Annotated in this window: 51 protein-coding genes (1 of these 51 running past the window's edge); 31 read left to right on the top strand and 20 right to left on the bottom strand. The window is 62.0% G+C overall.

The genetic code is table 11. The features are described 5' to 3' along the window. The 6 genes from GSQ90_RS32160 to GSQ90_RS20835 form a co-directional block, all read left to right on the top strand. On the top strand, positions 1 to 413 hold the 3' portion of the coding sequence (locus GSQ90_RS32160) for a hypothetical protein (RefSeq protein WP_210254936.1). It extends 22 nt beyond the left edge of the window; 413 of the gene's 435 nt are visible here — the last part of the coding sequence; its start codon lies off the left edge, out of view; the stop codon is at positions 411 to 413. 428 nt (positions 414 to 841) lie between these two features. Next, positions 842 to 2,632: an FAD-dependent oxidoreductase gene (locus GSQ90_RS20855; protein ID WP_158816829.1), complete on the top strand. Its 1,791-nt coding sequence runs from the start codon at positions 842 to 844 to the stop codon at positions 2,630 to 2,632. Further along, positions 2,614 to 4,449 carry a 2-oxoacid:acceptor oxidoreductase subunit alpha gene (locus tag GSQ90_RS20850; RefSeq protein ID WP_158816828.1) on the top strand — a complete coding sequence of 612 codons (1,836 nt, stop codon included), beginning with the start codon at positions 2,614 to 2,616 and terminating at the stop codon, positions 4,447 to 4,449. Before GSQ90_RS20855 ends, GSQ90_RS20850 begins: the two co-directional genes overlap by 19 nt. Further along, positions 4,446 to 5,501: a 2-oxoacid:ferredoxin oxidoreductase subunit beta gene (locus tag GSQ90_RS20845; protein ID WP_158816827.1), complete on the top strand. Its 1,056-nt coding sequence runs from the start codon at positions 4,446 to 4,448 to the stop codon at positions 5,499 to 5,501. Before GSQ90_RS20850 ends, GSQ90_RS20845 begins: the two co-directional genes overlap by 4 nt. 44 nt (positions 5,502 to 5,545) lie before the next feature. Further along, positions 5,546 to 5,821 (top strand): DUF6460 domain-containing protein, encoded by a 276-nt coding sequence (locus GSQ90_RS20840; protein ID WP_158816826.1) that lies wholly within the window; start codon positions 5,546 to 5,548, stop codon positions 5,819 to 5,821. 110 nt (positions 5,822 to 5,931) lie between these two features. After that, on the top strand, positions 5,932 to 7,125 hold the full coding sequence (locus tag GSQ90_RS20835; RefSeq protein ID WP_158816825.1) for an acyltransferase: 1,194 nt from the start codon (positions 5,932 to 5,934) through the stop codon (positions 7,123 to 7,125). A 32-nt stretch (positions 7,126 to 7,157) separates the two neighbouring features. Here GSQ90_RS20835 and GSQ90_RS20830 read toward each other — a convergent pair whose 3' ends face one another. The 4 genes from GSQ90_RS20830 to GSQ90_RS20815 form a co-directional block, all read right to left on the bottom strand. Then, positions 7,158 to 8,228, bottom strand: a complete 1,071-nt coding sequence (locus tag GSQ90_RS20830; protein ID WP_158816824.1) for a quinone-dependent dihydroorotate dehydrogenase — start codon at positions 8,226 to 8,228, stop codon at positions 7,158 to 7,160. Beyond that, a complete protein-coding gene (locus GSQ90_RS20825; protein ID WP_158816823.1) occupies positions 8,225 to 8,569 on the bottom strand; it encodes a DUF952 domain-containing protein in 345 nt (114 codons plus the stop codon). Before GSQ90_RS20825 ends, GSQ90_RS20830 begins: the two co-directional genes overlap by 4 nt. A gap of 19 nt (positions 8,570 to 8,588) precedes the next feature. Beyond that, positions 8,589 to 10,025 (bottom strand): chromosomal replication initiator protein DnaA, encoded by a 1,437-nt coding sequence (dnaA, locus tag GSQ90_RS20820; RefSeq protein WP_246731698.1) that lies wholly within the window; start codon positions 10,023 to 10,025, stop codon positions 8,589 to 8,591. 128 nt (positions 10,026 to 10,153) lie between these two features. Continuing rightward, a complete protein-coding gene (locus tag GSQ90_RS20815) occupies positions 10,154 to 10,600 on the bottom strand; it encodes a rhodanese-like domain-containing protein (protein ID WP_174247514.1) in 447 nt (148 codons plus the stop codon). A gap of 670 nt (positions 10,601 to 11,270) precedes the next feature. On the opposite strand from GSQ90_RS20815, the gene tam reads away from it, so the two are divergent. Both tam and mepA read left to right on the top strand, forming a co-directional pair. Next, the gene (tam, locus tag GSQ90_RS20810; protein ID WP_158816821.1) at positions 11,271 to 12,065 is read left to right on the top strand and encodes a trans-aconitate 2-methyltransferase; all 795 of its coding nucleotides are present in this window, start codon (positions 11,271 to 11,273) and stop codon (positions 12,063 to 12,065) included. A 58-nt stretch (positions 12,066 to 12,123) separates the two neighbouring features. Next, entirely contained in the window at positions 12,124 to 13,047 is a 924-nt protein-coding gene (gene mepA / locus GSQ90_RS20805; RefSeq protein ID WP_158816820.1) for a penicillin-insensitive murein endopeptidase, read from the top strand. A 32-nt stretch (positions 13,048 to 13,079) separates the two neighbouring features. On the opposite strand, the gene GSQ90_RS20800 is transcribed toward mepA, so the two are convergent. The 4 genes from GSQ90_RS20800 to xsc are packed head-to-tail and all read right to left on the bottom strand — an operon-like array spanning position 13,080 to position 16,313. Continuing rightward, entirely contained in the window at positions 13,080 to 13,604 is a 525-nt protein-coding gene (locus tag GSQ90_RS20800; RefSeq protein ID WP_158816819.1) for a TIGR00645 family protein, read from the bottom strand. Between the two features lie 20 nt (positions 13,605 to 13,624). Then, complete coding sequence (locus GSQ90_RS20795) at positions 13,625 to 14,068, bottom strand: YeeE/YedE family protein (protein WP_158816818.1); 444 nt, start codon at positions 14,066 to 14,068, stop codon at positions 13,625 to 13,627. Between the two features lie 15 nt (positions 14,069 to 14,083). Next, complete coding sequence (locus GSQ90_RS20790) at positions 14,084 to 14,515, bottom strand: YeeE/YedE family protein (RefSeq protein WP_158816817.1); 432 nt, start codon at positions 14,513 to 14,515, stop codon at positions 14,084 to 14,086. A gap of 46 nt (positions 14,516 to 14,561) precedes the next feature. Further along, positions 14,562 to 16,313, bottom strand: coding sequence for a sulfoacetaldehyde acetyltransferase (xsc, locus tag GSQ90_RS20785; RefSeq protein ID WP_158816816.1), 1,752 nt, complete (start codon positions 16,311 to 16,313; stop codon positions 14,562 to 14,564). A gap of 203 nt (positions 16,314 to 16,516) precedes the next feature. On the opposite strand from xsc, the gene GSQ90_RS20780 reads away from it, so the two are divergent. From GSQ90_RS20780 to GSQ90_RS20755, 6 genes are all read left to right on the top strand, one after another. Then, positions 16,517 to 17,518 carry an autoinducer 2 ABC transporter substrate-binding protein gene (locus tag GSQ90_RS20780; RefSeq protein ID WP_158816815.1) on the top strand — a complete coding sequence of 334 codons (1,002 nt, stop codon included), beginning with the start codon at positions 16,517 to 16,519 and terminating at the stop codon, positions 17,516 to 17,518. 195 nt (positions 17,519 to 17,713) lie between these two features. Beyond that, positions 17,714 to 19,198, top strand: coding sequence for a sugar ABC transporter ATP-binding protein (locus tag GSQ90_RS20775; RefSeq protein WP_158816814.1), 1,485 nt, complete (start codon positions 17,714 to 17,716; stop codon positions 19,196 to 19,198). A 258-nt stretch (positions 19,199 to 19,456) separates the two neighbouring features. Then, positions 19,457 to 20,476 carry an ABC transporter permease gene (locus GSQ90_RS20770; RefSeq protein ID WP_371418420.1) on the top strand — a complete coding sequence of 340 codons (1,020 nt, stop codon included), beginning with the start codon at positions 19,457 to 19,459 and terminating at the stop codon, positions 20,474 to 20,476. A 13-nt stretch (positions 20,477 to 20,489) separates the two neighbouring features. Further along, the gene (locus tag GSQ90_RS20765) at positions 20,490 to 21,509 is read left to right on the top strand and encodes an ABC transporter permease (protein ID WP_158816813.1); all 1,020 of its coding nucleotides are present in this window, start codon (positions 20,490 to 20,492) and stop codon (positions 21,507 to 21,509) included. A gap of 178 nt (positions 21,510 to 21,687) precedes the next feature. Then, positions 21,688 to 22,752 (top strand): ABC transporter substrate-binding protein, encoded by a 1,065-nt coding sequence (locus GSQ90_RS20760; RefSeq protein ID WP_158816812.1) that lies wholly within the window; start codon positions 21,688 to 21,690, stop codon positions 22,750 to 22,752. A 145-nt stretch (positions 22,753 to 22,897) separates the two neighbouring features. Next, positions 22,898 to 23,758, top strand: coding sequence for a sugar phosphate isomerase/epimerase (locus GSQ90_RS20755; RefSeq protein ID WP_158816811.1), 861 nt, complete (start codon positions 22,898 to 22,900; stop codon positions 23,756 to 23,758). 26 nt (positions 23,759 to 23,784) lie between these two features. Here the strand turns inward: GSQ90_RS20755 and GSQ90_RS20750 are convergent, their stop codons facing one another. Continuing rightward, positions 23,785 to 24,771, bottom strand: a complete 987-nt coding sequence (locus GSQ90_RS20750; RefSeq protein ID WP_158816810.1) for a LysR substrate-binding domain-containing protein — start codon at positions 24,769 to 24,771, stop codon at positions 23,785 to 23,787. Between GSQ90_RS20750 and GSQ90_RS32025 the strand changes: the two genes are divergently transcribed. Further along, positions 24,700 to 24,915, top strand: a complete 216-nt coding sequence (locus GSQ90_RS32025; RefSeq protein ID WP_174247513.1) for a hypothetical protein — start codon at positions 24,700 to 24,702, stop codon at positions 24,913 to 24,915. The two genes, GSQ90_RS20750 and GSQ90_RS32025, sit on opposite strands and share 72 nt — an antisense overlap. 50 nt (positions 24,916 to 24,965) lie before the next feature. On the opposite strand, the gene GSQ90_RS20745 is transcribed toward GSQ90_RS32025, so the two are convergent. Next, a complete protein-coding gene (locus GSQ90_RS20745) occupies positions 24,966 to 26,219 on the bottom strand; it encodes an ROK family transcriptional regulator (protein ID WP_158816809.1) in 1,254 nt (417 codons plus the stop codon). 207 nt (positions 26,220 to 26,426) lie between these two features. On the opposite strand from GSQ90_RS20745, the gene GSQ90_RS20740 reads away from it, so the two are divergent. Next, positions 26,427 to 27,479, top strand: coding sequence for a substrate-binding domain-containing protein (locus GSQ90_RS20740; protein WP_158816808.1), 1,053 nt, complete (start codon positions 26,427 to 26,429; stop codon positions 27,477 to 27,479). 236 nt (positions 27,480 to 27,715) lie between these two features. Next, positions 27,716 to 29,275, top strand: coding sequence for an FGGY-family carbohydrate kinase (locus tag GSQ90_RS20735; RefSeq protein ID WP_158816807.1), 1,560 nt, complete (start codon positions 27,716 to 27,718; stop codon positions 29,273 to 29,275). On the opposite strand, the gene GSQ90_RS20730 is transcribed toward GSQ90_RS20735, so the two are convergent. The 4 genes from GSQ90_RS20730 to petA all read right to left on the bottom strand — a co-directional run bounded on the left by GSQ90_RS20730 (position 29,270) and on the right by petA (position 33,144). Further along, positions 29,270 to 30,157 carry an S-methyl-5'-thioadenosine phosphorylase gene (locus tag GSQ90_RS20730; RefSeq protein ID WP_158816806.1) on the bottom strand — a complete coding sequence of 296 codons (888 nt, stop codon included), beginning with the start codon at positions 30,155 to 30,157 and terminating at the stop codon, positions 29,270 to 29,272. The two genes, GSQ90_RS20735 and GSQ90_RS20730, sit on opposite strands and share 6 nt — an antisense overlap. A 155-nt stretch (positions 30,158 to 30,312) precedes the next feature. Next, on the bottom strand, positions 30,313 to 31,275 hold the full coding sequence (locus GSQ90_RS20725; protein ID WP_158816805.1) for a cytochrome c1: 963 nt from the start codon (positions 31,273 to 31,275) through the stop codon (positions 30,313 to 30,315). Positions 31,276 to 31,305: 30 nt separating this feature from the next. Further along, positions 31,306 to 32,556 carry a cytochrome b/b6 gene (locus GSQ90_RS20720; RefSeq protein WP_158816804.1) on the bottom strand — a complete coding sequence of 417 codons (1,251 nt, stop codon included), beginning with the start codon at positions 32,554 to 32,556 and terminating at the stop codon, positions 31,306 to 31,308. A gap of 69 nt (positions 32,557 to 32,625) precedes the next feature. Next, positions 32,626 to 33,144: a ubiquinol-cytochrome c reductase iron-sulfur subunit gene (petA, locus tag GSQ90_RS20715; RefSeq protein ID WP_246731696.1), complete on the bottom strand. Its 519-nt coding sequence runs from the start codon at positions 33,142 to 33,144 to the stop codon at positions 32,626 to 32,628. A 325-nt stretch (positions 33,145 to 33,469) separates the two neighbouring features. On the opposite strand from petA, the gene GSQ90_RS20710 reads away from it, so the two are divergent. From GSQ90_RS20710 to GSQ90_RS20700, 3 genes are all read left to right on the top strand, one after another. Beyond that, positions 33,470 to 33,958 carry a tRNA (cytidine(34)-2'-O)-methyltransferase gene (locus GSQ90_RS20710; RefSeq protein ID WP_158816803.1) on the top strand — a complete coding sequence of 163 codons (489 nt, stop codon included), beginning with the start codon at positions 33,470 to 33,472 and terminating at the stop codon, positions 33,956 to 33,958. Between the two features lie 187 nt (positions 33,959 to 34,145). Further along, positions 34,146 to 34,802, top strand: a complete 657-nt coding sequence (locus tag GSQ90_RS20705; RefSeq protein WP_158816802.1) for a response regulator transcription factor — start codon at positions 34,146 to 34,148, stop codon at positions 34,800 to 34,802. 133 nt (positions 34,803 to 34,935) lie between these two features. Further along, positions 34,936 to 36,564, top strand: a complete 1,629-nt coding sequence (locus tag GSQ90_RS20700) for an alpha-D-glucose phosphate-specific phosphoglucomutase (RefSeq protein WP_158816801.1) — start codon at positions 34,936 to 34,938, stop codon at positions 36,562 to 36,564. A gap of 4 nt (positions 36,565 to 36,568) precedes the next feature. On the opposite strand, the gene GSQ90_RS20695 is transcribed toward GSQ90_RS20700, so the two are convergent. After that, on the bottom strand, positions 36,569 to 37,177 hold the full coding sequence (locus tag GSQ90_RS20695; RefSeq protein WP_158816800.1) for a TetR/AcrR family transcriptional regulator: 609 nt from the start codon (positions 37,175 to 37,177) through the stop codon (positions 36,569 to 36,571). Between the two features lie 131 nt (positions 37,178 to 37,308). On the opposite strand from GSQ90_RS20695, the gene GSQ90_RS20690 reads away from it, so the two are divergent. Together GSQ90_RS20690 and GSQ90_RS20685 are read left to right on the top strand one after the other, a co-directional pair. Then, positions 37,309 to 38,601 carry an MFS transporter gene (locus GSQ90_RS20690; protein ID WP_158816799.1) on the top strand — a complete coding sequence of 431 codons (1,293 nt, stop codon included), beginning with the start codon at positions 37,309 to 37,311 and terminating at the stop codon, positions 38,599 to 38,601. A 221-nt stretch (positions 38,602 to 38,822) separates the two neighbouring features. Beyond that, on the top strand, positions 38,823 to 39,530 hold the full coding sequence (locus GSQ90_RS20685; RefSeq protein ID WP_158816798.1) for a methyltransferase: 708 nt from the start codon (positions 38,823 to 38,825) through the stop codon (positions 39,528 to 39,530). A 103-nt stretch (positions 39,531 to 39,633) separates the two neighbouring features. Here the strand turns inward: GSQ90_RS20685 and GSQ90_RS20680 are convergent, their stop codons facing one another. The 3 genes from GSQ90_RS20680 to GSQ90_RS20670 all read right to left on the bottom strand — a co-directional run bounded on the left by GSQ90_RS20680 (position 39,634) and on the right by GSQ90_RS20670 (position 44,039). Continuing rightward, positions 39,634 to 40,437, bottom strand: coding sequence for an outer membrane protein (locus tag GSQ90_RS20680; RefSeq protein WP_158816797.1), 804 nt, complete (start codon positions 40,435 to 40,437; stop codon positions 39,634 to 39,636). A 200-nt stretch (positions 40,438 to 40,637) separates the two neighbouring features. Next, positions 40,638 to 42,596 carry a bifunctional diguanylate cyclase/phosphodiesterase gene (locus GSQ90_RS20675; protein WP_158816796.1) on the bottom strand — a complete coding sequence of 653 codons (1,959 nt, stop codon included), beginning with the start codon at positions 42,594 to 42,596 and terminating at the stop codon, positions 40,638 to 40,640. Positions 42,597 to 42,611: 15 nt separating this feature from the next. Continuing rightward, positions 42,612 to 44,039: a HAMP domain-containing sensor histidine kinase gene (locus GSQ90_RS20670; RefSeq protein WP_158816795.1), complete on the bottom strand. Its 1,428-nt coding sequence runs from the start codon at positions 44,037 to 44,039 to the stop codon at positions 42,612 to 42,614. 287 nt (positions 44,040 to 44,326) lie between these two features. Between GSQ90_RS20670 and GSQ90_RS20665 the strand changes: the two genes are divergently transcribed. The 9 genes from GSQ90_RS20665 (at position 44,327) to GSQ90_RS20625 (ending at position 54,918) form a co-directional block, all read left to right on the top strand. Further along, positions 44,327 to 45,751 carry a HAMP domain-containing sensor histidine kinase gene (locus GSQ90_RS20665; RefSeq protein ID WP_158816794.1) on the top strand — a complete coding sequence of 475 codons (1,425 nt, stop codon included), beginning with the start codon at positions 44,327 to 44,329 and terminating at the stop codon, positions 45,749 to 45,751. Positions 45,752 to 45,761: 10 nt separating this feature from the next. After that, the gene (locus tag GSQ90_RS20660) at positions 45,762 to 46,136 is read left to right on the top strand and encodes a response regulator (RefSeq protein WP_158816793.1); all 375 of its coding nucleotides are present in this window, start codon (positions 45,762 to 45,764) and stop codon (positions 46,134 to 46,136) included. Positions 46,137 to 46,180: 44 nt separating this feature from the next. Further along, the gene (locus GSQ90_RS20655) at positions 46,181 to 47,512 is read left to right on the top strand and encodes an aminotransferase class I/II-fold pyridoxal phosphate-dependent enzyme (protein ID WP_246731695.1); all 1,332 of its coding nucleotides are present in this window, start codon (positions 46,181 to 46,183) and stop codon (positions 47,510 to 47,512) included. Positions 47,513 to 47,874: 362 nt separating this feature from the next. After that, the gene (locus GSQ90_RS20650; protein ID WP_158816792.1) at positions 47,875 to 49,176 is read left to right on the top strand and encodes an O-acetylhomoserine aminocarboxypropyltransferase/cysteine synthase family protein; all 1,302 of its coding nucleotides are present in this window, start codon (positions 47,875 to 47,877) and stop codon (positions 49,174 to 49,176) included. A 5-nt stretch (positions 49,177 to 49,181) separates the two neighbouring features. Beyond that, positions 49,182 to 50,228 carry a homoserine O-succinyltransferase gene (locus GSQ90_RS20645; RefSeq protein WP_158816791.1) on the top strand — a complete coding sequence of 349 codons (1,047 nt, stop codon included), beginning with the start codon at positions 49,182 to 49,184 and terminating at the stop codon, positions 50,226 to 50,228. Positions 50,229 to 50,242: 14 nt separating this feature from the next. Further along, positions 50,243 to 50,788 (top strand): flavin reductase family protein, encoded by a 546-nt coding sequence (locus GSQ90_RS20640; protein ID WP_158816790.1) that lies wholly within the window; start codon positions 50,243 to 50,245, stop codon positions 50,786 to 50,788. Positions 50,789 to 50,815: 27 nt separating this feature from the next. Further along, positions 50,816 to 52,645, top strand: a complete 1,830-nt coding sequence (locus GSQ90_RS20635) for a long-chain-acyl-CoA synthetase (RefSeq protein ID WP_158816789.1) — start codon at positions 50,816 to 50,818, stop codon at positions 52,643 to 52,645. Between the two features lie 143 nt (positions 52,646 to 52,788). Next, a complete protein-coding gene (locus GSQ90_RS20630) occupies positions 52,789 to 53,913 on the top strand; it encodes an aminomethyltransferase family protein (protein ID WP_158816788.1) in 1,125 nt (374 codons plus the stop codon). A gap of 99 nt (positions 53,914 to 54,012) precedes the next feature. Next, positions 54,013 to 54,918 (top strand): NAD(P)-dependent oxidoreductase, encoded by a 906-nt coding sequence (locus GSQ90_RS20625; protein ID WP_158816787.1) that lies wholly within the window; start codon positions 54,013 to 54,015, stop codon positions 54,916 to 54,918. Between the two features lie 25 nt (positions 54,919 to 54,943). Here the strand turns inward: GSQ90_RS20625 and GSQ90_RS20620 are convergent, their stop codons facing one another. Then, positions 54,944 to 56,017: an aromatic ring-hydroxylating dioxygenase subunit alpha gene (locus GSQ90_RS20620; RefSeq protein WP_158816786.1), complete on the bottom strand. Its 1,074-nt coding sequence runs from the start codon at positions 56,015 to 56,017 to the stop codon at positions 54,944 to 54,946. A 45-nt stretch (positions 56,018 to 56,062) separates the two neighbouring features. Next, positions 56,063 to 56,824, bottom strand: a complete 762-nt coding sequence (locus GSQ90_RS20615) for a class II aldolase/adducin family protein (RefSeq protein ID WP_158816785.1) — start codon at positions 56,822 to 56,824, stop codon at positions 56,063 to 56,065. Positions 56,825 to 57,029 lie beyond the last annotated feature (205 nt).

Raw genomic sequence — 57,029 nt, 5'->3', positions numbered from 1 at the left:
AGGATCTGTATCTCAAGCTTCGCGAGATGTCGGACCGCATGCGGGCGCATTTCGAGGCCGATCCTGAAGACAAGACGGACGACGCGATCAAGGGGCGCGAAATCATCCTAGAGATGATGAATGTGATCGACATCAGGGACCTATTGGGCAGGATGATGCGCGCTTCGCCGAAATTCATCGGCTACCGCGATAAGAGCTACATCGATGAGACCTTCCGCGAGTTGAACGAAGGGCTGCGGATGACGCGGGGGAAGTTCGGCGAAGAGCTTTATCTGAGGCTGAGCGCAATGTCGGACCGGATGCGGGCGCATTTCGAGGCTGACCCCGAGGACAAAACGGGCGAAACGCGCAAGGGACGCGCCATCATTCGCGAGATGATGGCCATGGTGAAGCCGAGCGGCCGCGAGTCCTGATACGCCGCCTCTGGGCGCACGGAAGTGCGGCGGGGTGAAGCCCGCCTTCATCACTTGATTCCGCATCCTGCTTCTGCCGCCCTTTCTTATGGGCCGAAGCGGAAAATAGGACGAAGCGCCCCTGCGCCGGCGAGGTCCTTCGAGGACGACAAAAGGCCAATATCCGAATCGGCGCGATTTGGCCCGGTTAAGCCCCGTTGCGGCGCTTTATGCGGCGGCTGCCCCGAAAATCACCGAATGTTGAGCGCCGAACGCCCTACTTTAGGGGCAAACGGGCATAAATTCGGCGTTTTTGCTTGACACATAGAGGAAATATAGCTGGACTTGATGCTAGCATGTAACTTCGCGGATCGGACTGGAAGCCCAGGCGATTAACGCGAGAAAAAGCGGACGGAGGACAAGATCAAAAAGCCTCCGGGGAGAGTTGTGTGAAGGCGACCGATATCTCCCAAGCGGATTACTTTCACAAAGTGGTCGATTGCCAGTGGGCCTGCCCGGCCCATACGCCCGTGCCCGAATATATCCGGCTGATCTCCGCCGGGGATTATGTCGGCGCCTATATGATCAACTGGAAATCTAACGTCTTTCCCGGAATTTTGGGACGCACCTGCGATCGCCCGTGCGAACCGGCCTGCCGCCGCGGGCGTGTCGAGGAACAGCCGGTCGCGATCTGCCGCCTGAAGCGCGTCGCCGCCGATTATAAGGGCGACATTTCAGCGTTTCTGCCCAAGCCGCCGACGACGCGCAACGGCAAGCGCATCGCCTGCGTCGGCGCCGGACCAGCCTCGCTGACGGTGGCGCGCGATCTCGCGCCGCTCGGCTATGACATCGTCATTTTCGACGCCGACCATCGCGCCGGCGGCATGATGCGCAGCCAGATCCCGAAATTCCGCCTGCCCGACGCAGTGATCGACGAGGAAGTCGGCTATGTCCTCGACGGCGGCGCCGCCTTCATCGCGGGACGGCGCATCGACAGCCTCAAGGCCCTGCTCGGCGAAGGCTATGACGCAATTTTCATCGGCAGCGGCGCGCCGCGCGGGCGCGATCTCCAGCTCCCCGGTCGCAAAGAGGCGGCGGCGAACATTCATATCGGCATCGATTGGCTGGCGAGCGTCTCGTTCGGTCATGTCAGCGCGATCGGCCGGCGCGTCATTGTGCTGGGCGGCGGCAATACGGCGATGGACTGCTGCCGCTCCTCGGTTCGTCTTGGCGGCGTCGATGTCAAAGTCATCGTGCGCTCGGGTTTCGCCGAGATGAAGGCGTCGTCTTGGGAAAAGGAAGACGCCATTCACGAGGGCATTCCGATCCTCAATTATCACGTGCCCAAAGCCTTCATTCATGAGAATGGCAAGCTGACCGGCATGACCTTCGAAAAGGTCGCCGCGACGCAAGACGACAGCGGCCGCCGCATCCTGTCGCCGACCGGCGAACCCGACGTTCATATCGCCTGCGACGACGTGCTGATCGCGGTCGGACAGGAGAACTCCTTCCCCTGGATCGAGGCCGATTCCGGCGTGGCGTTCGACCGCGCCGGCCTGCCCAAGCTCGACGCGCTCACCTTTCAATCGAGCCTGCCTTCGGTATTTTTTGGCGGCGATTCCGCGTTCGGTCCCAAGAACATCATCACCGCCGTCGCGCATGGTCATGAGGCGGCGATTTCGATCGACGCCTTTTGCCAGGGGACAAGTCCAAGCGTGCGCCTGCCGCCGATGACCAATCTGGTCAGCCAGAAGATGGGCATCCACGAATGGTCTTATGACAATGATATCGCGCTCGATCGCCGCTTCAAGGTGCCGCACAATGGCAGCCCGCTCGCGCTGAAAAACATCCACGCCGAAGTCGAACTCGGCTTCGACCCGGTCCTCGCGGTGTCGGAGGCCCAGCGCTGCCTCAATTGCGACGTGCAGACGGTTTTCTCCGAGCCGGCCTGCATCGAATGCGACGCCTGCGTCGACATTTGTCCGCTCGATTGCATCTCCTTCGTGCCGAATGCGCCCGAAGACGAATTGCGCCTCACGCTGAGCGCGCCCGCGACCAATCTTTCCCAAGCGATCTACGTGTCGGAGCCGGTCAAGACCGGCCGGATCATGGCCAAGGACGAAGACCTCTGCCTGCATTGCGGCCTGTGCGCCGAGCGTTGTCCCACCGGCGCCTGGGACATGCAGAAGTTCACTCTCGAGATGGCGCAAGCAGGACAGGCATGCCGATCCAGGGCGTAAACGATTTCGTCATTCGCTTTGCGAACGTCAACGGCTCCGGCTCGGCCAGCGCCAATCTTCTGTTCGCGCGGTCGATCCTGCGCATGGGAGCGCCGATCGCGCCGCGCAACATATTCCCATCGAACATTCAGGGCCTGCCGACCTGGTACGAGGTTCGCGTCACCGCTGATGGTCATCTGGGCGCGCGCGGCGGGACCGACATCATGGTGGCGATGAACCCGCAGACCTTCGATAGGGATGTCGCCTCGATCGAACCGGGCGGCTATCTCTTTTATGATTCTTCGCGGCCGATCCCCGCTTCAAGACTGCGCGACGATATCCTCGTGCTCGGCATGCCGCTGACCGACATCTGCACGCGCGAATATAAAGAGCCGCGGCAGCGGCAGCTCTTCAAGAACATCGTCTATGTCGGCGCGCTGGCCGCCCTTCTCGACATCGACATCCATGAGGTCGAGAAGCTGATCGGCGAACAGTTCAAGGGCAAGGATCGCCTGATCGCGCCGAACCTGCGCGCGCTGCGCATCGGCTATGACGATTGCAAATCCCGCTTCGTCTGCCCGCTTGGCATTCGCGTGGCGCGCAGCGACGCGGTGGGGAATCGCATTCTGGCGGAAGGCAATTTCGCGGCGGGGCTTGGCGCGGTCTATGGCGGCGCCACCGTCTGCGCGTGGTATCCGATCACGCCCTCGACTTCGCTTGCCGAGGCGTTCGAAAAAAATTGCGCGCGGCTGCGGGTCGATCGCGTCACGGGCGAAAAGAAATATGCAATCGTTCAGGCCGAGGACGAGATCGCGGCGATCGGCATGGTGGTGGGCGCAGGCTGGAATGGCGCGCGCGCCTTCACCGCCACATCCGGGCCGGGCATCTCGCTGATGCAGGAATTTCTCGGCCTCGCCTATTTCGCCGAAATTCCGGCCGTCTTATTCGACGTGCAGCGCGGCGGCCCGTCCACCGGCATGCCGACGCGCACGCAACAATCGGACGTGCTGGCCTGCGCGCTCGCTTCGCATGGCGACACCAGACACGTGCTGCTGTTTCCCGATGGCCCGGGCGAGGCGTTCGAATTCGGCGCGCTCGCCTTCGATTTGGCGGACCGGCTGCAGACGCCGATCTTCGTCATGCTCGATCTCGACATCGGCATGAATTCGCATCTTTGCGCGCCATTCCGATGGGACGATTCGCGCAAATTCGATCGCGGCAAGGTGATGTCGGCGGCCGATCTCGAATCCGGCCGCGAGTTCGGCCGCTATCTCGATGTCGACGGCGACGGCATTCCCTTTCGCACGATTCCCGGCGCGCATCCCACGCGCGGCGCCTTTTTCACACGCGGCACCAGCCGCGACCGCTACGCCCGCTATACCGAAGAGGGCAGCCCTTACGTCGACAATATGGAACGGCTGCTGCGCAAGTTCGACACGGCGCGCAAGCTTCTGCCGCGCGCCGAGCTTCGCAAGGCCGCGCAGCCGACGCGCATCGGCGTGATCCATTATGGCTCGAGCGCGGCGGCGATGGGCGAAGCCGCCGAGCTGCTGGCGAGCGAGGGCGTGCATGTCGACGCCCTGCGCATCCGCGCTTTTCCCTTCGGCGCGGAGGTCGGCCAATTCATCGCCGCGCATGAACAGGTTTTCGTCGTCGAACAGAACCGCGATGCGCAATTGCGCACGCTGCTGATGACCGACCTGGGCGTCGATCCCGCGCAACTGGTCGCCGTGCTCCATTACGATGGAACGCCGATCACCGCTCGCTTCATCCGCCGCGAAATCGCCGCCCGTTCGTCCGCATTCGCGGCGCCGCTGACTCGAGAGGCCGTTTCGTGAGCTATCTGGCCAAACCAAAATTCCAGCATCCCGCGCTTGAGGCCAATGCGCTCGGCTTCACGCATCGCGATTATGAAGGCGCGATTTCGACCCTCTGCGCCGGCTGCGGCCACGATTCGATCAGCGCGGCGATCATCCGCGCCTGTTATGAACTCAGCCTGCCGCCCCATCGCATCGCCAAGCTGAGCGGCATCGGCTGTTCGTCGAAGACGCCGACCTATATGCTCGGCCAGAGCCACGGCTTCAATTCGGTGCATGGCCGCATGCCGTCGGTGCTCACCGGCGCCAATCTCGCCAACCGCGAATTGATTTATCTAGGCGTTTCGGGCGACGGCGACACCGCCTCGATCGGCCTCGGACAATTCGCGCATGCGATGCGCCGCGGCGTCGACATGGTCTATATCGTCGAGAACAATGGCGTTTACGGCCTCACTAAAGGACAATTCTCGGCGACCTCTGACAAGGGTTCGAAGAGCAAGAAGGGCGTCGACAATCCGGATTCGCCGATCGATCTCGTCGCGCTCGCCTTGCAGCTTGGCGCAACCTTCGTCGCGCGCGGCTTTTCGGGAGACAAAGCCCAGCTCGTGCCGTTGATCAAGGCCGCCTTCGAGCATCGCGGCGCGGCGTTCATCGATGTCATCTCGCCGTGCGTCGCCTTCAATAATCATGAGGGCTCGACGAAAAGCTTCGATTATGTGCGCGAGCATAATATCGCGCTGAATTCCCTTGATTTCATCACGGGCCGGGCGCCGATCGAAGTCGATTATGCGGAGGGCGAAAGCGAGGTCGTCGCCATGCATGACGGCTCGGCCATCCGCTTTCACAAGCTCGCCTCCGATCATGATTGGCGCGACAAATCGGCGGCGCTGGCGGTGCTGGAAAAGCATGGCATCGAAGGCGAGATCGTCACGGGACTGATTTATCTGAACGACGAGGCGGTCGACCTGCACGAACGCCTGAAGACGACGAGCCGACCGCTCAACGTCTTGGCCGAGTCGGAGCTGTGCCCCGGATCGAAGGCTCTCGAGGCGATCAACGCGTCTTTGCGATAGGGCGGAATTGCGCTTAAAGGTCGGAGGCTCGGAGGAGTTTTCGCATGGACGGTTCAGCGCTTGCCCGTTTTCTCGGCGGCTCGCCCATTTCAGTCGCGGTGCGGCTGGTCGTTGTTTCCTTCATCGTCGGCATCCTGCTGGTGATGTGGGGATTCGAGCCCGGCGACATTGTCGACGGAATCGTGCAATTGTTTCGTCGGCTCGTTGACTTCGCGCTGACCGACTTCCATCAATTCGGGCGCACCCTGCTGACCGGCGCCATCGTCGTCGTGCCGATCTGGTTTGTTATGCGCCTGCTCGACGCGCGGCGGCCGCGTTAGCTCCTTCGCACGACGAGTCCGATCGACGCCTTTGCCGGCCATTGGGCGGCGGCTCATCGAAAATTAACAGCTTTGTGGGAGTTTTCGGGCGGCTATTCCGTGGAGGCTGCGTGTCATTGGCGCTTTGGCAGAAGCCGCTGGCCGCGCTGAAGGCGCCGTCCCTCAGCTATTGGACGCCGCGCGGCGCCAACTTGACGATGGCGCCAGACCGGCGGTCCGCAATTCCCATCGCAAAGCATGACAATGGTTTCGACGCGCTGCGCCTTCTTGCGGCGCTGCTGGTCATCTACGGACATGCGTTCCGGCTGACCGGCGAAACAGGCCCCACCTTCGCCAGGGCCGGAGTCGCCACCGCGGGCGTCAAAATCTTCTTCGTGATCAGCGGCTATCTGATCGCCGCGAGCTGGCGGCGCGATCCCCATGCCGGCCGATATTTGCGGCGGCGGCTTCTGCGCATCATGCCCGGGCTTATCGCTGTGACGCTGCTGACCGCCTTCGTCCTCGGTCCACTGATGACGGACCTTTCGCGCTCCGCCTATTTCAGCGACGCGGGCGCGTGGCTCTATCTCGCCAATATCGCTTTCTATCCGGCCGACCGGCTTCCGGGCGTCTTTACCGCCAACATCGCGCCAATGGAGATCAATGGCAGCCTTTGGAGCCTCCCGGCTGAAATGTCGATGTATCTGATCCTGCCGGTCGCCACCTGCCTCGCCTTCAAACTGACCGGGGCCTATCGCATTTTTGCGGCGGCGGCGATCGCCTTCGCGCTGATGACGTTGTTCGTCATATTGCCGACGCCCGGGATCGGACAATGGCTCGTCTACGGCACCCGGGTCTGGGCCTGGTTCGGGGTGGCGCCCTATTTCCTGGTCAGCGCCGCTTACGCCCTCTGCGGATGGGAGAAATATCTTCATCGCGGCGTCGCGCTCGCCTTGCTGGCCGCGCTGATGGCGATGCGGGGCCCCGCCCTTCTCCAGGAGACGCTGCTCGTCGCGGCATTGCCCTATATCGTGCTCTCCTTCGGCACCGCCCCCTCGCCGCTGTTGCGCCCTCTGACGCGCCGCGCCGATTTATCCTACGGCGTCTATCTCTATGCCTTTCCGGTGCAGCAGATCCTGGTCGCCAAGCTCGGCGCGCCGGGCGGCGCCCTGGGAAATTTCACGCTGGCGGCGATGATCGCCTTAAGCCTCGCCTATCTCTCCTGGCGTTTCGTCGAAGCCCCCGCTGCGCGATTGGGCAAGCCGGCGACGGCGGTCAATCGGACGGCGGGGCCGGCTTTGGCGCTCCTTCAGCCAACCGAATAGACGCGGCGAGTTAGGCCGCCCAAGTGCGGCGCTCAATTTTTTGCCGTCGCCCAATCCGGCGCGGCGGCGCCGACGATCTCATTGAGACGTGCGATCCGCCGCGCATCGAGCGCATGCGCGAGCCCGCACAGGATCTCATCAATCAACCCGGGTCCGCGATAGATCAGCGCGGTGTAGAGCTGCACAAGACTGGCGCCCGCCTCGATCTTGGCGAGCGCGGCGGCCGCGCTATCGACGCCGCCGCAGCCGATCAGTGCAAAAGCGCCATCGCTGCGCAAAAATGCCCGCGCGAGCGTTCGCGTCGACAGGTCGAACAGCGGCCGGCCCGAAAGGCCGCCGCTCTCATCGGCGCTGGCTCCGCTCAACCCGGGCGGACGGCTGATCGTGGTGTTCGAGACGATCATGCCGTCGATGCCGCGCGCACGGCCAACCGAAACAATATTGTCAAGCGTCGCAAGATCGACGTCTGGCGCGATCTTGACGAGCACGGGGCGGCGAGTGGGGCAAGCGTCCCGCGCCTCGATTACGCGCGCGATGAGTTCATCGAGCGCGGCACGCTGCTGCAGATCGCGCAGCCCCGGCGTGTTGGGCGAGGAGACGTTGATCGTGAAATAGCTTGCGACATCGGCGAACGTCCGGACGCCCAGCACATAATCGGCGATGCGATCGGATGAATCCTTGTTAGGTCCGATATTGACGCCGAGGATGCCGGCAAGAGGCGCGCGCGACAGGCGCGCATGGGCGGCGGCGTACCCCCCATTGTTGAAGCCGAGCCGATTGATGAGCGCCGCGTCGCGATGCAAGCGAAACAGGCGCGGGCGCGGATTGCCGGACTGCGGCCGCGGCGTCAGCGTGCCGACCTCGACAAAGCCAAAGCCAGCGCCCAGCAACCCACGCGCAACTTCGGCGTTCTTGTCAAAACCCGCCGCCAGCCCAAGCGGATTGGCGAAGGTGAGGCCGAACGCCGCGACGCCGAGGCGCGGATCGCAGGGCGGCGCGGCGGCCGGCGCCAGCCGCAACGCGGCGATGGCGGCGCGATGGGCGGTCTCAGGCTTCAGCTTCAACAGAAACGGAAGCGCCAGCGCGCTCAACGCGCGCATCATGCGTCGAGATTCCCGAAGACGTGGCGTCCATCCGCGCCGAGCGGCAACGCGCGCGTCCAACGCACCGCCGAAAGCGGTAAGGACGCATAGAGATGAGGAAACAGAGCGTCGCCGCGTGAAGGCTCCCAACGCAAGGCGGCGCCCAAAGCTTCGACTTCGACCGCCGCCAACACGAGATCGCTGCGCCCCGCGAACCATTTGGCCGCTGTCTCAGCGGCCTGCGCCGCGGTCGAAAAATGGATGTAGCCGTCGGCGCGGTCGACCGCCGCGCCGGCGAAGACGCCCGCCGCCTCCGCCGCGCGCCATTCGTCCGCGCCGGCGATCTTGAAGATCAAGGCCATATCGCCGGTCTCGCCTGACTTAATCCTGCAGCATGCGCTTGAGCAGCTCAAGCTCGTCGTTCAGGGATCGATCCGCATGCGACAGGCCCTCGATCTTGCGCACAGCATGCAGAACGGTCGTGTGATCGCGGCCGCCGAAGCGACGCCCGATCTCGGGCAGCGAGCGCAGCGTCAAGGTTTTCGCCAGATACATCGCGATCTGCCTTGGCTTGACGACAGTCGCGGTGCGGCGCGAGGATAGGATATCGGCGCGCGTCACGCTGTAATGGCTGGCGACCAGTTTCTGGATCTCCTCGATCTTGACGCGTTTGGGCTCATGCGTGCGCACGAGATCGCGGATCGCAATCTCCGCTGTCTCGACGCTGAGCGCCGCGCCCGTCAGCGTCGTATGGGCGAGCAGGCGATTGACGGCGCCATCGAGATCGCGCCCGTTTGAATTGAGGGTGCGCGCGACAAAGGCGAGGACGGTCGGCGACACTTCGAAATTAGGCTGCGTGACTTGCGCGGCGGCGATGCGCGCCTCAAGGATTTTAATGCGCAGCGGCTCGTCGAGGCCGCCCATTTCAACGCATAGTCCGCCCGCGAGCCGCGAACGCACGCGCTCTTCGAGAGCCTCGAGATCGCCGGGCGGCCGGTCAGCAGCGACGACGACCTGTCGTCCCGCATCGACCAGCGCATTGAGCGCATGGCAGAATTCGGTCTGAATCGATTTGCCTTGCAGAAACTGCGCGTCGTCGAAGATAAGCAGGTCGATCGCGCGCAGGCTTTCCTTGAAAGCGATCGCCGTCTGCGCCCTGAGCGCGGCGACGAAGCCATACATGAACTTCTCGGCCGTGAGATAGATGACCCGCCGTCCCTGGCTCACAGCGGAATGGGCGAGGGCTTGCAAGAGATGGGTTTTACCGAGCCCCACCGCCGCATGGATATAGAGCGGGCTGAAGGCGGGCATTTGCCCCACCTTCGCCTCGGTCACGCGCCGCGCGGCCGAATAGGCAAGCTGGTTCGAGCGGCCCACCAGAAACGTCGCAAACGTGAGCCGTCGGTCCAGCGGCGAGCCCGATAGCGAATCCTGCGCCGGCGCGACCTCGTTGCGGCGCGCGAGTTCGCGCGAGGCCGTCGCGGCCTCCCGGGGCGGCGCGGCGACATATTCGGCCTGTCGCGGCTCACGCGCAACCGCTGGGCCGGCGCCGCAAGCCGGCGCGTGCGTCGATGAGCGCACAGCGATGGCCAGATCGACGATCCCGCCGATTTCGGCATTAAGCGCCGCAAGAATCCGATCGAGATAATGCGATTCGATCCAGCTCTTGAGGAAGCGGGTCGGAACGGTGAAGCTGGCGCGTCCGTCGGCGACCGCCTCCAGCTCAAGCCGACCGAACCAGCTCGTAAAAATATCTTCGCCAAGTTCCGCTCTCAGCCGGGAACTGCAACGCTTCCAGGGTTCATCGAGGCTGTTCATTTGACGCCCCGTCGACCGCGGTTCCTCAAGGAGCTGCGTATGTGACATTTCATGATTCTTTTCTTTATGGGGGTGGAGCGCGGACGCAATGCGGACCGCAGGCAAAGCGAAGGGACGAGACGATTGGATTACGACTGCGCCCAGGGCAGACCGCGGGCTTTCCAGCCATCGACGGCGCCGCGCTTCTGTTTATCGTCGAGCGGTCCCTCAAAACCTTGCGCGATATTGTAGCAATGCTCCTGTCCCGCTTGGGTCAAAGCGATCGCCGCGGCGCGCGAACGCACGCCGGAGCGACACAGGAACAACAGCGGAGCCGCGGCGGAAACCCCACGTGCGCGCAGAAGCTCCAGAAGATGCGGCGCGAAATCCGCCGCGACTTTCATTGCAGGATATTCTTGCCATTCGACGAAGATCGTTTCCTTGCCGATTTCGGACAAATCTGGTACGCCGACATACGTCCATTCCGCCTTGCTGCGGACGTCCACCAGAACCGCGGATTTATCGCTTTCGAGCATCGAATAGGCGTCGGCGGCGGATACGTCTCCGGCGTATCCATTGGGCAATTGGGTAGACATGGCCTCTCCTTCCACAGCCCGCACTGTGGTGATTTTAGTGCTTATTAATGGAAACCTTAAGTGAAAACGCCTAGTGGCGCGCCCAGAAATTGTATCAGTTACGTATAAATACCAGGGTAACTGTTGGATACACTGGGTAATTCGCGCTGCATCGACACTTTCTTTGTCCTGGAAACATACTATTCGCTCAAGTCGCGATCGCCAACAGGAGATTGCTTTTCGTTTAAGGAATATTGCATGCAGCCTCAGGTGGGGCAACACGGGCTGCAATAAAAGTGTCTTGTTTGTGGCGAAGATGCGGCGACCGCATTGATCATGTCAATTTTGTGTTATCGCAAGGCCTTATAAAGAGGGCAAGTTTTACATCTTGCGCCGCACCAATCGGCGGTCCGAAAATTCCATGATTTTTTGACGCCAATGAGTCAAATTTCACGCCGAACCGCGTCTAGCGATAGCCCCCGCTGCGCCTTAGCCCGCAACGCATTGAATCATGAACGTTTTGCGTGCGCGCTCAAAGCGCTCTGTCGAAACGAAAAATTAATGCTAATAAATTCGTTGTAATTCTGTCGCATTGAAAAAAATTCAAAAATTTTATGCGCGGCGTTGAAACTTTTTCGGCGTTGGGCGTAAGCGTCGCGCAGAACAGGTTTCTGTCAATCGGAGAAGCGTCTTGGAAGATTGGAGCGCGCGGCAATATCTGCAATTCGAAGCGGAGCGGACGCGGCCCGCGTTCGATCTCCTCGCCCGCGTCGCCAATCATGCCGCGGAGCGGATCGTCGATCTTGGATGCGGTCCCGGCAACTCAACCGAGCTTCTGGCCAAGAGATTTCCGCGCGCCGACATTCTCGGGCTCGACACGTCCGACGACATGCTGACCAAAGCGCGCGCGCGGCTGCCGCGCGTGACCTTCGAAAAGGCCGATGTCGCGCATTGGCGTGGGGCCGAACCTCTCGATCTGATCTATGCCAACGCCGTGCTGCAATGGATTCCCGGTCATATCGACCTGATGGTCCGCCTGACGTCCCAACTCGCGCCGGGCGGGAGCCTCGCGGTGCAAATGCCCGACAATTTCGATGAGCCTTCGCATGTTCTGATGCGCAAGGTCGCGGCGCGAGCGCCTTTCCGCGACAAGCTCGGCGGCGCGAGCGCGGCGCGCGAAACCATCGGCGCCTTTGCCGATTATTATGCGGCGCTGGCGCCCCATTGCGCCGATGTCGATGTATGGCGCACGACTTATGTTCACCCGCTGCGCGGGCCGGACGCGATCGTCGAATGGGTCAAGGGAACGGGCCTGCGGCCGTTTCTCGACCCACTCTCGCCGGACGAGAGACAAGCCTTTCTCGTCCAATATCGCGACGAGATCGCCATGGCTTATCCGACGCTCGCCGACGGGCGCGCGCTGCTGCCTTTTCCGCGCCTTTTCATTGTGGCGGTTCGGGGCGACGCAGCCAGAACGCATGGTTGACGATCCGTTAACGCTCGCCGCGCAAACTCGGCCGGCGCAGTAAGAGGACCAGACCGTCATGTCTGCATATTTTCGTATCGCGCTCGCGGCGGGTTTGATCAGCGTGGCCATAGGCGGGGCGCGCGCGCAGGACCAGGGCAGCCTCAATCCCACCCCGTTGCCCCCGCTCGCCAATCCTGGCGATCCCAAGCTTCCCGCCAAGGAGGTTTTTGGCCGGTCGCTGACGCCGACGGAACTGCAGTCGCGCTCGATCGGCTTTTATGCGCGCGGTTGTCTCGCCGGCGCCAAGGCGCTTCCGGTCGATGGCGAGACATGGCAGGTGATGCGCCTGTCGCGCGATCGCAACTGGGGCAATCCGGCGATGATATCCTTCCTGGAGAGGTTCTCGAAGAAGGCGGCGCAAAAGGGCATTTGGCCCGGCATTCTGGTGGGCGATATTTCGCAGCCGCGCGGCGGCCCGATGCTGACCGGTCACGCCTCGCATCAGGTCGGCCTCGACGCCGACATCTGGCTGACGCCGATGCCCGACCGCACGCTGACGCGCGCCGAGCGCGAGGAAATGTCCGCCGTCAATATGGTGACCGACGACGGATTGAGCGTCGATCGCGCGCATTGGACGGCAGGCCAGGCGGGCATCATCCAGGCGGCCGCCGAAGAGCCCGAGGTCGAGCGCATCTTCGTCAACGCCGCGATCAAGAAGGCCTTGTGCGAAACCGCGCGCGGCGCGCCCTGGATGAATAAAGTGCGCGCCTATTGGGGGCACAATTATCACTTCCATGTCCGCATCGCCTGCCCGGCGGGCGATACCGGATGCCAGGCGCAGGAACCGGTTCCGCCGGGCGATGGCTGCGACAAGTCGCTGGCCTGGTGGTTCACCGACGAGGTTCTGCATCCCAAAGCCGATCCAAACGCCAAGGCGAAGCCGCCGCTGACGCTCGCCCAGATGCCGCCGGAGTGCCGGCAGGTGGTGCTGGAGAAGTAAAAGCGGCATAGCGAGCGCCTGACGCGCGCGCTCTATTCCTTCGCGGCCCCGCCGTGCGCCTCGCCGCCGCCATGCCCGAGCCGATCGGAAAGGGCCAGAAACAGCGTGGAAGCGACGAAGGTCAGGTGGATGCCGACCAGGAAATAAAGATCGCGGTCGGATTGGTGGCCAACTTCCATGAAGGACTCGAGCAATTTGATCGCTGAAATGGCGACGATCGAGGACATCAATTTAAGCTTGAGTTCGTTGAAATCGATGCTCGCCATCCATTGCGGCCAGTCTTTGTGCTCAGCAATGTCGATGCGCGAAACAAAATTCACATAGCCCGAGAAGATCACGATCACGATCAACGACGCGGTCAAGGTCAGATCGACGATGGCGAGCACGGCGAGGATGACGCCCGCTTCGCTGAGATTCATATACCCGACGGCGAATTCGTAAACGCGCTGGCAGGCTTTGGCCATCAGGGCCAGCAGGCCCAGGGCGAGCGCGAAGTAAAATGGCGCGAGCAGCCAGCGGCTTGCGAATAAAACTCGTTCAAGAATACGTTCGATCATGAGACTAATCCGGGACGCCTTCAGGCATCTTGCCCGATCGGACCCGGCGCGGGCAAGCGCAGCCCGACAAGTCTTTGGGCGAGCATGCCGACCGCCATCGCCACAACGAACACAAGCGCACGCGAATTGAGAAATCCGACGTCGACAATCGCGGGGCCTGGGCAAATTCCCGCGAGACCCCAGCCGATTCCAAAAATGAGGCTGCCGGCGACGAGCAGCGGATCGATGGCGCGGGCCGTCGGCATTTGCATGGCTTCGCCATCGAGAGCGAAGCGCCGCCGTTTCGCCAGACCGAAAGCGACAAGCGCGACCGCGATCGCGCCGCCCATCACAAAGGCCAGCGAAGGGTCCCATAAGCCCGCAAGATCCAGAAAGCCGAGCACTTTGGCCGGCTCCGTCATGCCGGAAAGGCAAAGGCCGGCGCCGAAGATCAGGCCGACCGCGAGAGCGATGATGTTGCGCATGGGTTTGCTCGCTGTTCAGCTCAGGACATGACGGACGAGGAAGACGGTGGCGAAGCCGGTGAGCATGAACAGCCCGGTCGCCGTGATCGAGCGCGGCGAGAGGCGCGACACGCCGCAGACGCCATGGCCGCTGGTGCAACCCGATCCAAGCCGTGTGCCAAAGCCAACCAACAAGCCGGCGATGATGAGCACAGGCCACGAAGCCTCGATCAACGGCGCCTTGGCCGCCGAAAACAACGCGAGCGCGGTTGGCGCGAGCAGCAGGCCGGCGATCAGCCAAAGCCGCCAGCCGACATCGCCGGGGCGCGGATCGACGACGCCGCCCACAATGCCCGCCGCGCCCATGATGCGACCAGCACCAAGGATAAGGATGCTTGCCGCCAGACCAATCAGCAGCCCGCCGCCAAGCGAAGACCACGGCGTGAAATGCGCCCAATCCAGTGTCATGGTCGGCTCCTTCCCGTGACTGACTCTATGGAAGAACCATCATTGTTCAAGCGACATTCGTATGCCGATATTTATCCAGCAGCCGATGCGGCTTTTTCAGCGCGTCGCGGCGAAAGGGATCGCCGAGTTCCTGGGTGACCATGACTTCGATGATGGTCGTCTTGCCGCGTTTTTGCGCGTCGCAGGCCTTATCGAGCGCCTCGCCGACATCGCCGAGCTTGTCGACGGTCACGCCCTCGGCGCCCAGCGACCGCGCGACTTCCGCCCAGCTCGGATTGGTCAGGTTCACGCCGAGGAAACGGTTGGCGTAAAAATCGACCTGGTTCTTCTTTTCCGCGCCCCATTGCTTGTTGTGGAACACGACAGCGGTGACGGGAATGTTCTCGCGCACGCAGGTCAATATCTCGCCAAAGCTCATGCCAAAGGCGCCGTCGCCGACATAGGCGACCGCCGGGCGCTTTGGCGAGGCGACCTTGGCGCCGACAATGGTCGGCAGCGCATAGCCGCAATTGCCAAAACTCATCGCCGCGAACATCGAATGGAGCTGTTTGAAGCGCAGATAGGAATTGGAGATCGAGCAGATATTGCCGATGTCGGTCGAGACCATCGCATCGCCCGGCATCGCCTTTTCGAGTTCGCGCAGCATCTGGCGCGGATGCATATAAGGGGAGCCCTTCGAGACTTCCTTCGACCAATCGTCATTCTCCTGGACCCAATCGGTCAGTTCGCGCTCCCAATCCTGTTTCTCCTTTGCGATGCGCGAGAGTCGCTCTTTCGCATTGAGGCTCGATTCGAGGCGACGATTGGCGAGACGATAGGATAGAGCCTTGGCCGCTTCCTTCGCGTCGCCGACAATGCCGACGGAAATCTGCTTGACCAGCCCGAGCATGCGATGATCGCTGTCGACCTGGATGATCCTGGCGCCCTTGGGCCAATAATCCATGCCATGCTGGGGCAAGGTGCCGAACGGCCCGAGCCGCGTGCCGAGCGCCAGCACGACATCGGCCTCGGCGATTAGCTTCATCGCCGCTTTCGAGCCCTGATAGCCGAGCGGCCCCGCCCAGAGCGGATGATCGCTCGGGAAGGAATCATTGTGCAGGTAGGAATTGACGACCGGCGCCTGCAATTGTTCGGCAAGCTGCACCGCCTCGCGCATGCCGTTCGCCATAATGACGCCGCCGCCCGACACGATCACCGGAAATTTGGCGCTCGCCAGGAGATCGGCGGCTTCATCGAGGCTTTCGTCGGCGCCGGCGCCGCGCAAGATTTTTTTTGGCGCGAGGATTTCGTAATCGGCCTCGCCGTAGAAGTTGTCGCGCGGAATATTGAATTGCGTCGGCCCGCGTTCGGACATCGCCATATCGAAGCAACGCATCAGCAATTCGGCCATGCGCGGATGTTTGGAGACATGCGCCTGATATTTGGTGATCTTCGAGAAGATCGGCAATTGCTCGGTCTCCTGAAAGCCGCCAAGGCCGATCGTGCCGGTTCCTGTTTCCGGCGTGATCGCGACGACCGGCGTATGCGCCCAGTAGGCGGCGGCGATCGCGGTGACGAAATTGGTGACGCCAGGTCCATTCTGCGCGATGCAAACGCCGTGGCGTCCCGACACGCGCGCATAGCCGTCCGCCATATGCGCCGCGCCCTGTTCATGAACGGTCGGGATGAACCTGATGCCGGCGGCGGGAAACAAATCCAGCGCATCCATATAGGCCGAACCGACAATGCCGAAGACATCGGTGACGCCTTGGGCGACGAGCGTCTCGACAAAAGCTTCGCTGGCGGACATGCGCGGCATGGGTTTCCTCGCTTGAGGTCGGTTATGACGGCGCTCGGCGCCAGTGCGCCATGTCATAGCGCGCAATGGCGGCGCGACCCTTCATCCTCACACCATCGATACGACGACGGCTCTTGTCAAACGGTTCCGGGGCGGTCAATCTAAGACGCACTGAATACAAAAATTGCTCCGCGCGAAAAAGCGTGAGCCACCGGAGGAAACAAATGAACAGACGCGAAACTTTGAAGCTTTTGGGGAGCGCCGCCCTGACGGGCGTAGCGAGCGCGACCTCGACGATCGCATGGGCCGCCACGCCGACGATGGTCACGGTCGTCAAGATTGCTGGCATTCCCTGGTTCAACGCAGTGGAGAAGGGCATTCTGAAGGGCGCGAAGGATTTCAACATCGACGCGACCATGGTTGGCCCCGCCAATGTCGATCCCGCCCAGCAGGTGAAGCTGCTCGAAGACCTGATCGCCAAAAAAGTCACCGTCATCGGCCTCGTGCCGCTCGACGTGAAAGTCTGCGAGCCCGTGCTCAAGCGCGCCCAGGCCGCCGGCATCAAGGTCATCACGCATGAAGGACCGGAACAGGACGGTCGCGACTGGAACGTCGAACTGATCGATTCGGTGCGCTTTGGCGAAGTGCAGATGCAGCGCATCGCCAAGGATATGGGCGAGGAAGGCGATTATGTCGTCTACGTCGGCACGTTGACGACGCCGCTCCATAACAAATGGGCGGACGCAGCGATCGCCTACCAGAAGGAACATTATCCGAAGATGAAGCTGGTCGCCGACCGCTTCCCTGGCGCCGACGAAATCGATACCTCCTACAAGACGACGCTCGACGTCATCAAAGCCTATCCGAACCTGAAGGGCATTCTCGGCTTTGGCTCCAACGGCCCGATTGGCGCCGGCAATGCGGTGAGGGAGAAGCGCCTGGGCAAGAAGATCGCGGTCGTGGGCACGGTTCTGCCCTCGCAGGCCAAGGATCTGATCGCCGACGACATCATCCGTGAGGGTTTCCTGTGGAATCCGACGGACGCGGGCTATGCGATGGTCGCTGTCGCCAGACTCGTGCTCGACGGCAAGGAGATCAAGGACGGCGTCGAGATTCCCGGCCTCGGCAAGGCCGCGGTCGATGTGCCCGGTAAATTGATCAAGGTCGACAAGATCATGCGGATCAATCACGAAACGATCGACGGCCTGATCGCCGGAGGTCTGTAAGCATTGCGCCGAACGCCGCGGGCGGGCTTCACCGCCCGCGGCGCTTTCGGGGCTGTGAGTATAGAAGTGCGGGATGACTTTTAGTGGAACCGGCCGGCCGTCGTCGCGCCCCTCTTTCGCAATGACGGCTGATCGCTTCGATCGAGCCCTGCCATCGACACCGAGATTATTGCAAGACGGCAAGGGCTGATCCGCTTGGCGAATTTCCTCGACCTGCATGCCATTTCCAAGCGCTTTGGCGGCGTCCACGCCTTGCGCGACGTCGACATGTCGCTTGAGGCGGGCGAAGTGCATTGCCTTGTCGGCGAAAACGGTTCGGGCAAGTCGACCTTGATCAAGATCATTGCCGGCGTGCAGCGGCCGGAGCCCGGCGGGCGCATCGTCATCGAGGGGCGCGAATATGCGCATCTCGATCCCGTGCAATCGACCGCTCGCGGCATCCAGGTGATCTATCAGGACCTCTCGCTGTTCCCCAATCTCACCGTCGCCGAGAACATCGCCGTTGGGCGTCATCTCGGCGGGCTGCATCTGGTCAAATGGGACGCCATCCATGAAACGGCGCAGGCGGCGATGGCGCGCATTGACGTCTCGCTCGATCCGCACGCCAAGGTGGAGGACCTGTCCATCGCCAGCCGCCAGCTCGTCGCGATCTGCCGCGCCATGGCGGCCGACGCCAGGCTGGTGATTATGGACGAGCCGACAGCCTCGCTCACCCGCCACGAGGTCGACGCGTTGCTGCGCCTCGTCGCCGATCTCAAGAAAAAGGGCATCTGCACCCTGTTCGTCTCGCACCGTCTCGACGAAGTGCTTGAAGTGGCCGAGCGCGTCACCGTGCTGCGCGACGGCGCCAAGGTCGGCGACTATAGCGCGCGCGAAATGGACGACAAGAAGCTCGCCATGCTGATGACCGGCAAGGCCTTCGCCTACGAAACCGGCGACAAGGATTTTTCGCGCGGCGAGACCATTCTTTCTGTGAAGAATCTGACGCGCCCTGGCCATTACGCGGATGTGAGCCTCGACATTCACGCGGGCGAGATCGTCGGCCTGACGGGCCTGCTCGGGTCCGGGCGCACCGAATTCGCCCTCTCGCTGTTTGGCATGAATCCGCCCGTGTCGGGCGAAATCAGGCTCGACGGAAAGAGGCTCGCGCTTCGGACCAACCGCCAGGCGATCGACGAAGGCATCGCCTATGTTCCCGAAGACCGGCTGACCCTTGGCCTTGTGCTGGAGCAGCCCATCTCCGCCAATATCCTCATCACGATCCTCGACAAGCTCGCCGACGGGCTCGGGCTCATCAGCGAAGCGACGCGTCGGAGCGTCGCGCAGCGCGGCGTCGACGATCTGGCGATCAAGGCGCCCAATCCCGATAATCCTGTGAAGACGCTTTCGGGCGGCAATCAGCAGCGCGTCGTCCTCGCCAAATGGATGGCGACCAAGCCGCGGCTGCTGATCCTCGACAGCCCGACGGTCGGCGTCGACATCGCCGCCAAGGACGGCATCTACGAGATCGTAAAAAACCTCGCCGCCAACGGCGTCGCGGTTCTCTTGATCTCCGACGAAATCCCGGAAGTCTTCTATCACGCCGACCGCGTGCTGATCATGCGCCAGGGGCGCCTATCAGGCGAATGCCGCCCGCATGCATCGAGCGAAGCGGAATTGCGGGATGCGGTCAATGCGTGAGAGCAGGCACTGGAATCCCCTCCCCCCTTGTGGGGGAGGGTTAGGGAGGGGGGTCGCGCTGACCTCTGCGAATCTGCGTGAGGCACAACAATCCGTGAGGTTTGCGCGCGCGCCTTCCCCCACGGGATGCATACAACACGGCGGCGAGCACAGCTCAGGCATGCTGAGATATATGCATGTTGTAGCCCCCACCCTCCCTCATAAAGGGGGAGGGAGTTCCCCGACTCGGCCGGCGCTGCGACGCGACGGCGTCGTCCAATGACTCTCGCGGCGGATCAACGCTCTTTCATGCCGGCGTTGCGGCGCTTTCGCCGCAGCCACGAATTCTGGCTGCTTGTCGTCGTGATCGTCTTCTGCCTCGGCCTCGGCCTGGCGACCGATAGCTTCCTCACCTTGCAGAACCTGTTCGACCTCCTGACGTCGAACGCCTTCGTCGGCATTCTGGCGGCGGGATTGCTGGTTGTCCTCGTCGCCGGCGGCATCGATATTTCCTTCACCGCCACCGCCTCGGTCGCGCAATATGTCGCGCTGTCGTTGGCGTTGAGCTACGGCTTGGGCTGGTTTGCGATCTTCGCCATCGCGGGCGCCGTCGGCGTCGTCTGCGGGCTGATCAACGCGATCTTCATCACCAAATTGCGGATATCCTCGATTATCGTCTCGATCGCGACGCTGAATATTTTCTACGGCCTGCTGATCTTCTTCAGCGGCGGCAAATACATCACCTCGCTGCCCAAATATTTCCGCGACGGCGTCTGGTGGTTCGAATATGACGATGCGGCCGGCGTGCCCTACGCGCTGAACCTGCAGATACTCGTGCTGGCGATCGTGTTTCTCTGCACCTGGCTTCTTCTCAATCGCACCAATGTGGGCCGGCAGATCTATGCGATGGGCGGCAACAAGGATGCCGCGCAGCGCCTCGGTTTCCAGGTCTTCCGGCTCAATTGCCTCGTCTATGGCTATCTCGGCCTGATCGCGGGCGTCGCCTCGCTGGTTCAGGCGCAACTCGCCCAATCCGTGACGCCGACGGTGCTCGTCGGCAAGGAGCTCGATGTGCTGGCGGCGGTCGTGCTCGGCGGGGCGAGTCTGGCGGGGGGCGTCGGCACGGTGCTGGGCACGATCCTCGGCGTCGCGCTGCTCGCGATCCTGCAGAACGGCCTCGTGCTGGTGGGCGTCTCCTCCTATTGGAGCCAGTTGTTCGTCGGGCTTATCATTCTTGTCGCGGTCTCCATCACCGCCTGGTCGGAACGCCGCCGCCGCCAATCCAAGGCAATCAACTGATGGGCAACGATCGATGAGCGCCGATACAAGAACAGCGCGAAACGTGTCGCTGCTGACGCGCATCGGGCGCGGCGGCCCGGTGACGGTGCTGTCGCTGGTGTTGCTGGCGCTGCTGCTGATCTTCGGCCTGCTGCTCGGCGATCAATTGTTCAGCGTCGGCGCGCTGCAATCCATGGCGTTCCAATTGCCGGAACTCGGCATCCTGTCGCTCGCCATGATGGTCGCCTTGCTATCGGGCGGCCTCAATCTCTCGATCATCGCCACCGCCAATCTCTGCGCGCTGACGATGGCTTATGTCCTCACCCATCATGTGCCCGGCGCGGAGGGATTCATGTGGGGCGCCTGGCAGGTGATGGCGGTGCTCGCTGGGATCGCGGTGGCGACGGCGATCGGCCTCCTTAATGGCGCCGTCATCGCCTATCTCGGGGTCTCGCCGATCCTGGCGACGCTGGGCACGATGACGATGTGCAAGGGCCTGTCGATCGGCCTGACGCGCGGCAATGTCATTTCCGGTTTCCCCGACCCGATCGTGTTCCTTGGCAATGGCGTGATCGGCGGCGTGCCGGTGGCGATGATCATCTTTCTCGCGCTCTGCGCGCCGGTCGCCGTGCTGCTGAACAAGAGCCCGTTCGGCCACAAGATCTACATGATCGGCTCGAACGAGAAGGCGACGCGCTATTCAGGCGTCGACACCCGGCGCGTGACGCTCAAGGTCTATGTATTGTCGAGCCTGCTCGCCGTCGCGGCGGCGCTCGTCATGATGGCGCGCTTCAATTCCGCCAACGCCTCCTATGGCGAGAGCTATCTCCTCGTGACAATCCTCGCCGCGGTGCTCGGCGGCGTCGATCCGTTCGGCGGTTTTGGCAAGGTCGGCGGCCTGATGATGGCGCTGATCCTGCTGCAAGTCATTTCCTCCGCCTTCAATCTCCTGAACTTCAGCCCGTTCCTGACAGTGGCGATCTGGGGCGCCCTGATCATCGGCGTAACGGCGCTCGCCGTTCTGCGCGAGGGGCTGGGCGGCCTGCGCCGCTAGGCGGCCGCGCGCCCAACGGGATTCTAGTTGCGGGGCAGCAGTTCCTCATCAGGCGCAAACGCCCGGCGCTCTCCGGCAAGGCACGCATTTTGCATCAAAAACCTGGACGGCGGCGCTCGGCGGCAAGCCTCGCCAAGGCCGGTTCTTGAGAGATCCGCCGCCCAAGCTGGAGATGATCATGCGCAATTCCACGCCCACGAAAAATTCTCGCCTCGGGACGCGCCAACGCCTCGCCAGGGCGGCGCTTTCAGCGGGCGCCGCGGTGCTCGCCTTCGCGGCGCTGACGCCGCCGGCGCAGGCGCAGTCGCTCACGAAGCTGAGCTACGGCACCAATTGGCTCGCCGAGGCGGAGCATGGCGGCTTCTACCAGGCCGTCGCCGACGGCACTTACGCAAAATACGGACTCGACGTGACCATCATGCAGGGCGGCCCCAACATGAACGGCCGCTTGCTGATGTCGTCGGGCAAGATGGATTGCTTCATGGATTCCGACATGATCGGCGCCATGGACGCGGTCGCTCAGGGCGTGCCAACCGTCGTCGTAGCCGGCATGTTCCAGAAGGACCCGCAAGTGCTGATCAGCCATCCCGGCGAAGGCCTCGACACATTCGAGAGCCTCAAGAGCGCGCATGTGATCTTTGTCGCGCGGTCGAGCCTCGGCTCTTTCTATCGCTGGCTTGAATCCCGCTGGGGCTTTTCGGAGAGCAATGTCGGCCCCTACAATTTCAATCCGGCGCCCTTCATCGCCGACAAACAGTCGGTGCAGCAAGGCTATGCGACCTCCGAACCCTTTGCGATCGAAAAGAGCGGCGGCTTCAAACCCAATGTCTTCTTGTTCGCCGACAACGGCTTCGACACCGCCTCGACCACCATCGAATGCCGCCGCGACTTCGTCGAGAAGAACTCCGACGCGGTGCAGCGCTTCGTCGACGCCACGGCGATCGGCTGGTACCACTATCTCTACGGCGACAACAAAGCCGCGAATGCGCTGATCAAGAAAGACAATTCCGAAATGACGGACGAGCAGATCGCTTTCTCGATCGCCAAGCTGAAGGAATATGGCATCGTCGATTCCGGCGAATCCCTGAAGAACGGCATTGGCGCGATGTCGGACGCGCGCATGAAGAGCTTCTACGACCAGATGGCGAAAGCGGGCGTTCTGCCGCAGGGCCTCGACTACAAGAAAGCCTATACGCTGCAATTCGTGAACAAAGGCGTGGGGCTCGATCTGAGGCCGAAGTAGGATTCGTTTTCAGCGCCGGAACGCCCGTCGACCGCGCGCCACATCAAGATTCTGCCGCGACTGTCTTCCCCCCGTCCGGATCGGCCTAGTAAGCTGATATCAAGCGGTCGAATCTGTCGGCCAAAAATGGACGGGGAGAAACGCTATGATCCGCTTTGGCATGCATTCGAGTCTGTGGACGTCGGCATGGACGCGCGAGGGCGCCGAGCTCAGCGTCGCCGACGCGGCGCGCCATGGCCTCGACATCATCGAAATCGCGCTGCTGGAGCCCGACAAGGTCGATGTCGACCATTCCCGCGCATTGTTCAAACGGCATAATGTCGCGCCGACCGCTTCGCTCGGCCTGCCGATCGAAGCCGAGGCGACGCAGCATCCGGAAAAGGCGCAGGCGTTCCTGATGCGGGCGCTCGAGGTCTCGCATGCACTGGGATCGAATACGCTTTGCGGCGTGATCTATTCGACGCTGGGCTATCGCACCGGCGCCGCGCCGACCGATCGGGAATATGACGCGATCGCCAGGGCGCTAAAGCCGGTCGCCAGGCGCGCCGCCGACTATGGCATGACGCTCGGGCTTGAAGCGTGCAATCGCTATGAGACGCATCTTGTCAACACGGCGCGGCAGGCGCTGGATCTGGCCAAGCGGATCAACGAACCGGCGATGATGATCCATCTCGACACCTATCACACCAATATCGAAGAGAAGGGTTTCGCCGCGGCGCTCGAAGAGGGCGCGGGCCTCGTTCGCTACGTGCATCTCTCCGAAAGCGATCGCGGCGTGCCGGGTTCGGGCAATATCGACTGGAAGAGCGTGATGATCGCGTTGAAAGGCGCCAGTTTCGACGGCGACCTCGTCGTCGAATCCTTCGTCAACATGCCGCCGCAACTCGCCAGCGCGCTCTCGGTCTGGCGCCCGGTGGCGCGCGACCGCGACGAAGTGCTCGATATCGGCCTGCCCTATATCAGGAGCCTGGCGCGTGCGACTGGATTGGCGATCCGGGAAGCGTAACGCGATGAAAGCGAAGACCGCGCATTTCAGACGCGCGCACCGATTTGCGATCGGGCCGCCGCCGCCCGCGCGCCAAACTCCGCGACGGTTTTCGCCACTTCTTCGACGATCCAGCGTTTGAACGCCAAAACCTTGGCGCTGGGCCGCCGGCCGGCCGCTGTCGCCAGATAATAGCCGAGGCCGCTGCCGGCGCTCACGCCGAATGGCGCGACCAATCGACCGTCCGTCAGCGCATCGGCGACAAGCAATTGCCAGGCGAGCATAACGCCCTGCCCGGCGATCGCCGCCTCGACGCAGAGCATCGGATCGGTGAAGCGGGCGCCGGGCAAGAGCGCGACGGGCGGCGCGCCAGCCGCCTCGAACCAGCGCTCCCAGGTGAACATACTGTTTTCGTCGCAGATCGCCCATTCGTTCGCCAGATCGGCGACCGTCTTCAATCGCTCTGCGATCGACGGCGCGCAGACCGGGAATATCTCCAGCGCCAAAAGCAGCTCCGCGCGGACGCTTGGCCACTGACCGTCGCCCATACGAATCGCGAGGTCGATGTCGGAACGATTGAAATCGACGAGGCGCGTCGTCGCATCGATTCTTAAGGCGAGCTCGAAGTGCTTGGCGTAGAATCGACTGAGGCGCGGCACCAGCCAGCGCGAAGCGAAGGCCGGCGCGACGGAAACCACAAGCGTATGGGCGGCGCTGTCGTCGGCCAAGGCGACCGCCTGCGTCAGCTCCCGGAATCCGACAGACAGCCGCGCGGCGAAGACCGCGCCAAATTCCGTCGCCGCCAGGCCCTCGCGCGTGCGCGTGAACAAGGCCCGGCCGATCTGCTTTTCGGTGCGCCCGACCTGCTGGCTCACCGCGCTGGGCGAGACCCCGAGCTCTTCGGCCGCCTTCAGCAACGATCCGCGGCGCGCGACGGCCTCGACCGCGCGGAGCCCGTTGAGATGAACGGAGCCAAGATTTGGTATTTCAGTTTTCCTAAAGTCGTCAGTGCGATTTCTGGATTGATTACACATAGATATCAGCAGAAAATCACACGCTCCGCAAGAGAACGTGAGTTCTGCAATGAAGATTTTCTCCGCTATTCGCCGCCTTTTTCATGGGCGGCGAGCCGCGCCGACGGCCGCACAAGAGGGGACGTCGCCGCCCGACCCGCTTGATCATCCCGAGATCAGACGCATGAGTCTGCGCGAACTCGCCGATCTGCCCTTCAATCGCTCCTGCTGCGCGGGCTGTCGGTAAGGCTCTCGAGCGGGCGCGGAATCGCCGGGCGACGATATCGAGCGATTGTCCGGTCGATCGTCGCAGGCGCCATTTGCGATTCGATGACGAGTTGGGCCGCGCCAAGAAGGAGACCGACGCTCGGATTGGATCGCGCGGCGGCAATTTGCAGCTTTCTCGTCGCGAGCGGCAAGGAGCGTTGATAGACAAGTTCGCGAACGCCCGAGAGCAGATGCTCCTCAGCCTCCGACAAGACGCCGCCGATGACGATGACCGCTGGGTTGAGAACGCTCACGACGTCGGCCGTAACCTCGCCCAGGACTCGTCCCGCGGCGCGGACCAATTGAATGGCTTCGGGCTGGTTGATCCGCACGAGATTGATGATGTCGCGCGCGTTATGCGCCGTGAACCCCTGCGCACGCAGGTCGCGCGCCAACGCCCAACCGCCGGCGCGGGCTTCGACACATCCGAGCTTGCCGCAGCGGCAAAGCGGCGCATTGTCGCTGGCGAACTGAATATGGCCGATGTCGCCGGCCGCGCCCTGGGCGCCGCGATAGATCCGGCCGTCCGTGATGATGCCGCTGCCTATGCCGGTGCCAGCCTTGATGAAGAGAAACTGACCGACGTCGGGCCAAAAGCGCCGGAACTCCGACAAAGTCATCAGGTTGACGTCGTTTTCGACCAGCACGTGCGCTTCGAAATGCGCGCGCATCCATCCCCTTATGTCGAAATCGTCCCAACCCAGCATGACGGAGGGGCCGAAGACGCGCGCGGCTTCATAGTCCACCGGTGCAGGCATGCCGAGGCCGATGCCAAGAACCTCCCGTTTCGTCCGTCCTACGCGATCGAGCAGGTCGCAGAACTCATCGACGATCCGCGCAAGGATCGTCTCAGGCCCGCTGCGAACGTCGAGACTGACGACGTTCTCGACGAGGATATTCGGTTCGAGGTCGGTCACCGCCAAATGGATATGGCTCTCGCCGACGTCCGCCGCGAGCGTCACGCCAAAGTTCTTGTTCAACCGCAATATGCGAGCGGGACGGCCGCCGCTCGACAAGGCTTCCGCGCCTTCTTCGACAAAACCTGCCGCGAATAAAGGCGCCAAGCGTTCGGCGATTGTCGACCGCGACAGGCCGGCAGCTTGCGCCAGCGACGCTCGGGACTGTCCGGCGCCGCTCGCAATCAACGATAGAATGGCGCCAGACCCAGGCGGGAGAGCCAAATATTCGCTGGAATCGTCCATGTGCCCCTGCGTCGCTGATGCTCTTCTACCATTCTCTGGACTGGAGCCAACAGGACGTTGTCGGCGAATTTATGTATAAAAACAATCATAAGGTATGAATCATAAGATTGACATCGATCATAAGTCGTTCTAGCTCTTTGACCGGGAGCCAGGCTCCTATCCATCCGAAGCCGCCATCAGGCGGCGCGGGTTTACAGGGAGGCATTCATGAACGAGGGCACAGCCAAGGCCATTCGCGCCATCCGAAATGCGGCGCTCACGGGCGCCGCGATCGGGTTGCTCGCGGGGATCGCTCCGGCGTCCGCGGCGGATAAGGTGATCGTCGGGCTGATCACGAAGACCAACACCAACGCATTTTTCGCCAAGATGAAGGACGGCGCCGCGGCCAAAGCCAAGGAATTGGGCGTCGACCTCCATACCTTCGCGGGCAAATATGACGGCGACAATGAATCGCAGGTCGCGGCGGTCGAGAATTTGATCAATCTCGGGGCCAAGGGAATTTTGATCACGCCGAGTGACACCCGCGCCATCGTGCCCGTGATCGCCCGCGCCCGCGCGGCGGGCATTCTGGTCATTGCTCTGGATACGCCGCTCGACCCTGTCGACGCCGCCGATGCGACGTTCGCCACCGACAATCTGAAAGCGGGCGTGCTCATCGGCGAATGGGCGCAGAAGAGCCTGGGCGACAAGGCGAAGGACGCGCATGTCGCGTTCATCGACGCCCTTCCCGATCAACCTTCGGTCGATCGCGCGCGCGATCAGGGTTTCATGAAGGGCTTCGGCATCGAACTCGCGAACCCCAACCAATACGGTCACGAGACCGACAAGCGCATTGTCGGACACCAATGGGGCAAGGGATCCGAAGAAGGCGGTCGCGCGGGCATGGAGACGCTGCTCCAGAAGGACCCCGCCGTTGACGTCGTCTACACGATCAACGAGCCGACCGCGGCGGGGGCCTATGCCGCGCTCAAAGCGGCGGGAAAGGGAACGGGCGTCCTGGTCACGTCTGTCGACGGCGGTTGCCCGGGCGTCAAGAACGTTTCGGAAGGCGTGATTGGCGCCACGTCAATGCAGTACCCCTTATTGATGGCCTCGCTTGGCGTGCAGGCCGCGGCGGATTTCGCCAAAACCGGCGTGAAGCCGAAGCCCACGCCCGGCCTCAGTTTTTTTGATACGGGCGTCTCGCTCGTCACGGACAAGCCGGTTTCGGGCATCGACTCGATTACGTCAGCCGAAGCGCTGAAGAAATGTTGGGGCTGAGCCGCACCCTCCCGGCGTCTCAAGCCTAACATCGGGCGGGCGGCCGCAGGGCCGCCCGCTCCTTTTCCGGGGCTCGGAACGCCCTGCGTTTTGGCATTTGCATGGCGCAAGTCTGTCGGAGCATCGAGGCTTCCTTTTCGGTTGACGCTCTTGTGAAGCAAGAACCTAGTTCATCCTCGCGATGAACCGCCCTATGTCTCGCTCCTTGCGCGCACAATCGATTTGGGAAAACGAATATGAAGCCCGGCTATCTCATTGGTCTCGACTTCGGCACGCTGTCGGCGCGCGGCGTGCTGGTCTGCGCGATCACCGGGAAGATCGAAGCCAGCCACACCCACGCCTATCGCCACGGCGTGATGAACGAGGCGCTGCCGGACGGCGCGAAATTGCCGCCGTTGTGGGCGTTGCAGAATGCGCCGGACTATACGGAAGCCGCCGAAGCGATTCTCGGCGCCGTTGGCCGCGGCAAGATCGTTCACGGCATCGGACTGGGCTTTACGGCAAGTTCGCCATTGCCGGCGCGCGCCGACGGGGCGCCCTTGAGCGTTCTCTATCCGGACGATCCGCACGCCTATGTCAAACTATGGAAGCATCAGTCGGCGCAGGCTTGGGCGGCGCGAATCAACGCCGCGGGCGGCGACTTTCTCAGAGACTTCGGGGGCAAGCTTTCCGCCGAATGGCTTCTCGCCAAGGCCGCACAGATTGCCGACGAAGCGCCAACGCTATGGGCGGCGGCGGATCGGTTTATCGAGGCTGGCGACTGGCTCGTTTGGCAATTGACGGGCCAGGAGGTGCGAAGCCTTGGATTCGCCGCCTACAAGGCCCAGTTCGTCCCAGGCGTCGGCTATCCCCAAGGGATCGTTCCCCATCTCCGCGAGAAGTTGAGCGATCCGGTTCCCGTCGGTCGCGCGGCGGGAGCCTTGACCGCTGCGTGGCGCGAGCGCACCGGCGTGCTAGGCTCCGCGATCGTCGCCGTCGCGGTCATCGATTCTCACGTGGTGATGCCGGCCGTCGGCGCCATCGAACCTGGCGTGCTGGTCGGCGCGCTCGGGACATCGGCCGCCTTCCTGCTTCTCGACGACCGCGCCCGCCCCCTGCCCGCCGGCATCGAAGGCGTGGCCAAGGACGGCGTGCTGCCCGGGCTCTGGTGTTATGAAGCCGGTCAGGCCGCCTTTGGCGATACGCTGGATTGGTTCGTCCGCACGTTTCCGAAAGCCTCGGAGCCGAGCCAGAATTTCGCTGAATATAACGCCGCCGCCGCTCTGCTCGCGCCCGGACAGAACCAACTCGTGGCGTTGGACTGGTGGAATGGGTGCCGCGTGCCGCTCGGCGATTCCTCGCTGAGCGGGCTGCTGGTCGGCCTGAATCTGAAGACCACAGCGGCGGGAATCTATCGCGCGCTATTGGAATCGCTGTGCTACGGAACGCGAAACATCGTCGAACATCTCAGCGCCGGCGGCGCGCCGCTTGACCGGATATTGCTGACAAGCGGCCTCTCCCAGAACAATCCGCTGCTCATGCAACTTATGGCGAACGTGCTGGGGCGGGACATTCTTGTCCCGCGGATCGACCACGCCACCGCGGTCGGAGCCGCGATTCATGGCGCCGTCGCGGCGGGCGTCGTCGATGGATACGCCGAAGGCGCCCAAAGATACGGGGCGACGAGTTTTCTCAAATATGAGACCGACAAGACGGCGCTTGCCGCCTACGAAATTCTGTTCAAGCAATATCAAATTCTCAGTGGCGACAGGTCCGTCAGAGAAAGTATGCACGCGATCGGCGCCAAGCCATCATGAGCCAGCGTCCCTGCGCAGGACGCGGCCGGCGATCGCGTCGAGCTTCTTGAGGAGTGCGGGATCGCGCGCGTCGGGATGCGTCATGATCGCATTGTCCAACGCATGATCGGAGCCGAAGGGGCAAGGCTCATGCTCGGCGGGCAGATCGCGCAAGACGCGCGCGACGAGCGCTCCAGCGTGCTGCGCGTTCTCGTTCATCACTTTGACGACGCCGGCGACATCGACCGCGCCATGATCCTCGTGCCAGCAGTCGAAGTCCGTCACCATCGCGACCGTCGCATAAGAAATCTCGGCTTCCCGGGCAAGCTTGGCTTCGGTCGCGCCCGTCATGCCGATGACATCGGCCCCGCGCGCCTGGAAGCCCTGCGATTCGGCCAGCGAAGAGAACTGCGGCCCCTCGATGCACAAATAGGTTCCGCCGAGATGGCAGGCGATGTTTTCCGCCGCCGCCGCTTCGGCGATCCGCCGCTGCAGCCGCGGCGCGACTGGATGGGCCATCGAGACATGGGCGACGCAGCCATTGCCAAAAAAACTCGTCTCCCGCCGATAGGTGCGATCGTCGAACTGATCGACGAGGACGAACAGGCCGGGATAGAACTCGCGCTTGAACGAGCCGCAGGCGGAAAGCGAAATGATGTCGGTGACGCCGACGCGCTTCAACGCATCGATGTTGGCGCGGTAATTGATGCCCGAAGGCGAGAAGCGATGCCCACGTCCATGCCTGGCCAGGAACACCGCCTCGGTCGCGCCGATCTTGCCAAGGCGCAGGCAATCGGACGGCTCGCCCCAGGGCGTGGCGACGGTCTCTTCGCGCAAATCCGTCAAAGCATCGAGATTGTAGACGCCCGAGCCGCCGATGATGCCGACAATCGCCTTGGTCATTTCGCCCTGACTCCGCGCCGCGTCGATTCATTATTGTCGAGCGTCGAAGCGCGATCAACGTGAAGTTTTAAGCAGCCGAAAAAAGAGCGGGCCTTGTGAAAGACCCGCTCCGCATTCAAGTCAGCCGGCGACTGGAGCGCCGCGCTCAACATATCTCAGTGAATCTTGTCCCAGACCCGCTTCTTCGTGAAATAGAGCAGGCCGGCGAACACGATCAGGAAGATCATCACCCGCATGCCGATCTTCTTGCGCTCGGCGAGCGTCGGCTCCCCCGCCCAGGACAGGAAGGCGGTCACGTCTTGCGCGTAATTGACCATCTTGGCCGGCGTGCCATCGGTATATTCCACCGCGCCGTCCGAAATCGGCGGTTGCGGCATGGCGATCTTATGACCGGGGAAATAGAGGTTCCAGTTCGGATCGTCCTTATGGGTGTAGCCGTTCAGGATCGCATCGACATAGTCGGCGCCGACCTCCTGATATTGCACGAAGGGCAGCGCGTCGAAGATGAACCACGGAAAGCCGCGCTCATATTTGCGCGCCTTGACCAACACCCACATGTCGGGGGGCGCCTTGCCGAAAGTGGCGGCGGCGGCTTCCGGATTGGGATAGGCCTCCGGCGGCGGGATGATGTCGGAGGGAATGCCGGGACGCTGGAATATCTCGCCCTTGTCGTTGGGCGAGTCGTTGGTGACTTTATAGGTCGCCGCCAGCGCCTTGATCTGCGCCTCGCTGAAGCCCGGTCCGCTCGGGTCTTCCAGCGTGCGGAACGGGATGCTGAGCCGATGACAGGTGCTGCATACCTCGCGGTAGACTTTGAAGCCGCGCTGCAACTGCGCCTGATCATAGGTCCCGAAAAACCCGGAGAAACTCCAGCGCTGTCGCGGCGGCGAGGGCTGCTCAGCGTCGGCGGCGGCATCGGCCGGCGCGGCGGCGGGAGCAGGAGCAGCGGCCTTTGCCGAAGCGGCGGCAGGCGCAGGAGCCGGCGATGCCGGGGCAGCGACAGGCGCCGCGGGAGCAGCCGGCGCCGGCGCGGCGTCATCAGCGCGGGAGGCGGCGCCGAGCGCGAGCAGAAGCGCGAATGTCGCCGGGGCGAGAGCGGTCTTTTTGAAACGGATCATGTGCAATTTCCCTAAGCGATCGGTTTCAAATCATTCGGCCGGCTGCGCCGCGGGGGCGCCCTTGGCCAGCACGGCGTCGGCGATGGAGGCAGGCAAAGGCTTCGTCTTCTCGAACAACCCGAGCAACGGCAGCACGATCAGGAAGAACGCGAAATAACAGAAGGCGAGAAGTCGGGCCGCCAATGTCGTGCTATCCGACACTTCCTGCGAGCCGAGCCAGCCAAGACCGAGGCAGACCGCGACGAACACCCAGAAGAAAACGCGGAACACCGGACGATATTTTGCCGATTTGACCGGCGACGTGTCGAGCCAAGGCAGGAACGCCAGCAAGGCGATGGCGCCGAAAAGGCAGATGACGCCCATCAGCTTGTTCGGAATGGCGCGCAAAATCGCATAGAACGGCAGCAGGTACCATTCGGGCACGATATGGGCCGGCGTCACCAGCGGATTGGCGTTGTTGTAATTGTCGGCATCGCCCAGGTAGTTCGGGATGTAGAAGACGAACCAGGCATAGACGATCAGGAATACCGCCAGACCGAAGGCGTCCTTCAGCGTCGCGTAGGGCGTGAAGATGACGGTGTCGCGCTCGACGTTCTTGACCTCGACGCCGTCAGGATTGTTCTGCCCGACCACGTGCAGCGCCCAGACATGCAAGCCGACGACGCCGGCGATCATGAAGGGCAAGAGATAATGGAGCGAGAAGAAGCGGTTGAGGGTCGCGTTGTCGATGGCGTAGCCGCCCCAAAGCCAGATCGAAACGCTCTTGCCCACCAATGGGATCGCCGAAAACAGATTGGTGATGACCGTCGCGCCCCAGAAGCTCATCTGGCCCCAGGGCAGCACATAACCCATGAACGCCGTTGCAATCATCAGGAGGTAGATGATCACGCCGAGGATCCACAGAACCTCGCGCGGCGCCTTGTAGGACCCGTAATAGAGGCCGCGGAAAATATGCATATAGACGGCGACGAAGAACATCGAGGCGCCGTTCGAGTGGAGATAGCGGAACAGCCAGCCGTAATTGACGTCGCGCATGATGTGTTCGACCGAGCTGAACGCCAGGGTCGATTCGGGCGTGTAATGCATCGCCAGCACGACGCCGGTGACGATCTGGGCGACCAGCATGAACGACAATATCGCGCCGAAGGTCCACATGTAATTGAGGTTGCGCGGAACGGGATAGACAATGAACGAAGAATGAACCAGGCCCATGATCGGCAGGCGGCTTTCAAACCAGCGACCGACAGCGCTTTTGGGGACGTAAGTCGAAGATCCGCTCATGACTTTGGTTCTCTAGAGACGAGGCTGGCGAGATTCTGGGAACACGTTAACCGGGCCGGAGCCCCAGGATCAACCAATCCGCACTTTGGTATCGGACAGGAACGCGTATTCGGGAACTTCGAGATTGAGCGGCGCCGGTCCCTGACGGATGCGCCCGGAGGTATCATAGACCGACCCGTGACACGGACAGAGCCAGCCGTCATACTTGCCTTCATGGCCGAGCGGGACGCAGCCCAGATGGGTGCAAATGCCGACGACAACGAGCCATGGCGCCTTTTTGACGCGTTCGGCGTCGGTCTGCGGATCGCGCAATTCGCTAATCGGCGTATTGACCGCCTCGTCGATTTCCTTGGCGGTGCGGTGGCGAATGAACACCGGTTTGCCGCGCCACTTGACCGTGACGATCTGGCCTTCCTGGATGGCCGTGATATCGACTTCGATCGCCGCCAAAGCCAGCGTCGATGCGTCCGGATTCATCTGATCGATCAGCGGCCAGACGACCGCGCCAACGCCGACAGCGCCGACAGCGCCGGTAGCCAAGAACAGAAAGTCTCTGCGGTTCTGATCGACGATTGCCGCGCCTGACAAATGAACCCCCAATTTTTCCGGTCGCGCGTCGCCCTTCTCGAGCTACCCGCGCAGCGCCGCCCAAGCCGCACGTCATGCGCCTCAAAACGAATGTTTTAAGGCTCCGGCAGCGCCCAAACGGACCAAATTCACGCGCCCCAAAGCCACCTTGTTTGCGGCTATTTCGCACCCTTCGCTTTGGTTGTCCATAGTCCCATTGCGGGGCTGGGCGCGGCTTGTCGTCACGGCTGGAGGCGCGCCAAGGCCACGCCAATCGGCGCTCGCAGCAAGCAATGGCGCAATCCAGGCTTTCCCTCTTCCCCAACTCGCTCTAAAGGCGGGCGCGATGATCTTGTCCGCCGCTCCTCTTTGGCTCGCGCTTTACGAGCCCGACATCGCCCAGAATACGGGCGCTATGCTGCGCACCTGTGCGTGTTTCGGCGTGAGGGCCGCGATTATCGAGCCCGCCGGGTTTCCTGTGTCAGACCGTCATTTCCGCCGGTCCGGCATGGACTATCTCGATCATGTGGACATCGAGCGCCATGTTTCGTGGCGCGCTTTTTCGCAATGGCGGCGCACCGAAGCAAAGAGGCTGGTGCTTTTGACGACCAAAGCCGACGAATCGCTCTGGGACTTTGCTTTCCAGAGGAATGACGTCATCATGGTCGGGCGGGAATCGGCGGGCGTGCCGCAGGAGGTGCATGACGACGCCGACGCGCGCGTCCGCATCGCGATCCGGCCCCCCATGCGTTCGCTCAATGTGGGCGTCGCCGCGGCCATGGCGCTTGGCGAAGCGATACGTCAGATCGCGCCGCCGGGGGGAGCGACAGGATGACGCAGGCGGCTGGCGGCGTCGCCTCCCGATGAATGCCGCGGCGTCCGCCGTCTGTCGATCCTGGAACAAGAGCGAAATTTCCCGGCGTGACGGCGGCAATAGCCGCGACTTGTCTGTATAGGGTTAGGCGTTAGCGGGCGATGGGACGCACAAAAGCCCGGCGCATGCGACGGAGGGAACCATCGACTTGGACGAGAAAACGCGCATCCTTATCGCCGACGATCACCCGCTTGTGCTGGGCGCTCTGCGGCAAGCCTTGATCGGCGCCATCCGAGGCGCGGAGATTTTCGAGGCGGTCGATCTGGAGAGTCTGTCGGCGACTCTCGACAAGACGCCCGACATGGATCTCGTTCTGCTGGATCTCGCCATGCCTGGGGTGCGCGGATTTTCCGGGCTGATGTATCTGCGGGCGCAGCATGCAAGCGTGCCGGTCATTGTCGTCTCCGCCAATGAAGATCGCGCAATCATGCGCCATTGTCTTGATTTTGGCGCCTCGGGCTACATCCCCAAATCGCTCGATGTCGAGACGATGCGCGCCGCCGTTCGGACCGTGCTTGACGGCGGCCGATGGACGCCGCCCGATCTCGATCTTTCGACGCCCGACGATTCCAGCGCCCTCGTGCGGCGCCTTTCGTCGCTGACGCCGCAGCAGGTGCGCGTGCTGATGATGCTGTCCGAGGGGCTGCTCAACAAACAGATCGCCTATGAGCTTTCGGTGTCCGAGGCGACCATCAAAGCCCATGTTTCGGCGATTCTGCAGAAACTCGACGTCGAGAGCCGGACGCAGGCGGTGATCGCCGCCGCCAATATCGAAAAAGGTCAATGGCCCGCAAAATCGCAGTGAAAGCCGCATATGCAAAGACGCCATTGCGCGGGCCCGGGCCGCCAAACTAAACTCATCGGCGAGGGGCGCCATTCGAGCGCGAGTGCCGCGACGTGCGGCTCGTTTTGAAAGCAAAAGCAGGGAGCGCTTGGAAATGATCCGCACCGTCGAAACAAAGCCGTTCGCCGATCAGAAGCCGGGCACGTCGGGCCTGCGCAAAAAGGTTCCGGTTTTCCAGCAACCTAACTACGTCGAAAACTTCGTTCAATCCATTTTCGACTCGCTCGAAGGCTTCGCCGGCAAGACGCTCGTGGTGGGCGGAGACGGACGCTATTACAATCGCGAGGCGATCCAGAAGGTCATCAAGATCGCCGTCGCCAATGGCTTTGGGCATCTGGTTATCGGCAAAGGCGGCATTCTGTCGACGCCGGCCGTTTCCTGCCTCATTCGCGGACGCACGGCGTATGGGGGCATCATCCTGTCGGCGAGCCATAATCCAGGCGGACCGAATGGAGACTTCGGCATCAAATACAATATCGGCAATGGCGGGCCGGCGCCCGAAAAGATCACCGACGCAATATTCGCGCGCACCACGACCATCGACCATTACAAGATCGCCGATGCGCCCGATGTCGATCTCGACACGATCGGTGCGACAATCGTCGAGGGCGCCAAAGTCGACATCGTCGATCCCGTCACCGAATATTCCGCGCTGATGAAAACGCTGTTCGATTTCGACGCGATCCGCGCTTTGTTCGCTTCCGGCTTTCGCATGCGGTTTGACGCGATGCACGCCGTGACCGGCCCTTATGCGCACGCCATTCTTGAGGGCGAGCTCGGTTCGGGAGCCGGCACGGTGGTCAATGGCGTGCCGCTGCCTGATTTTGGCGGCCATCATCCCGATCCCAACCTCACCTACGCCAAGGAGCTCTACGATCTCATGATGTCGTCGGAGGCGCCCAATTTCGGGGCGGCCTCCGACGGCGACGGCGATCGCAATCTCATTATCGGACGCGGCATTTTCGTAACCCCGTCCGATTCGCTGGCCATGCTGGCGGCCAACGCCCGCCACGCGCCAGGCTACGCCAAGGGGCTGGCGGGCATCGCCCGCTCCATGCCCACCAGCGCCGCCGCCGACCGCGTCGCCGCCAAGCTTGGCGTGAAATGCTACGAGACCCCTACCGGTTGGAAATTTTTCGGCAACCTGCTCGACGCTGGCCTTGCGACGATTTGCGGCGAGGAGAGTTCGGGCACCGGCTCGAACCACGTGCGCGAGAAAGATGGCCTCTGGGCTGTTCTGCTCTGGTTGAACATTCTGGCCAAGCGGCGCATATCCGTGCTCGATCTGGCCCGCGAACATTGGTCGATCTATGGGCGCAATTATTACACGCGTCACGATTATGACGAGATCGATCTGACCGCCGCCAACGGCTTGATGGATGCGCTACGCGGCCAGCTTGCAAGCCTGCCGGGGACGAGCCGCGGCGTCCTTAAAATTCACGCCGCCGACGACTTCGAATATCACGATCCCGTCGATGGCTCCGACACCAAAGCGCAAGGCGTGCGCATCCTGTTCGAAGACGGTTCGCGTATTGTCTACCGGCTTTCTGGAACAGGAACGGCGGGCGCGACATTGCGTGTCTATATCGAGCGCTATGTGCCCGAGGACGGCAATCTGGGCGAGGAAACGCAAAGCGCGCTGGCCGATCTGATTGCCCTTTCGCATGAACTCGCGGGCATCGAACAGCGCACCGGGCGCAAGGCGCCGAGCGTGATCACATAGCGCGTCAAGCGGCCGGCGGTCCCAACGCGGCGAGCGCCGCCTCGAGAATCTCGTCGGAGAGAGCGGGATCGGTTTCTGCGACGCTTCTCGCCAGGGAACGGGCGCCCGCCAAAGTCGCAAATTGCGCGATGGCTTTCTCGCGCGCCTGTTTCTTTGCCGCGCCTTTCAATCCATCTCCGGCGCTCGCCCGCTCAAACGCCGCGAGGTAGCGACGAAAGCCGGACGCATATTCCTCGCGAACGGGCGCCGGCTGGCGCGAGACATCGCCGGCGAAGGCGACCATGGGACAGGCGGTCGCCGAGTAGTCCCGCACTTTTTTGGAGACATAGCGGCGCCTATAGGCGTCGAACGCCTGCATTCTTTCCTCAGGTGCGGCGATCGTGGCGATCGCCTCGATCGCCGCCACGGACTGTTCGAAAACAAACGCGCAGGCGGCCGCTTCGAGATCGTCCTTGGAGCCAAAATGATTGTAAAATCCGCCATGCGTAAGGCCGGCGGCGTGCATGAGGTCGGCAACGCTGACCTTATCGAAACCCTTTTCTCTAAACAGCGCCGCGGCGGTTTCGACGACCCGCGTCTTGTTCGCGTCGACCTGCTGCTTGGTGATTCGCATGACTTCGTCCGCTCGAATTTGACGCCCAGCTTATGATGACGTATATCATCATTGAATAATGACGCCCATCATCAAAAACTAAGCCGATCGCGCCCTTTTCGCAAGCGGCCGACGCGGGACGGAGTCCACCAATGTTCGCACAAGCGCTCGCGCAGCGGCTCTCCCGCTATGGCGTCCACTATGGTTGGGTGGTCATCGGCGTCACATTCCTGACCGCCTTGACAACCGCGGGCGCTGTCGGCGTGCCGGGCGCGCTGATCCTGCCCCTGACCAAGGAATTTGGTTGGGACACCGCTCAGATTTCCAGCGCATTGGCGATCCGGTTGGTGCTGTTCGGGCTGATGGGGCCTTTCGCCGCCGCCCTCATCGAGCGTTATGGCGTGCGTCGGATCGTTCTCTCCGCCATTAGCCTGATCGTTGTGGGCCTTTTGCTTGCGCTCATCATGAGTCAAGCTTGGCATCTCATCGTATTGTGGGGGTTGGTCGTCGGCGTGGGCACCGGCCTCACCGCGATGGTTCTGAACGCCATTGTTGCGACGCGCTGGTTCACCCATCGGCGCGGCCTTGTGCTGGGCATGCTGACGGCGAGTTCGGCGACCGGGCAACTGGTGTTCTTGCCGCTCGCCGCCTGGCTCGTCGAACATATCGGCTGGCGCTACGCCCTCGCCCCCTCAGTGATCGGCCTGTTGATCGCGGGCGTGCTGGTGACGCTGTTCATGTGCGACCGGCCCTCCGATGTCGGGCTCGCGCCCTATGGCGAGGCAGCGCCCGCGCCCGGCCAAAGCTTGACCGCGCCACCGCCTGCGGCGGCTTTCGGACGGGCTTTCTCGGTGCTCAGCGAAATCTCGACGAGCCGCACCTTCTGGATTCTGTTCGCGACCTTCTTCATCTGCGGGCTCAGCACGAATGGCCTCGTTCAGACGCACTTCATCTCGCTTTGCGCCGATTATGGCATGCCCGCGGTCGCGGCCGCCTCGACGCTGGCGATGATGGGCGTATTCGATTTCTTCGGGACGATTGCCTCGGGCTGGCTTTCCGATCGCTACGACAATCGCGCGCTGCTGTTCTGGTACTATGGCTTGCGCGGGCTCTCGCTGCTCTATCTGCCCTATTCGACCTTCACCTTCTACGGTCTGTCGCTGTTCGGAGCGTTCTACGGCCTCGACTGGATTGCGACGGTCCCCCCCACCGTGCGGCTCAGCGCGCAGGCTTTCGGCAAGGAAAGGGCGGGCATCGCCTTCGGCTGGATATTCGCGGCGCACCAATTGGGCGCGGCGACCGCCGCTTTCGGCGCCGGATTGTCGCGCAGCATCTTGCTGAGCTATCTCCCCGCCTTTTTCGCAGCGGGCGCCATGTGTCTCGTCGCCTCCGCCATCGTCTGGCTGATCCGCCTGAACCCTGCGGCCCGCAGCGCCTCGGCGTGAGGCGCTCGTTGCGGGCCCGGCCGTCGCCGGGACCGAGCCCCGCCCGCAGCGACGGTTCCCGGACGGACGCAAGGATGGCGGCTGTCCCTCGTGCCGCTCCGCCCCCAATTGTTGGCGCGTTAAGTATTTTCCCTAGCAACCAACCCGCTGGTGCATCGCCGCGCACAGATTCTTAATCACCTGATGTGTAGATCGGCGGATATTTGCATGGAGATGCCGCGATGCACGCCTGGTCGTTTTTCAAGCGCTCGGTGATGAGCGTCTGGTATTTGTACGTTAAGGCCCTCAACAGGCTTTGGCCTTCGATAACGCTTGAGGGCAAGCGGCTGGTCATATTTCCCGGCGTCTACAAGCCTCTCGAAAACGAGCCGGCTTGCGCCGAATATTGCCAGGATGGCGATAGAGTTTTGGACCTCGGCTGCGGCAGCGGCGTATGCGGCGCATTCTGCGCGCCCAAGGCCCACGAAGTCATCGCCGTCGACATCAGCGCGGCGGCAGTCAGGAACACCGAGGAAAACTGCCGGCGGCTCGGACTTCGCAATGTCACGGCTTTGCAGAGCGACATGTTCTCGCGGGTCGAGGGTAAGTTCGACCTCATCCTCGCCAATCCGCCCTACATCGCGGCCGACTTCAAGAGCGAGGAGGCGCAGTTCGCCACTTCCGTGCGCTATCTTCCCCTGCTCTTCACCGGGGTGAAAGAGCACCTCACAAGCGATGGCCGCCTCCTCGTGCAATTCCCGATCTGGTTCCGGAAACGGATTGAGAAACTGGCCGCCGGTCACGGCCTGCAGGTAATCGCTGTCCGGCGGCTGCCGCGCAAATCCCTCGGCCTTTCGCTACTGAGCCTCGCCTATATGCAAGTCGGTTGGCGATCGGCGTATTTTCTGATTCAGCCGCTGTCGGCTGAACGCGTGGCGCTGGCGGCGTAAAGGGCGATTTGGATCGCGAGACTTCCAAGATCCGGGTCCCATTCGGCTAAGACATTATCCGCAAGGATGATTTGCCGCCGACCGGATCGCAATGCGCCGCGCATCAGCGGAATTGATAGTTCAAGCCGACGCGGACGGTGTTGACGCCCAGGGCGCCCGTCGAATGGGCGATTGTCGCGGTCGTGCCGTCGGTTAAAAGGCCTGATCCCGTCCCGCTCGATGCCGAAAATTGCGAGCGGAGATATTCTATTTTCGTCGACCAGTTCGCGTTCAACGCATATTCGACGCCCGCCCCGAGGACCCAGCCGGTCTTGATCGCCTTGATCGAAACATTTTCATTTTCGTCGAAAGTGTCGGTAAAGACGCTCGCATAATTGATGTGCGTGAAGGCGACGCCTCCGGTCGCAAAAATCATCAGCCGATCGACTGGGGTGAGGCCGACCCTCCCGCGCAGGGAGCCGTACCAGTCCGTTTTGAATTCCTGCGCGATGCTATAGACGCCGCCCACGACCGGAATGGCGCCGCCATTGGTCATGGACCCCGACAGCCCACTCCAGTCGGCGTCGCCTTCGACGCCGACGACGAACAAGTCCGACGCTTGCCAATTGTAGCCAAGCTCGGCGCCAACCAGACTGCCCCGGAGACCCAAAGGCTGCGAGCCGGAAGCGTCGACAGTGGGAATGATCGGTGGAAGCCCGCTCAGCGTCGCGGAAGAGATGCTGTAGCCGCCCGTCGCGCTGGCCCAGCTATAGCCCGCGTCAACGCCAAAATAGGCGCCGGTCCAGGTAAACGACGCAGGCGCTGGCGGCGGCGGCGGCGACTCCCAGTTCGGCAAATCCGCCGCTAGCGCCGACCGGCCGATGGTCATCGCCAAGAAACCGACGCCCAGGGTAGATTTCAAGCGCATGACGGTTCCTGTAAATCATTTGTTTAGAACGTTTCGTTCATGGCCAATTTCTCCCAAGATGAATAATTGTTGGTTAATGCGGGCGTGTCCGCGGACGTTCGTGTTACAATAATAGGGTTGAAGAGCGAGCCAGCCTGACCGGCGCGTCAGATTGTGGCGCCCGTGCGCAACATTGGAACGCGCCAAACGCCCAGATCTCGTCAGTGGGCGCCCTGATAGCCCGCGCGCCCATTGTTGGCGCCGAACGAAGGCTCAGCCTCTGAAGGCGCCGTGCCGATCATGTAGCGCATCCGCAAAACGCGCGCGATCATCTCCGGCACCTGCTCGGCAGGCTGCGGAACGCCGAACAGGAATCCTTGCACCTCGGTGCAACCTTCAACGGACAGTTCGCGCAATTGCTCCGCCGTTTCAACGCCCTCGCCCGTCGTTGTGAGGCCGAGGCTCGCACCTATGCTGACGGCGGCTTGTACGATCGCGAGACTGACCTCTTTGAACGCCATTTCCTGAATCAAGGACTTGTCGATCTTGACCTTGTCGAACTGAATCGAACGCAGATAACCTAGGCCGGAGTAACCAGTGCCAAAGTCGTCGAGCGAAATGCGAACGCCTAACTGACGAAGATCGCTAAGCATGGCGAAGGTCTTGGGATCATTCCCCATCAAGACGGATTCGGTGATTTCCAATTCGAGGCGCGCGGGGGGAAGACCCGATGAATCCAGCGCGCCTTTGACCAAAGCCACCAGATTCTTGTCGCGGAACTGAATAGCGGAAAGATTGACGGCGACCTTGAGGTCGGCGGGCCAGCGCATCGCTTCCGCGCAAGCCTTGCGCAAGACCCATTCGCCCATCGGAATGATCAAGCCGGTTTCCTCGGCCAGGTCAATAAACTCGACCGGCGACAGCAGACCCCGCTCCGGATGCCTCCAGCGCAGCAGAGCCTCAAAGCCCGAGAGCCGTCGCTGGCTGAGATTCACGATGGGCTGATAAAACAGTTCGAAATCGCCCTGCGCCAGCGCGCCGCGCAAAGCAAGATCGAGCGTCCGACGCGCCTGGGCGACCGTATCCATATCGGGATGAAAGAGCCAATATTGTCCGCGGCCTCCCGCCTTGGCCCGGTACATCGCCAGATCGGCCCGCTTCATGAGCGTGATCGGATCAACTTGATCCCGCTCCGACAAGGCGATTCCGATGCTGGCGCCAATGAAAACCTGATGGCCGTCGACGACATGGCATCCGCTGATGACCTCGATCAGCCTTCGCGCAAGGGCGATCGAACTGGCCTCGACATCGACAGAGACATGAAGGATGGCGAATTCGTCGCCGCCGAACCGTGCGACGAAGTCTTCGGGCCTGAGCGTCCCGTGGATACGCGCCGCCACTTCTTTCAGCAGCCCATCCCCGACCGAATGGCCAAGCGTGTCGTTGACATTCTTGAACCCATCCAGATCGATAAACAAAACGGCATAGCCGACCTGGGCGTCGCGCCCGCGGTTTGAGATCGATTGCAGTCTCGACTCGAAATGGAACCGGTTCGCCAACCCCGTCAGCGTATCGTGATGAGCCAGATAGGCGATCCTGTCTTCGGTCGCGACCCTGCGCGCGACTTCCTCTTGAATCGTCGCATTGGCCTCGATCAATTGGGCGCTGCGCTCGGAAACGCGTCTTTCAAGCTGGTTCTTGGCGTTCCCTAGCGCATCGTTCGCGCTCAATAATTCCAACCCGGCGCGGCGATGCGCGATTTGCTTGGTGACGCGGGCCAATGCGACAGCGAAATCGACGGGCTTTGTGATGTAATCGTTGGCGCCGAGTTGCAACGATTCCACAATATTCTCGGATTCCGTCTTCGCCGTGACCATAATGACAGGCAGAACCGCCGCCGAGCGCGTGGCGCGAATTCGGCGCAGCACTTCCGCGCCGTCAAGGCCTGGCATCATCGCATCGAGAAGCACCACATCGAAAGTCTGCTCTTCTATCGCCTGAAGAGCCTTCAAACCATCTTCGGCTTCGACAATTTCAAAGCCGCGCCGCTGGAAACGCCTTGCGAGCACGATACGATTGTCGGCCACGTCGTCTACAATGAGAAGGCGTGGGATCGATTTGGTTTCACTCTCGCGAGAATCGCCAGGCGATGCATTCGAGAGTAGCGATAGCGCGCTCATTTATTGTCTCTTTCCTCAGGCGGACAGAGCGAACTCTTCCAATTCGTCGTTTTCGGAATCGCGATAGAAGGCCGCGGCATTCGTCTCGGGCAGGCTTGCGGGAACCCGGATCGTGAAACAAGCGCCGTGCCCGAGCTCGCTGTCGATCGATATGCCCCCGCCCATCAACGCGCACAGCCGCTGGGTCAAAGCGAGACCGAGCCCCGTCCCCTCGCCGGCGCGATTCAACGCGACATCGATCTGACGATAGTCTTGGAAAAGCGTTTTCAGGTTTTGCGCGCTTATGCCGATCCCGGTGTCGCGGACTGCGATTTCGATCCAATCCGCTCCCGCGGCGCGATAGCTCCGCGCCGAAAGAGTCACGACGCCGCGATTGGTGAACTTCGCGGCGTTGCTCATCAGATTCAAGATCGCCTGACGCATTTTCGTCTCGTCGGACTCCATAACGCCGACAGCCGGATCAACGCTAAGCACGAGCTGATTGTGGTTTCGCGCCAGAAGCACCTGCGATGTCGCCGCCACATCGTCGATTAATCTGGGCAGGCTGAACCTCTCGACATTGAGTTGCAGCGCGCTCGTCTCGATCTGCGAGATATCGAGCACGTCAGCGACGAGGGAGAGCAAATGTTTCCCGGCGGCGTTGATCCTCCCAAGATCCTGGCGTCGCTGGGGATTGGTTGCAGGCTCGCAATCCTCGAGCAGAATTTCGCTATAGCCGATCACGGCGTTGAGCGGCGTTCGCAGCTCGTGACTCATCTTCGCCAGAAAGATCGATTTGTCCTTATTGGCCTTCTCGGCCTTGTCCTTGGCGTGCAGAAGGCGTTCGGCCGTATTGCGGTGACGCAGCACTTCGCGCTGCAAGGCGGATTCCGAGGCCAGTAAAAGCCCGTAATAGATCGCGACCCACGCCATATAGAGCGTGGCGCTGGCCACCGAGACAAGTCCGACAACCGACATGCGCTCCATGGGCACCCTGTCCGGCAATGAACCCGCCGCGTACCAGAAAGCCAGAAAGACAGCGAAGTTGGCGACAAAAATTCCCAATACGCTGAGGGGCCGATCGCTGAGATAGAAAAGTCCGTTGAGCAGCGCAATCAGCAGCCATGGCAGAAATGGGGAGCTCACGCCGCCGTAGAAGTAAGCGCCAAACAGCGTCACCGCGATCAACGTTTCCACGGAGATCATTGCGACCAGGAGGAGACTGCCGGTCATCTTCAAAAGAAACGGCAGGGCCGCAAAAAGGCCGATGCCCAGGGCGATCACGACGATATGGGAATCGGGTCTTGGATCGGCCAGAAACAAAAACGCAGCGATCGACTGGCCGGTGACCGGTCCGACCAAATGGGTGAAAACAAAAGTTCGAGCGCGGCCCAGATCCGATCGGGTCCGCTTGGCGCGTTCGGGGATGAACCAATCGATGAAGCGTAACGCGATAGTCAGCATTGCGGCTTGCCCTAAAGAAACGAGTTTTCCGCCCTAACGGAACGATATTTCAAATTCTAACCTGACCGCGGCCGGTGAATTTTGTATTTCGATATGGCAATTGTCAGACAGAATATCGGATTGCCTATCGCTTTCAGAATGAATGGTTACTGAGTGGTTTCGCCATTTTTATTATATTGTTAGGCTTTTTTCGTGTGATAACTCGGTATTACTTTCTTCACCATTTTGCTTAGCGGGATAGTAATTCGAGAAATTCATAATGGCCACGCATAACGCTAGGTCACCCCATGTCTTTCATCGATTCCGCGGATCGCATCGTCGACTGGTTTATTCCAGCGCGCCTCCTTGCAGAACGGGAGATGCGCACCCGGGCGCGCATGTTTCTCATCAGTCATTTGTTCGGGCCTATTCTTGGCAACGTGATCCCCGGCTATCTCTTTTGGCTGGAGCCGCATCCTGGCGCTACGCTTCTTATTCTCGCGCTGTCGATCACCGGCTTTTGGGTGTTTCCGTTCCTGCTGAAATTCACGGGCCGTTACGTCCTGCTTAGTTACTTGTCCGTGCAGAACCTTCTCTTCGCCATCCTTTGGGGCTGCTATTTCTACGGCGGCGCGTCGTCTCCCTTCCTTCCCTGGCTGGTGACGGTTCCGTTGCTCGCGTTCTTTTATCTGGGCGCCAGCGTTCGCAATTGTTTCATTCTGCTGCTCCAGATTTGCGTGAGCTTGGGAAGTTTTTCGGAATTCTACCTGCTCGGCGGCAGCTTTCCGACCACCATTCCCCTCTCGCAGATGCAAGGAATTGGCGTCATCTCGATCATCAGCGCGTCGATTTACGTCGCGATGATGGCGCTGTTCTACACCAAGATCCTCGCGTCGCAGACCGAGGTCGAGGCCGAGCTCAACAAGCATCTCGAAACCAGCGCCCAGCTTCGCGCCGCGGCGCTGCAGGCGGAACGCGCGGGCGTCGCCAAAGCCGCCTTTCTCAACAGCATGAGCCACGAATTGCGCACGCCGTTGAATGCGGTGATCGGCTATAGCGAAATGCTCATCGAGGACACCGACCCGGTTGCCGATCCCACGTCTTTGGAAGATCTGGGCCGAATCCGCGCCGCCGGGCGCAACCTCCTTTCGCTCGTGAACGCGATCCTGGATCTGTCGAAGATCGAAGCAGGCAAGATGGAAATATTCCGCGAGCCCGTGGATATGGCGAATTTGGCGGCGCAGCTCGAGGCGCACTGGAACAGGAGCGACAATAATGGCGGCAATCGTGTTTCGGCGCGCCTGGTCGGAGAACGCCGTTATGCCGAGACCGACCCCGCCAAGCTTGAAAGAATAGTCAACGAACTGATCGAGAATGCGGTCCGTTGCACGAAAGACGGAGCGATCGAGATCGTCATCGATACAAGCCGAAGTCAAGGCGACGACGGCGAAGGCTGGCTGTCGATCGATGTTCGCGACACCGGCGTCGGGATCGCCGCCGAGAGCATTCCCAAGCTGTTTGAGGTTTTCGTCAATCGCGAAGATGCGACGGCGAGCAACTACGGTTCGGCGGGCCTTGGACTGCCGCTATGCGACAGGTTCTGTCGATTGCTAGGAGGAGCTCTCACCGTCGTCAGCGAGCTCGGGAAGGGCTCCACATTTACAATTCGCCTGCCTCAAGGCCGCGCAACACACAGCGAGGCCGCCGACAATGTCCTTGCTGAAGCGGCGTAGGGATAAGTCGATGCGCAAGATCCTTCTTGTCGAAGACAACGAGTTGAACCGGGACATGTTGAGCCGAAGGCTGTCGCGCTCCGGCTTCTGCGTCGTCGCCGCGGTCGATGGACCCGAAGGGGTTCGAATGGCGCGCGACGAACAACCGGACCTCATTCTGATGGATGTCGCTCTGGGGGCGATGGACGGGTGGCAGGCGACGCTCATTATCAAAGCCGACCCGACATCGGCATCCAAACCAATCATCGCGCTGACCGCCCATGCGCTTGAAAGCGACCGTAGACGCAGCGCCGAAGTCGGCTGCGCCGACTTTGACACCAAGCCCGTGGATTATCCACGGCTGCTTGAAAAGATTGAACGGCTGCTCCCCAAGGCGGTTGGCTAGACGAGACCCGGAAAGAGCAAGAAAACGGAAAAAAGGATCGGACAATGTTAAAGTCTGAGTTGGCCGCCCTGCCTGAAACTTTGAAAGGCAGCCTGCGCGAGTACAGAGTCGTCGAGGGGGCTGATCTGCTCGCGCGTGTCGACGGCTTCTATAAATGGCAAGACGCGCGGCGCCGGGAGGGCTACTGGCCCTATGGCCGTTCGACCGACACGGGGCCCAGGGCGGTTTGCGATGTCGCCGACGACGCCGGTCTCGCATCCGAGGGCGTCAATTTCGGTTCTCAGGACTATCTCGGCCTTTCGGGCCATCCCGCCATTCGCGAAGCCGCGCATGCCGCGATCGACCGGTACGGGGTACACAGCGCCGGATCCGCGGCCTTCATGGGCAATACCGGTCATTCGATCGCGCTCGAAAAGAAGATCTCGGAATTTCTGGGCATGGAGCGGGTCGTGCTCTATCCCACTGGCTACGCGGCTGGCGCGGGCGTCATCAAGGGACTGGTGCGCTCAGGCGACTATGTCGTGATGGATGCGCTGGCCCACGCGTGCCTACAGGACGGCGCGGCGTCGGCGACGAAGAACGTCTACCTGTTCCGCCATCTCGAGATTGAATCGGCGCGCCGCTGGCTGGCGCAAATTCGAGCCAAGGACACGACAAACGGCATTCTCGTCGTCACCGAAGGCCTGTTCTCCATGGATTCGGATACGCCTGACATTATGGCGATGCAGGATCTCTGCCACGAATTCAACGCCACGCTGATGGTCGATGTCGCCCATGATCTGGGTTGTCTTGGCGAGGACGGCCGCGGCCATATCGGCATGCAGAAAATGCTCGGCAAGGTCGACATCGTGATGGGCAGCTTTTCCAAGACTTTCGCCTCCAACGGCGGATTTGTCGCGTGCCCCTCGCGCAGCGTGCAGCAATATTTGCGCTATTTCTCGACGCCGGGAACGTTCTCCAACGCGCTCTCGCCTATTCAAGCCGCCGTCGCGCTCAAAGCCTTCGAAATCGTCGATTCCGCCGAAGGGCGCAAGCTGCGCCAGTCGCTGATGGCGAACATTCTCGCCCTGCGCAGCGGATTGAAAAAAAGGGGGCTTGAGGTCTACGGCGATCCCTCGGCGATCGTCGCGGTGAAGATGGGAACCGAAGCGACCGCTCGTCTCGTCAGTCGGCAATTGATCGACCTCGGCCTTGTGGCCAATATGGTCGAATATCCGGCGGTTCCCAAAGGCGCGGCTCGATTCCGCCTTCAGGTGATGGCCAACCACACAAATCTGCAAATCCAGGCGGCCATCGCTTGCATGAAAGCGGGCCATGAAATCGCCGCTCTTGAACTTGAGGAGATTCTTCAACCCGAGATGCGCGCGGTCGCATGATCGAAATTGGAAATGAGGGAACCCGCCAAAACCGCAGGCGACGGAGTCGGCATCGGCCTTCTCGCCCCGCGACCATTGGGTTTGGCCTCAAGCGTTTGATTTGAGTTCGTGGGAATTCGGCGGACGCTTTCTCGGGAAACCAATTTTCCAACAACTTCAAACGTATCCCGAATATAGTAAATATAAGTAACGTTTTGCATTGTATTAACCAAGAAAATTTTTAACTCTGGCCAGCAATTGATCGCTACGAATTGTCGAAAATGCAACCAATAGGCGCAAGTATCCTCTAAGATAGCTTTCGCGGGACGAAAATTCGATATTTCTCGATTTCTCCTCTCCCCTGAAACGCGCAGAGGGCCACAATGCGCAGCGAAACGATTTCGATCCACGGCGGCTTTCAATGCGACCCCGAGACCAAGGCGGTCGCCGTGCCGATCTATCAGAATGTCGCCTATGAATTCGAAAGCGCCGATCACGGCGCGGCTCTTTTCAACCTCGAGGCCGAGGGCTACCGCTACTCGCGCATCAGCAATCCGACCACCGATATTCTTGAGCGCCGCGTCGCCGAACTCGAAGGCGGGGTCGCCGCGCTGAGCACGGCTTCGGGCCAGGCGGCGATGTATTATGCGATCGTCACGCTGGCCGATCGCGGCGGCAATATCGTCACGACGCCGCAACTTTATGGAACGACGCATACGCTGTTCGCCCATACGCTGCGCCGGCAGGGCGTCGAGGCGCGCTTTGCGGCAAACGATAGCGCGGAAGCAATCGAGCACCTGATCGACGACAATACGCGCGCGGTGTTTTGCGAGACCATTGGCAATCCCGCCGGCAATATCTGCGATATCGAAGCGATCGCCAAGGTCGCTCACCGGCATGGCGTGCCGCTTGTCGTCGACAATACAGTCGCGACGCCGATCCTTCTGCGCCCGATCGAGCATGGCGCTGATATCGTCGTGCATTCGCTGACGAAATTTATGGGCGGCCACGGCGTGGCGATGGGCGGCGCGATCGTCGATGGCGGCGCCTTCGATTGGACGCGTCACGCCAAGCGTTTCCCGATGTTCAGCGAGCCTGATGAATCCTATCACGGACTCGTTTATACCGAGCATTTCGGCGCCCAGGCTTTTGTCGCGCGTTGCCGCAGCGTCTATCAGCGCACGACGGGCGCCGTGCTGGCGCCGATGAGCGCCTTCTTGTTGCTGCAGGGCATCGAGACGGTCGCGCTGCGCGTCGAGCGCCATGTCGAAAACGGCCGCAAGGTCGCCGAATTCCTGCGCGCCGACCCGCGCGTCGACTGGGTCAATTACGCCGGTTTCGCCGACAGCCCGTTTTATCCGCTGACGCAGAAATATCTCTCGGGACGCGCATCGTCGCTGTTCACCTTCGGGATAAAGGGCGGGCTCGAAGCCGGTAAAACCTTCTATGACGCTCTCAAGCTGGTGAAGCGCCTCGTCAATATCGGCGACGCCAAATCGCTCTGCTGCCATCCGGCTTCGACGACCCACCGGCAGATGACGCCGGACGAGCAATTAAAGGCGGGCGTTCGCCCCGAGACGATCCGGATAAGCGTCGGCATCGAGCATGTCAGCGATATTATCGAAGATCTCGATCAAGCGCTCGCGGCGGCCGCCGTCACGCGCCCCTCGCTTGCGGCGGAGTGAGCGAGATGCCTGTCACCGTCGAACGCCTTCCCCCCACGGGCGTCGCGCAACTGGGCAATATGCGCGAGCGGCGCGTGCGGCGCGGAACGATTCGCGATCGCGGCAAGACGATCGAGATCGGGCTCGTCAACAACATGCCGGATGCGGCGCTTCTGGCGACAGAACGGCAGTTTTTCAGCCTTCTGGACGCTGCGTGCGGTTCCACGGACGTCCGGCTGCACCTTTTTGCGCTGCGCGACGTTCCGCGATCCGACGAGGCGCGCGGCGCGCTGGCGCGCACCCATCAGGACGCCGGTCAGCTTCGCAGCAAGCGTCTTGACGCATTGATCGTGACCGGCGCCGAGCCTGTTGCGCCCACACTCGCCAAAGAGCCCTATTGGCGCGCTCTGACCGCGCTCATCGATTGGGCTGATTCCAATACGGTTTCGACAATTCTTTCGTGCCTGGCGGCGCATGTCGGCGTGCAGCATTTCGACGGGATAGAGCGCCAGCCATTGCCCGCCAAATGCTCAGGATTATTCGCCTTCGAGACCGTCGCGAGAGACAAGCTTGTGTCGGATCTGAGCTCGGGCGTGTTGACGCCCCATTCGCGCCGCAACGGACTGAGCCAGCAAGATCTGGTCGACCGGGGCTATCAGGCGCTCACTTATGATTCGGAAATCGGCGTCGACATCTTCATCAAGCAGAAGCAAAGCCTGTTCGTTTTCCTGCAAGGCCATCCCGAATACGAAGACGATTCGCTCGCGCGCGAATATCGCCGCGATATGAACCGATTCTTGCGGGGCGAGCAGGATGCGCTGCCCGCCATTCCCCATGCTTATTTTCCCGTCCAGGTCGAGCGCGCCCTGGCCGCCTTCGCGGAACGCGCATGGCTGGAGCGGCGTCCCGAACTGATGGCGGCGTTCCCCGATGCGGGCGGATTCGGCCCCGGCCATGCGCCATGGCGCAAATCCGCGATCCAGCTTTATCGCAATTGGCTCGACATCATCGCGGAGCGCAAGGCGGCGCTGCTCGAGGATGCGCCGATTGCCGTGGCCCGGTGGGGCGGATAGAAGGACGGCGGCAAATGGCCTATTTGGAAAGTCCACCCCTTGATGCCCGGACGGAACGGTTGAGCGGCGCGACGTCCGAACGCGAAGGCGCCGCCTTTCGCCTCGCGATGCGGGAATTCGCCAATGGCGTCGCTCTGGTCACCACCGGGCGCGGCGCACAGCGGACCGGCTGCACCGCCACCTCTTTGTGCTCGCTATCGCTCGACCCGCCTTCGTTGCTCGTTTGCATCACTTTAACGTCTTCGACTCTCGCCGCGCTGCGGGTCAACAAGACGTTCGGCATCAGCATTCTCGCCGGCCCCCACGAAAATCTCGCCGATCGCTTTTCGGGGCGCAGCGGCGTGAAGGGCGCGGCGCGCTTCGCGGGAGCCGACTGGATGACGCTCGTCACCGGCGCGCCGCTGCTGCGCGAGGCCCTCGCCTGCATCGACTGCAACGTCGAGGAGGTGCTTGAGCGCCATACTCACGCGATCGTTATCGGCCGCGTCGCGGCGGTGCATCGCGGTAGCGGCGCGCCGGCGCTTGTCCATTGGCGCAGCCAGTTCCAGCAACTCGACTGAAGTTGAGGGCGCGGTTTGGGCGGCTCAATGGACCCGGTTGAATCGCGCAAGCCGGAAGCAGCAGCGCCTCCGCGCCCGCCCGGTCGCCATTCGACGCCTGCTCGAGACTGGATGCGCGCGCTTGAAGCGACCGCGCGCGCCGCCGATGATCCGACGCGAACCCTTCCCGTCGTTATCGGCGAACTCGGCCGCAGGCTTGGCGACAGACCCGCGCTGCTCAGCGAACGCGAGACGATGAGTTTTGCGGCCCTGGCGCAAAGGATGAACCGATATTCCCGCTGGGCGATCGGCGAAGGCGTCGAGCCTGGCGCGACGGTCTGCCTGCTCATGCCCAATCGGCCGGAATATCTCGCGATCTGGCTCGGAATCGCGCAAGTCGGCGGCATCATCGCGCTGCTCAACACGAATTTGACCGGCCAGGCGCTGGCCCATTGCATCGCGGTCGCCGCGCCAAGCCACGTCATCGTTGCGGCGGAACTCGCGCAATCGTTCAGCGCCGCCGCCCTCCATCTGGCCGCAGCGCCAAAGGTTTGGCTGCATGGCGAAGCGCCTTTGGCCGCCGCGCGCATCGACATCGCCATCGATGCGCTTGATGGCGCCGATCTCTCGGCCGCGGAGAAGCGCGACGCGCGCCATGCCGATCGCGCGCTTTTGATCTACACATCCGGCACGACCGGACTGCCGAAAGCCGCCCATGTCAGCCACCATCGCATCGTGATGTGGAGCTATTGGTTCGCCGGCCTCGCCGACATCCAGGCGGACGACCGCATGTATGACTGCCTGCCGCTCTATCACAGCGTCGGCGGCATCGTGGCGACCGGCGCGGCGCTCGTCAGCGGCGGCTCTGTCGTCGTGCAGGAGCGCTTTTCGGCACGCCAGTTCTGGGACGACATCGCGCGTTGGGATTGCACTTTGTTCCAATATATCGGCGAACTCTGCCGTTACCTCAATGCGGCGGCGCCCCATCCCGGCGAGCGGGCGCATCGTCTGCGGCTCGCATGCGGCAATGGCATGAGCGCCGATGTCTGGCGCGCCTTCGAGAAGCGCTTCGCCATTCCGCGCGTCCTGGAATTCTACGCGGCGACCGAGGGGAATTTTTCCCTTTACAATGTCGAGGGAAAGGTCGGCGCGATCGGAAAAATCCCGAGCTTTCTGATGGCGCGCAATCCTGTCGCGCTGGTGAAGTTCGATTTCGACAACGACCAGCCGCTGCGCGGCGCCGACGGATTCTGCGTGCCCTGCGAACGCAATGAACCGGGCGAGGCGATCGGCCGGATCGCCCGGGACAGCCGCGATCTGTCCGCCCGTTTCGAGGGCTATACCAGCAGCGCCGATACGGAAAAGAAAATCCTGCGCAATGTCTTTTCGCCGGGCGACGCCTTCATGCGCAGCGGCGATCTGATGCGCGTCGACGAGCAAGGCTTTTATTATTTCGTGGATCGTATCGGCGACACTTTCCGCTGGAAGGGCGAGAATGTCGCGACCCTCGAAGTCGCCTCCGTTTTATGCGCCTGCCCTGGCGTCGCCGAAGCCGCCATCTATGGCGTCGCGGTTCCCGGCGCCGAGGGGCGCGCGGGAATGGCTCTGCTCGGCGTTGAAGGCAAACTCGACCTTGCCGAAGTGGCGCGCCATCTGCGCGCGCTGCCAGACTATGCCCGCCCATTATTCCTGCGCGTCAGGCGCAGGCTCGAAGTCACCGCGACCTTCAAACACAAGAAGCATGATCTGGCCAACGAGGGTTTTGATCCCGGCCGCATCGCCGATCCACTCTACGTGTTTGATCGCGCGCAAGACGCTTATGTCGCGCTTGATCGCGATCGTTTCGCCCGAATCAAAGACGGCGCTATCCGGCTTTAGGCCGCGAGGCACTTTGAATATCGCCGATTGCGAGGCCGCACGAGCTGAGAGACGGCGCGCCAACGCCCTTGACAAGCAGCAAATTCAAACGCGACAACCTGCTGACGTTAGCTGTCGACGGCATGATGCGTCAGGAGATTTTTATGGCCCGCAAGCATACGCCATATTACCACCAGTTCATGGCGCTCGGCGCTGAAATGGTGGACCGCATCGGCTTCGATTCGGCGTTTAAATTCACCTCGGTCGAGAACGAGCATCTCGCGACCCGCAACCGCGCCGGACTCTACGACGTCTATTATCAGGTGCTCGTCGACATCAAAGGGGCCGATGCGGAGAAATTGCTGCAGCGCGTGCTGGTCAACGACGTCGCGCGCATGAGCGACAGCAAGGTGCTGTATTCCTCACTGTGCAATGACGCAGGCGGCATGATCGATGATCTGACCTGCTTCCGGCTGTCCGCGACACATTTCTGGCTATGCCCCACCCCGTCGCGGGTGGATCGCGTCACGGCCTATTTGACGGAGCAGGCCGAATCTCTCAACGCCGGCGTCACCAATCTGGGCGCCGGGCGCGCTTTCATCTCGGTGCAGGGGCCGCTATCGCGCAGCATTTTGGCGCCGCATACGGATGCGGACATTTCAAGCGCGGCTTTGCCTTATTATAGTTTTACCCGCGGCGTGGTCGCCGGCGTGCCGGACACGATCATCTCGCGCACCGGCTATTCCGGCGAGCTTGGCTTCGAACTCTTCTATCCCGGCGAATATTCCCACCACATGTACGCCGCGCTGCTCGCCGCCGGACGGGAATTCGGGATGGAGCCATGCGGTCTGGGCGCATTGCGGAGCGTGCGCATCGAGAAACGCTACCCGCTCTATGGTCTCGACGTCGACGAGACGACCAACCCGATCGAGGCCGGCCTCGGCTGGACCGTGCGGTTCGACAAGGGCGACTTCATCGGCCGCAACGCCCTCGCCCGCCAAAAGGACAAGGGGGTCAGTCGCCAATTGGTCATGGTGGCGTTTCCCGATCTCGCCGTCGTTCCCGCGGCGGGCTGCGCCATCACAATCGGTGAGCGCACCGTCGGCAAGGTGACATCGGCGGATCGCGGCTACTTCCTCGGCAAGAGTCTGGCGCTCGGCTATGTCACCCCCGACGTCGCCACGGCAGGGACCAAAGTCTCAGTCATCGATGCGGCCGGGAAAAGGCTGGATGGCGAAATTCATCTGAAGGCGCCCTACGACAGCGGGATGTCGCGTCTGAAAGCTTAAGCATCGGACAGTCGATCGGGATGGCTGAATGGCGTCCGATCACCGGAGGCGTGGAAGTCGCGGATACGCCGTCAATGGCGCGCGGATAGTTGAGGGCTTATGCAGATCGACGGCGAAGAGCGTGCGCTCGCAATCCATGTCGAGGGCGAAGATCCCGCGCCTTGGCTGGAGGCGTTCCACACGGCTTTCCCTGATTGGCGGGTGCTTCGAAGCGATCAGATCGACGCGGGGGCGACCGACCAGGTCGCCGTGGTGGTTGTATGGGCGCCGCCGTCCGGATTCCTCGGTCAATTTCCAAATCTGAAACAGATCTTTTCAATCGGCGCCGGCACGGATCATCTCAGCAGCGATCCCTCGCGCCCTTTGAGGGTGCCGGTCATTCCACGTCAGGAGCCCGCATCGACGCGCGCGATGGCTGAATTCGTTTTGATGCAGGCGCTCTTGCATCATCGGCGGGTCGGCGACAGCATCATGCACCGGTCAGCCAAGCGCTGGGAACCAGAGCCGAGGGGCCCGGTGGCGGGCTGCCGCATCTCAATTCTTGGCTTTGGACCGATGGCGCAAGCGACGGCTGAATTGCTCGTTCAGTTCGGCTGCCGGGTCACCGCATGGTCCCGCACGCCGAAGTCGAGCGCAATCGTCAACGTCCTGTCGGGCTGGAGCGCCCTCGACGCGATGTTTCAGAACCCGGACCTACTGATCAACCTGCTGCCCTCCACAGACGAAACGCGCGGGCTCATCGATGAGCGGCGACTGAGCCTCTTGCCGCGCGGCGCAGGGTTCATCAACGTCGGGCGCGGCGACGCGGTCGAGCAATCGGCGTTGCTGCGCCTCCTCGATTCCGGCCATCTGTCGCTCGCCTCGCTCGACGTGCTGCGGTCGGAGCCTCCACCCGCGAACGATCCGGTCTGGACGCATCCGCGCGTGATCCTGACGCCGCACGTCGCAAGCTCGCCAATCCCCGCGGGATACGCGGCTTGGGTCGCAACAAAGATTTCGTTGTGAAGATTTCACACGGTCAAAGAAACATTCACTCCGCGGCGACGCTCCGCAGCGGGCCGCGATCGCCCAATTCGTCGCGCACCATATCCTGAAAGCCCTTCACGGCAGCCTCGTATTTGGGCGATAGCGGACCGCGCTCGTAAACGCCTGCGTTCAGGTTGCGCTGTACGCCGGTGATGATGGCGAGATCCTCCGACACGATCTCGGCCGACCATTCGGCGGACTTTCGATTCTCCTCCGCCTTCTCGGGCGAGACATCGGTGAAGAAATACCAGTTGATGTGCCTGATGGCGCCCGCGCCGAGCGGTTCGATCGTCGCAATCGAGCTGCCCCAGTCATACAGGTTCAGCATCAGCGACGGGAAGCGATAGAAATAGAGCCCGCGCGTCAATCCGCCGTCGCGCTTGGGCGCATGCAGGTGAAAGAACTTCTCCCGCTGGTAGGTGTCGATCCGGTAATTGTCGATGTCCATGGCGGCGCAAAGGCCTGGATGCATCGTCCGGCAATGGTAGCATTCGAGATAATTCTCGCCGTAGACTTTCCAGTCGACCGCGCAATCACGGTTCTTCGACATGAAATAATGCTGCTGTTCGAGCGGGTAGTCGGCCGCCATGTCGTGGATGGGCCCGAGCCACTCGACCAAGCCGGGGCCGCCCCGTTTAACCCGCAGGAAGATCAGGCCGCGCCACTCCTCGGCGTCGAGCGCATGAAGACTCCAGGCTTCCGGATCGAAGCTCGCATCCGAACCGAAATCGACAGCCTTGTTGAGGCGTCCGTCGCGCGTGTAGCTCCAGCTATGGTAGGGGCACACGAGGAGCTTGCCGCACTGGCCGCTGGCGTCCGCGAGAAGCTGAGCGCCGCGATGCCGGCAGACATTATGGAAGGCGCGCACCCGCCCACGGTCGTCGCGCATGGCGAAAACCGGATAGCCCGCCACCGTGCCCGTCACATAGTCGCCTGGTTCCCGCAGCCGCTCGGACCAGGAAAACAGCATCCAGTTCCTCGCAAAAATCTCCTTCCGCTCACGTTGGAAGAGGGCGGGATCGCGATAGTCGCTGGAGGATAACGTCCAATCGAAATCGGCATTGTTGGTGGCAATCATGGTCGCAGGTCCCCTCGAGCGAAGAGCTGGCGGAAAGGCATGAGATCACGTCCGATAGGACGGGTCCAGAGCGTCAAGCATGCGCAGATGCGCCGCCCATTCGAGTTGCAGATCGCCGTCGTCGAAGGCCATCTGGTCATATTGCTTGCCGACTCTTTCGCAGACCTCTTTGGGCGGAACGACAAGTTTGGCGCCCATCGACAAGGTGGAGACCTGCACCTCGCAGGCGAGATTCAAATAGAACATCAGGCTGAAGGCTTCGGCGACCGTACGTCCGACCGTCAGCAGGCCATGGTTGCGCAGGATCACGCCGCAAAAAGCGCCTAAATCCTTGATGATGCGCTGGCGCTCGTCGAGATCAAGGGCGATGCCCTCATATTCGTGAATCCCCAGGCGGCCGTAAAATTGCAACGCGATCTGGCTGATCGGCAGCAGGCCGCCTTCGACCGCCGACACCGCCATGCCGGCGCGCGTGTGGGTGTGGATGACGCAGGCGGCGTCGTGCCGCGCCATATGGACGGCGCTGTGGATGGTGAAGCCGGCTGGATTGACGCGGTGCGGGCTGTCGCCGATCTTTTGGCCGTCAACATCGATCTTCACGAGGGACGAGGCGGTGATCTCTTCCCAACGGTAGCCGTAGGGGTTGATGAGGAAATGACCGGGCTCGCCGGGCACGCGCGCCGTCGAATGGGTATAGATGAGGTCGGTCATCTTGTAATGCGCGAGCAGACGATAGCAGGCCGCGAGCTCCACGCGCTGCGCCCATTCGGCGGATTGCTTTTCGATCTTCAGGCTGGCGACCGTCATCGGGTTCTCCTCGTTCGATCGGACTTCTCTGGCGCGCTGCCCGGATTCATGCCGCGACCGAGGGCTTGGCGCCATCGCCTTCGATCGCGCCGGCCCAACATTTGGCCGCCCATTCCTTCAGGAGAAGGGCCTCGCTCCAGCGATCCGACAATTCGTCTCCATTGGCGTCGGTGATCGCATAGTCGCGCGGTCCAAGCTCGCACAG

It is taken from the genome of Methylocapsa sp. S129, assembly GCF_009765995.1.
In the GTDB taxonomy this organism is placed as follows: Bacteria; Pseudomonadota; Alphaproteobacteria; order Rhizobiales; family Beijerinckiaceae; genus Roseiarcus.
The sequence above is the reverse complement of the archived record's forward strand: the minus strand, read 5'-3'. Positions and strand labels throughout refer to the sequence as shown.

Coding starts and splice junctions, on each gene's coding strand:
- GSQ90_RS20850 (WP_158816828.1), top strand. CDS start 2,614: ATGCCGATCCAGGGCGTAAACGATTTCGTCATTCGCTTTGCGAACGTC.
- GSQ90_RS20840 (WP_158816826.1), top strand. CDS start 5,546: ATGGACGGTTCAGCGCTTGCCCGTTTTCTCGGCGGCTCGCCCATTTCA.
- GSQ90_RS20830 (WP_158816824.1), bottom strand. CDS start 8,228: ATGATGCGCGCGTTGAGCGCGCTGGCGCTTCCGTTTCTGTTGAAGCTG.
- GSQ90_RS20825 (WP_158816823.1), bottom strand. CDS start 8,569: ATGGCCTTGATCTTCAAGATCGCCGGCGCGGACGAATGGCGCGCGGCG.
- dnaA (WP_246731698.1), bottom strand. CDS start 10,025: ATGAACAGCCTCGATGAACCCTGGAAGCGTTGCAGTTCCCGGCTGAGA.
- GSQ90_RS20815 (WP_174247514.1), bottom strand. CDS start 10,600: ATGTCTACCCAATTGCCCAATGGATACGCCGGAGACGTATCCGCCGCC.
- mepA (WP_158816820.1), top strand. CDS start 12,124: ATGTCTGCATATTTTCGTATCGCGCTCGCGGCGGGTTTGATCAGCGTG.
- GSQ90_RS20800 (WP_158816819.1), bottom strand. CDS start 13,604: ATGATCGAACGTATTCTTGAACGAGTTTTATTCGCAAGCCGCTGGCTG.
- GSQ90_RS20795 (WP_158816818.1), bottom strand. CDS start 14,068: ATGCGCAACATCATCGCTCTCGCGGTCGGCCTGATCTTCGGCGCCGGC.
- GSQ90_RS20790 (WP_158816817.1), bottom strand. CDS start 14,515: ATGACACTGGATTGGGCGCATTTCACGCCGTGGTCTTCGCTTGGCGGC.
- xsc (WP_158816816.1), bottom strand. CDS start 16,313: ATGCCGCGCATGTCCGCCAGCGAAGCTTTTGTCGAGACGCTCGTCGCC.
- GSQ90_RS20780 (WP_158816815.1), top strand. CDS start 16,517: ATGAACAGACGCGAAACTTTGAAGCTTTTGGGGAGCGCCGCCCTGACG.
- GSQ90_RS20770 (WP_371418420.1), top strand. CDS start 19,457: ATGACTCTCGCGGCGGATCAACGCTCTTTCATGCCGGCGTTGCGGCGC.
- GSQ90_RS20765 (WP_158816813.1), top strand. CDS start 20,490: ATGAGCGCCGATACAAGAACAGCGCGAAACGTGTCGCTGCTGACGCGC.
- GSQ90_RS20760 (WP_158816812.1), top strand. CDS start 21,688: ATGCGCAATTCCACGCCCACGAAAAATTCTCGCCTCGGGACGCGCCAA.
- GSQ90_RS20755 (WP_158816811.1), top strand. CDS start 22,898: ATGATCCGCTTTGGCATGCATTCGAGTCTGTGGACGTCGGCATGGACG.
- GSQ90_RS32025 (WP_174247513.1), top strand. CDS start 24,700: ATGAACGGAGCCAAGATTTGGTATTTCAGTTTTCCTAAAGTCGTCAGT.
- GSQ90_RS20750 (WP_158816810.1), bottom strand. CDS start 24,771: ATGTGTAATCAATCCAGAAATCGCACTGACGACTTTAGGAAAACTGAA.
- GSQ90_RS20745 (WP_158816809.1), bottom strand. CDS start 26,219: ATGGACGATTCCAGCGAATATTTGGCTCTCCCGCCTGGGTCTGGCGCC.
- GSQ90_RS20740 (WP_158816808.1), top strand. CDS start 26,427: ATGAACGAGGGCACAGCCAAGGCCATTCGCGCCATCCGAAATGCGGCG.
- GSQ90_RS20735 (WP_158816807.1), top strand. CDS start 27,716: ATGAAGCCCGGCTATCTCATTGGTCTCGACTTCGGCACGCTGTCGGCG.
- GSQ90_RS20730 (WP_158816806.1), bottom strand. CDS start 30,157: ATGACCAAGGCGATTGTCGGCATCATCGGCGGCTCGGGCGTCTACAAT.
- GSQ90_RS20725 (WP_158816805.1), bottom strand. CDS start 31,275: ATGATCCGTTTCAAAAAGACCGCTCTCGCCCCGGCGACATTCGCGCTT.
- GSQ90_RS20720 (WP_158816804.1), bottom strand. CDS start 32,556: ATGAGCGGATCTTCGACTTACGTCCCCAAAAGCGCTGTCGGTCGCTGG.
- GSQ90_RS20710 (WP_158816803.1), top strand. CDS start 33,470: ATGATCTTGTCCGCCGCTCCTCTTTGGCTCGCGCTTTACGAGCCCGAC.
- GSQ90_RS20700 (WP_158816801.1), top strand. CDS start 34,936: ATGATCCGCACCGTCGAAACAAAGCCGTTCGCCGATCAGAAGCCGGGC.
- GSQ90_RS20695 (WP_158816800.1), bottom strand. CDS start 37,177: ATGCGAATCACCAAGCAGCAGGTCGACGCGAACAAGACGCGGGTCGTC.
- GSQ90_RS20690 (WP_158816799.1), top strand. CDS start 37,309: ATGTTCGCACAAGCGCTCGCGCAGCGGCTCTCCCGCTATGGCGTCCAC.
- GSQ90_RS20685 (WP_158816798.1), top strand. CDS start 38,823: ATGCACGCCTGGTCGTTTTTCAAGCGCTCGGTGATGAGCGTCTGGTAT.
- GSQ90_RS20680 (WP_158816797.1), bottom strand. CDS start 40,437: ATGCGCTTGAAATCTACCCTGGGCGTCGGTTTCTTGGCGATGACCATC.
- GSQ90_RS20675 (WP_158816796.1), bottom strand. CDS start 42,596: ATGAGCGCGCTATCGCTACTCTCGAATGCATCGCCTGGCGATTCTCGC.
- GSQ90_RS20670 (WP_158816795.1), bottom strand. CDS start 44,039: ATGCTGACTATCGCGTTACGCTTCATCGATTGGTTCATCCCCGAACGC.
- GSQ90_RS20665 (WP_158816794.1), top strand. CDS start 44,327: ATGTCTTTCATCGATTCCGCGGATCGCATCGTCGACTGGTTTATTCCA.
- GSQ90_RS20660 (WP_158816793.1), top strand. CDS start 45,762: ATGCGCAAGATCCTTCTTGTCGAAGACAACGAGTTGAACCGGGACATG.
- GSQ90_RS20655 (WP_246731695.1), top strand. CDS start 46,181: ATGTTAAAGTCTGAGTTGGCCGCCCTGCCTGAAACTTTGAAAGGCAGC.
- GSQ90_RS20650 (WP_158816792.1), top strand. CDS start 47,875: ATGCGCAGCGAAACGATTTCGATCCACGGCGGCTTTCAATGCGACCCC.
- GSQ90_RS20645 (WP_158816791.1), top strand. CDS start 49,182: ATGCCTGTCACCGTCGAACGCCTTCCCCCCACGGGCGTCGCGCAACTG.
- GSQ90_RS20640 (WP_158816790.1), top strand. CDS start 50,243: ATGGCCTATTTGGAAAGTCCACCCCTTGATGCCCGGACGGAACGGTTG.
- GSQ90_RS20635 (WP_158816789.1), top strand. CDS start 50,816: ATGGACCCGGTTGAATCGCGCAAGCCGGAAGCAGCAGCGCCTCCGCGC.
- GSQ90_RS20630 (WP_158816788.1), top strand. CDS start 52,789: ATGGCCCGCAAGCATACGCCATATTACCACCAGTTCATGGCGCTCGGC.
- GSQ90_RS20625 (WP_158816787.1), top strand. CDS start 54,013: ATGCAGATCGACGGCGAAGAGCGTGCGCTCGCAATCCATGTCGAGGGC.
- GSQ90_RS20620 (WP_158816786.1), bottom strand. CDS start 56,017: ATGATTGCCACCAACAATGCCGATTTCGATTGGACGTTATCCTCCAGC.
- GSQ90_RS20615 (WP_158816785.1), bottom strand. CDS start 56,824: ATGACGGTCGCCAGCCTGAAGATCGAAAAGCAATCCGCCGAATGGGCG.